We start from the raw sequence: 57,054 nt of genomic DNA on the forward strand, positions 1-57,054 counted from the left end.
CGACCCGGTGCGCTGCCTGGACGCGGACGCCTCGGAGGCGATGGTCGCGGAGATCGACCAGGCCCACAAGGACGGCGACACCCTCGGCGGTGTGGTCGAGGTGCTGGCGTACGGCGTGCCCGTCGGGCTCGGCTCGCACGTGCACTGGGACCGGCGGCTGGACGCGCGGCTCGCCGCCGCGCTCATGGGCATCCAGGCGATCAAGGGCGTCGAGGTCGGGGACGGCTTCGACCTGGCGCGGGTGCCCGGCTCGCAGGCGCACGACGAGATCGTCACCACCGACGACGGCATCCGGCGCGCCACCGGCCGCTCCGGCGGCACCGAGGGCGGTCTGACCACCGGTGAACTGCTGCGCGTCCGGGCCGCGATGAAGCCCATCGCCACCGTGCCCCGCGCGCTCAGGACCGTGGACGTCGCCACCGGTGAGGCCACCCAGGCCCACCACCAGCGCTCCGACGTGTGCGCGGTCCCGGCCGCCGGGATCGTCGCGGAGGCGATGGTCGCGCTGGTCCTCGCGGATGCGGTCGCCGAGAAGTTCGGCGGCGACTCCGTCACCGAGACCCGGCGCAACGTCGGCTCGTACCTCGACTCGCTGCGGATCAGGTGACCGGCGTGCCCTCAGTCGTACTGGTCGGACCGATGGGCGTGGGCAAGTCCACCGTCGGCCGTCTGCTCGCCGAGGATCTCGGGGTCGGCTACCGCGACACCGACGACGACATCGTCACCGCCGAGGGGCGGACGATCGCCGAGATCTTCGTGGACGACGGCGAACCCGCCTTCCGCGCGCTGGAGAAGGCCGCGGTGCGCCGCGCGCTGGCCGAGCACGCGGGCGTCCTCGCCCTGGGCGGCGGCTCGGTGCTGGACGCGGAGACCCGCGCCCTGCTCGCCGGGCACCGGGTGGTCTACCTCTCGATGGAGGTGGAGGAGGCGGTCCGGCGCACCGGGCTCGGTGTGGCCCGCCCGCTGCTCGCGGTCAACCCGCGCAAGCAGTGGCGCGAACTGATGGAGGCCCGCCGCCACTTGTACGAAGAGGTCGCCGCCGTCGTCGTGCCCACCGACGGGCGCACCCCCGACGAGGTGACCCGCGCGGCGCTGGACGCCCTGGAGACCAAGAACGAGAGCCCGGCGGACGCGACCGGGACCCGGCCGGAGGAAACCGTGACGGAGCAGGTGACGAGGATCGCGGTGGCCGGTACGGCCGGCACCGACCCCTACGAGGTGCTGGTCGGCCGCCAGTTGCTGGGCGAACTCGGCGGGCTGATCGGCCCGAAGGCCAAGCGGGTCGCGGTGATCCACCCCGAGGCGCTGGCCGAGACGGGCGACGCGCTGCGCGCCGACCTCGCCGGGCAGGGCTTCGACGCGGTCGCCATCCAGGTGCCGAACGCCGAGGAGGCCAAGACCGCCGAGGTCGCCGCCTACTGCTGGAAGGCGCTCGGCCAGTCCGGCTTCACCCGCACCGACGTGATCGTGGGCGTCGGCGGCGGCGCCACCACCGACCTGGCCGGGTTCGTGGCCGCGACCTGGCTGCGCGGGGTGCGCTGGATCGCGGTGCCCACCACCGTGCTCGGCATGGTGGACGCGGCCGTCGGCGGCAAGACCGGCATCAACACCGCCGAGGGCAAGAACCTCGTCGGCGCCTTCCACCCCCCGGCCGGGGTGCTCTGCGACCTGGCCGCGCTGGACTCGCTGCCCACGAACGACTACGTGTCGGGGCTGGCGGAGGTCATCAAGGCCGGGTTCATCGCGGACCCGGTCATCCTCGACCTCGTGGAGTCGGACCCGGAGGCCGCCCGTACCCCGGCGGGCCCGCACACGGCCGAGCTGATCGAGCGTTCGATCCGGGTGAAGGCGGACGTGGTCTCCTCGGACCTCAAGGAGTCCGGCCTGCGGGAGATCCTGAACTACGGGCACACCCTCGGGCACGCCATCGAGAAGAACGAGCGGTACAAGTGGCGGCACGGCGCGGCCGTCGCCGTCGGCATGCACTTCGCCGCCGAACTGGGCCGCCTCGCGGGCCGGTTGGACGACGCGACCGCCGACCGGCACCGCACCGTCCTGGAGTCCGTCGGGCTCCCGCTGCACTACCGCCACGACCAGTGGCCCAAGCTGCTGGAGAACATGAAGGTGGACAAGAAGTCGCGCGGCGACCTGCTCCGCTTCATCGTCCTGGACGGGCTGGCCCGGCCGACTGTCCTGGAGGGCCCGGACCCGGCCGTCCTGCTCGCCGCCTACGGCGAGGTGGGGGAGTAGCACCCGCGCGACGGGACGGGAGCGGGGGAGCGGCGCGCTTCCGCGACCCCCGTCCCGTCCGTCCCGGTTTGTCCGCCCCGTCCCGACTGCCCTGCCGGGACGGGCACTTCGGGGCACCCCCGGCCGTTTCCCCAAACGAGGGCCGGGGGCGGTACCGTTCGCTGGAAAGCGGGCTCCGCACCCGCATGCCAGTGCCCGATGTGCGTACGAGACGAAAGTGGCGACGGATGCAGCACGCAGTGGGGTCTCCGCTGCCGCCGCCCCAGCAGCCGGGGCGTGGACCGCAGGGCGGCTGGGTGGCCGGGCACCCGCAGGGGGCCCACCAGGGTCCCGCACCCGTGCCCCCGCCGCCACCCGGACACCCCGGTGACGCGCCCGGCACCCCCCACCCGCCCGGCCCACCGGCACCCCCGCGGCAGGCGCCCGCGCACCACGTGCCCCCGCCGCCGGAGGTCACCGGCCATCTCCCCCTGCCGCCCGGCGGCCCGGTGGACGTGCCCGTGCCGCCCCCCGCCGGTCCGGACGCCCCGGACCCGGCCGCGCTCTCCACGCTCGCCGTGCTGCTGATCGGTCCGGCGGGCGCCGGGAAGACCAGCGTGGCCAGGTTCTGGGCGGACCACCGCCGGGTGCCCACCGCGCACATCAGCCTGGACGACGTCCGCGAGTGGGTGCGCTCGGGGTACGCCAACCCGCAGTCCGGGTGGAACGACAACTCCGAGGCGCAGTACCGCCTGGCCCGCCGCACCTGCGGCTTCGCCGCGCGGAACTACCTGGCCAACGGCATCTCCTGCATCCTGGACGACGCGGTCTTCCCGGACCGTCCGGTCGTCGGCCTCGGCGGCTGGAAGCGGCACGTCGGCCCCGGACTGCTGCCCGTGGTGCTGCTGCCCGGCCTGGACGTGGTCCTGGAGCGCAACGCCGAACGCTCGGGCAACCGGCGCCTCGCGGACGAGGAGGTCGCCCGTATCCACGGCCGGATGGCGGGGTGGTACGGCTCGGGCCTGCCGATCATCGACAACTCCCAGCTCGACGTCGCCGGAACCGCCAAGCTGCTGGACGACGTGCTGTCCCGCGCGATAGCGAGCCCGCCCAGCTGGTGAACGGGGGCTTCGCCGCCGTGCCGCCCCGGCCGTGGACCGGTGACCCCACTCGGACCCCGCCAACCGGCACAAGCCGGACACAGCTCCTACGCTCGTGTCATGTCTGAGGTGTACGCGACCCGCCGATCCGTGCTCAGGGAGCGCTGTGCCGCGGCCGGCACCGCGGCCGTGCTCGTCTCCCGCCCCGCCAACGTCCGCTACCTCGCGGGCGCCGCCCCGCGCGGTGCCGTGCTGCTGCTCGGCGGCACCGGGGACACCCTGGTGTGCGCCCATCCGCTGGAGGACCGGCCCGCCGACGGCCGCCCCGACGAGGCCCTGGGCATCGCCGTGCTGCCCGCGCCGGGCGGGGACACCGCCGTCGCCGCGGCCGGGCTCGCCGCCGGGCGGGGCGCCGACTCGCTGGCCGTCGAGGAGCACCATCTGACCGTCGCCCGGCACCGCGCCCTCGCGGGCGCCGCCCCCGCGCTGCGCCTGGCCGACGTGGGCGGGGCCGTGGAGCAGCTCCGGATCGTCAAGGACGAGGAGGAGATCTCCTGTCTGCGGATCGCCGCCGAGATCGCCGACCAGGCCCTCGGCGAGCTGCTGGAGTCCATCCTCGTCGGCCGCACCGAACGGCATCTCGCGCTGGAGCTGGAACGCCGGCTGGTGGATCACGGCGCCGAGGGGCCCGCCTTCGCCACCTCGGTCGCCACTGGCCCGCACTCCGGGCGCCTCGGGCACCGGCCCACCGACCGGCGGGTGGAGGAGGGCGACTTCCTCTCCGTCTGCCTGGGCGCCGCCTACCGGGGCTACCGCTGCGAGATCGGCCGTACGTTCGTCATCGGCACCTCGCCCGCCGACTGGCAGATCGAGCTGTACGACCTGGTCTTCGCCGCCCAGCGGGCGGGCCGCGAGGCGCTCACACCGGGCACCGGATACCGGGACGTGGACCGGGCCGCGCGCCAGGTCCTGGACTCCGCGGGGTACGCGGCGGCCCTCCCGGAGGCGACCGGACACGGGGTCGGACTCGAAATCGACGAGGACCCTCGGCTGGCCCCTTCGGCAATGGGTAAACTGGACGCTTGCGTGCCGGTCACCGTCGAACCCGGGGTCCACCTTCCGGGCCGGGGCGGTGTCCGGATCGATGACACGCTCGTCGTGCGCCCCGAGGCGGACGGCGGACCCGAGCTACTCACCATCACGACCAAGGAGTTGCTCGCGCTCTAGCCTCACGGTGTGCGCGTGCGCCTGGTCGTCGTCAAGTCCAGGAGATTCCGCAACCGTGGCTTCCACGAACGACCTGAAGAACGGATTGGTGCTCAAGCTCGAAGGCGGCCAGCTCTGGTCCGTCGTCGAGTTCCAGCACGTCAAGCCCGGCAAGGGCCCGGCCTTCGTGCGCACCAAGCTCAAGAACGTGCTCTCCGGCAAGGTCGTGGACAAGACCTTCAACGCCGGCGTCAAGGTCGAGACGGCCACCGTTGACAAGCGCGACATGCAGTTCTCGTACATGGACGGCGACTACTTCGTCTTCATGGACATGGAGACGTACGACCAGCTCATGGTCGATCGCAAGGCCGTCGGCGACGCCGCCAACTTCCTGATCGAGGGCTTCACCGCCACCGTCGCCCAGCACGACGGAGAGGTGCTCTTCGTGGAGCTGCCGACCGCCGTCGAGCTGGTCATCCAGGAGACCGAGCCGGGCGTCCAGGGCGACCGCTCCACCGGTGGCACCAAGCCCGCCACGCTGGAGACCGGCCACCAGATCCAGGTCCCGCTGTTCATCACCACGGGCGAGAAGATCAAGGTGGACACCCGTACCAGCGACTACCTCGGCCGGGTGAACGGCTAACCGTGGCTGCCCGCAACACGGCCCGCAAGCGCGCCTTCCAGATCCTCTTCGAGGGGGACCAGCGGAGTGCCGACGTCCTGACGGTGCTCGCCGACTGGGTCCGGCTCTCCCGGTCCGACACCCGGCAGCCGCCGGTCAGCGAGTACACGATGCAGCTCGTCGAGGGGTACGCGGAGCACGCCCGGCGCATCGACGACCTGATCGCGCAGTACGCGGTGGGCTGGACCCTCGACCGGATGCCGGTCGTGGACCGCAACCTGCTGCGGCTCGGCGCCTACGAGCTGATCTGGGTGGACGAGACCCCGGACGCCGTCGTGCTGGACGAGATGGTGCAGCTCGCCAAGGAGTTCTCCACGGACGAGTCGCCCGCCTTCGTCAACGGTCTGCTCGGGCGCTTCAAGGAGCTGAAGCCCTCGCTCCGCCGCGCCTGACCGCACCGCGGCTCAGCCGGAAAAACCGCCGGGGTGGCCGGAACCGATGGGTTCCGGCCACCCCGGCGGCACGTTTCTGCGCCCGCCGGAGCGGGATCAGCCCTCGTCGTGGGCGGCGACCGCCCGGCGGGCGTCCGCGTCCAGCACGCCCCAGCTGATGAGCTGCTCGGTCAGCACCGAGGGGGACTGGTCGTAGATGACGGCGAGGGTGCGCAGGTCGTCCTGGCGGATCGAGAGCACCTTGCCGTTGTAGTCGCCGCGCTGGGACTGGATGGTCGCCGCGTAGCGCTGGAGCGGGCCCGCCTTCTCGGCCGGCACGGTGGCCAGCCGCTCCAGGTCCAGGACCAGCTTGGGCGGCGGCTCGGCGGCCCCGCCCGGCGTGGTGCCCGGCAGCAGCTCCTGCACGGGGACGCCATAGAAATCGGCCAGCTCGGCGAGGCGCTGCACGGTCACGGCACGGTCGCCGCGCTCGTACGAACCGACCACCACGGCCTTCCAGCGGCCCTGGGACTTCTCCTCGACACCGTGGAGGGAAAGGCCCTGCTGGGTGCGGATGGCCCGGAGTTTGGCCCCGAGCTGTTTGGCGTATTCGCTGGACATATAGCTCCCCGGACACTGTGTCAACGCGGTCGGCCGGTTCCCGCCGCGCGGCTGGTAACTCACTGTGAGGTTACGCAGCGTGACTCTCATGCGTCAAGCCGAATGGTCCACACCGACGCTTCCGCGACGGCCGGGCCCGGTTGGGCCGACCGGGTGAACGGGGACCCGCAGCGACCTGCTACCGTGGATGGCGCAAATCAGACGTCCTTTAAGGTCCGTCCCGTGAGGCGGAGAAGGAGGTCCTCTTTCATGGACTCGCACGCGAATCCGCCCGCGACCGACGCGCGGCCCGTACTCGAAGGCCCCGACATCGCACGGGTGTTGACCCGCATCGCCCACGAGGTGGTCGAACGCGCCAGGGGCGCCGACGACGTGGTGCTCCTCGGCATCCCGACCCGTGGCGTCTTCCTCGCCCAGCGGCTCGCCGCCAAGCTGGAGCAGATCACCGACCGGAAGATCCCGGTGGGCTCCCTCGACATCACCATGTACCGCGACGACCTGCGCCTCCAGCCGCCGCGCGCGCTGGCCCGCACCGAGATCCCCGGCGACGGCATCGACGGGCGCCTCGTCGTCCTGGTGGACGACGTCCTCTTCTCCGGGCGCACCATCCGCGCGGCCCTGGACGCCCTGAACGACATCGGGCGCCCCCGCGCGGTGCAGCTCGCGGTCCTGGTGGACCGGGGCCACCGCGAACTGCCGATCCGCGCCGACTACGTCGGCAAGAACCTCCCCACGTCGCTGCGGGAGACGGTCAAGGTCCTGCTCGCCGAGGAAGACGGCCGGGACACCGTGCTGCTCGGCGCCAAGCCCGCCGACCAGTAGCGCACTCCCGCGTGCCCGGCTGCTCCGGCATGCCCACGCACGCCCGGTCTGCCCCGAAACCTCCCGATCGAACTGCCTTACGGAGCCTGACAGATGCAGCGCCATCTCATCTCGGCCGCCGACCTGACCCGCGACGACGCCGTCCTGATCCTCGACACCGCCGAGGAGATGGCCCGCGTGGCCGACCGGCCCATCAAGAAGCTGCCGACCCTGCGCGGCCGGACGGTCGTCAACCTCTTCTTCGAGGACTCCACCCGGACCCGGATCTCCTTCGAGGCCGCCGAGAAGCGGCTCTCCGCCGACGTCATCAACTTCACCGCCAAGGGGTCCAGCGTCTCCAAGGGCGAGTCCCTGAAGGACACCGCGCAGACCCTGGAGGCGATGGGCGTGGACGCCGTCGTCATCCGGCACGGCGCCTCCGGCGCCCCCTACCGGCTGGCCAACTCCGGCTGGATCGACTCGGCCGTGATCAACGCGGGCGACGGCACCCACCAGCACCCCACCCAGGCGCTGCTGGACGCCTTCACCCTGCGCCGCCGGCTGCTCGGCCGGGAGGCGGCCCTCGGGCGCGACCTCGCCGGGCGCCGGGTCACCGTGGTCGGGGACATCCTGCACAGCCGGGTCGCCCGCTCCAACGTCGATCTGCTGCACACCCTGGGCGCCGAGGTCGTCCTCGTCGCCCCGCCCACCCTGGTCCCCGTCGGCGTGGAGAGCTGGCCGTGCGAGGTGTCCTACGACCTCGACAGCACGCTCGCCAAGTCCGACGCGGTGATGATGCTGCGGGTGCAGCGCGAGCGGATGAACGCCGCGTTCTTCCCGACCGAGCGCGAGTACTCCCGCCGCTACGGCCTCGACGGCGAGCGCATGGCGCGGATGCCCGAGCACGCCGTCGTGATGCACCCCGGCCCGATGGTGCGGGGCATGGAGATCACCGCCGAGGTCGCGGACTCCCCGCGCTGCACCGCCATCGAGCAGGTCACCGCCGGGGTGTCCGTCCGCATGGCCGTCCTGTACCTGCTGCTCGGCGGGAACGAACCCGCCCTGTCCCGGCAGCCGTCCGCCGAACGAACCGCGTCCACCGCCCACGCGGCCGAGGAGAAGTGAACCCCATGAGCAAGACCCTGATCCGCGGCGCCAAGGTGCTCGGCGGCGACCCGCGGGACGTCCTCGTCGAGGACGGCGTGATCGCCGCGGTCGGCACCGCGCTGGACGCCGACGGCGCCGAGATCGTCGAGGCCGCGGGCAAGGTGCTGCTGCCGGGCCTGGTGGACCTCCACACCCACCTGCGCGAACCGGGCCGCGAGGACTCCGAGACCGTGCTCACCGGCACCCGCGCCGCCGCCTCCGGCGGCTACACCGCCGTCTTCGCGATGGCCAACACCTTCCCCGTCGCGGACACCGCGGGCGTGGTCGAGCAGGTCTGGCGGCTCGGCCGCGAGCACGGCTACTGCGACGTGCGGCCCATCGGCGCCGTCACCGTCGGCCTGGAGGGGAAGAAGCTCGCGGAACTCGGTGCCATGCACGAATCCGCCGCCGGGGTCACCGTCTTCTCCGACGACGGCAAGTGCGTGGACGACGCGGTGATCATGCGGCGCGCCCTGGAGTACGTGAAGGCGTTCGGCGGGGTCGTCGCCCAGCACGCCCAGGAGCCCCGGCTCACCGAGGGCGCCCAGATGAACGAGGGGGTCGTCTCCGCCGAGCTGGGCCTCGGCGGCTGGCCCGCCGTCGCCGAGGAGTCCATCGTCGCCCGTGACGTGCTGCTCGCCGAGCACGTCGGCTCCCGCGTGCACATCTGCCACCTCTCCACCGCCGGTTCGGTGGAGATCGTCCGCTGGGCCAAGTCGCGCGGCATCGACGTCACCGCCGAGGTCACCCCGCACCACCTGCTGCTCACCGACGAACTGGTCCGCAGCTACGACCCCGTCTACAAGGTGAACCCCCCGCTGCGCACCGAGCGGGACGTGCGGGCGCTGCGCGAGGCGCTGGCCGACGGCACCATCGACATCGTCGCCACCGACCACGCCCCGCACCCGCACGAGGACAAGGACTGCGAGTGGCCGGCCGCCGCGATGGGCATGGTCGGCCTGGAGACCGCCCTGTCCGTGGTGCAGGCCACCATGATCGACACCGGGCTGCTGGACTGGGCCGGGGTCGCCGACCGCATGTCCGTCGCGCCCGCCCGGATCGGCGCGGCCACCGGGCACGGCCGCCCCGTCTCGGTGGGCGAGCCCGCCAACCTGACGCTGGTGGACACCGCATACCGTGGACAGGTGGACCCCGCGGGCTTCGCCTCGCGCAGCCGGAACACCCCCTACGCGGGCCGTGAGCTGCCGGGCCGGGTCACCCACACCTGGCTGCGGGGCAAGGCCACGCTCGTAGACGGGAAGCTCACGTGACATCCGCAATCCTGCTGGCCGAGGCGAAGAGGTCCGCCGAGGTCACCGACTGGTCGGGCCGCATCGGCTGGCTCGTCGGCCTCGCCCTCTTCGTCGTGCTCGTCTACTGGCTGATGCGCGAGGGCTGGCGCTGGCGCGGCACCCTCCAGGGCGGCCTGCCCGACCTGCCCACCGCGCCGGAGACGCCCGGTGAGGCGACACTGACCATGAGCGGCCGGTACCACGGCTCCACCACCGCCGGGCAGTGGCTGGACCGGATCGTCGCCCACGGCCTCGGCACCCGCAGCAGGGCCGGGCTGACCCTCACCGACGCGGGCCTGGAGGTGGAGCGCCCCGGCGCGCGCGACTTCTTCGTCCCCGCCGCCGCCCTGCGCGGCGCCCGGCTCGACAAGGGCATCGCGGGCAAGGTCCTCACCGAGGGCGGCCTGCTGGTGGTGACCTGGGAGCACGGCGACACCCTGATCGACTCCGGGTTCCGCTCCGACCGCGCGGCCGAGCACCCCGAGTGGGTCACCGCCCTCAACCGCATGACCGGCACCGACGGCCACCCCGCCGGAGCCGCGCACCACCTGACCGACGACACGGAAGGCGCACGATGACCACCTCCACCAGGGGAGCCGCCAGGACTCCCGCCGTTCTCGTCCTGGAGGACGGCCGCGTCTTCCGCGGCCGAGCCTTCGGGGCCGTGGGGGAGACCTTCGGCGAGGCCGTGTTCTCCACCGGCATGACCGGCTACCAGGAGACCCTGACCGACCCCTCGTACGACCGGCAGATCGTGGTGGCCACCGCCCCGCAGATCGGCAACACCGGCTGGAACGACGAGGACGACGAGTCCAGCCGGATCTGGGTCTCCGGCTACGTGGTGCGCGACCCCGCCCGCGTGCCCTCCAACTGGCGCTCCCGGCGCTCCCTGGACGACGAGCTGGTCGCCCAGGGCGTGGTCGGCATCTCCGGCATCGACACCCGCGCCCTCACCCGCCATCTGCGCGAACGCGGCTCCATGCGGGCCGGGGTCTTCTCCGGCGAGCACCTCGACCCCGACACCGAACTCCTCGGCCGGGTCCAGGCGCAGCCGCACATGAAGGGCGCCAGCCTCTACGAGGAGGTCGCCACCAAGGAGGCGTACGTCGTCCCCGCCGTCGGCACCAAGCGGTTCACCGTCGCCGCCATCGACCTCGGCATCAAGGGCATGACCCCGCAGCGGATGGCCGAGCGCGGCATCGAGGTGCACGTGCTGCCCGCCACCGCCACTCCCGACGAGGTGTACGCGGTCGCCCCCGACGGGGTGTTCTTCTCCAACGGCCCCGGCGACCCCGCCACCGCGGACGGCCCCGTCGCGCTGATGCGGGCCGTGCTGGAGCGCGGTACCCCGCTGTTCGGCATCTGCTTCGGCAACCAGATCCTCGGCCGCGCCCTCGGCTTCGGCACCTACAAGCTGAAGTACGGCCACCGGGGCATCAACCAGCCCGTGCAGGACCGCACCACCGGCAAGGTCGAGGTCACCGCGCACAACCACGGGTTCGCCGTGGACGCGCCGCTCGACCAGGTCTCCGACACCCCCTACGGGCGTGCCGAGGTCAGCCATGTCTGCCTCAACGACGACGTCGTGGAGGGACTGCGGCTGCTCGACCGCCCCGCCTTCTCCGTCCAGTACCACCCCGAAGCGGCGGCCGGCCCGCACGACGCCGCCTACCTGTTCGACCGCTTCGTCACCCTGTTGGAGGGCCAGCGTGCCTAAGCGCACCGATATCCAGTCCGTCCTGGTCATCGGCTCCGGCCCGATCGTCATCGGCCAGGCCGCCGAGTTCGACTACTCCGGCACCCAGGCGTGCCGCGTCCTGCGGGCCGAGGGCCTGCGCGTGATCCTCGTCAACTCCAACCCGGCGACGATCATGACCGACCCCGAGATCGCGGACGCCACCTACGTCGAGCCGATCACCCCGGAGTTCGTCGAGAAGATCATCGCCAAGGAGCGCCCCGACGCCCTGCTGCCCACCCTGGGCGGCCAGACCGCGCTGAACACCGCGATCTCCCTGCACGACAGCGGGGTGCTCGCCAAGTACGGCGTCGAACTGATCGGCGCCCGCCCCGAGGCCATCCACAAGGGCGAGGACCGCGACCTGTTCAAGGGCGTCGTCGAGGCCGTCCGGCAGAAGATCGGGCACGGCGAGTCCGCCCGCTCCGTCATCTGCCACACGATGGACGACGTCCTCGGCGGTGTGGACGTCCTCGGCGGCTACCCGGTCGTCGTCCGCCCGTCCTTCACGATGGGCGGCGCCGGTTCCGGCTTCGCGCACGACGAGGAGGAACTGCGCCGCATCGCCGGACAGGGCCTCACCCTCTCGCCCACCACCGAGGTCCTCCTGGAGGAGTCCATCCTCGGCTGGAAGGAGTACGAGCTGGAGCTGATGCGCGACAAGAGCGACAACGTCGTGGTCGTCTGCTCCATCGAGAACTTCGACCCGATGGGCGTGCACACCGGCGACTCCATCACCGTCGCCCCGTCCATGACCCTCACCGACCGCGAGTACCAGCTGCTGCGCGACGTCGGCATCGCGATCATCCGCGAGGTCGGCGTGGACACCGGCGGCTGCAACATCCAGTTCGCGGTCAACCCCGAGGACGGCCGGGTCATCGTCATCGAGATGAACCCGCGCGTCTCCCGCTCCTCCGCGCTCGCCTCCAAGGCCACCGGCTTCCCCATCGCCAAGATCGCGGCCAAGCTCGCCGTCGGCTACACGCTGGACGAGATCCCCAACGACATCACCCGCGAGACCCCGGCCTCCTTCGAGCCCACCCTCGACTACGTCGTCGTCAAGGCGCCCCGGTTCGCCTTCGAGAAGTTCCCGAGCGCCGACTCCACGCTGACCACCACCATGAAGTCGGTCGGTGAGGCGATGGCCATCGGCCGCAACTTCACCGAGGCGTTCCAGAAGGCCATGCGCTCGCTGGAGCGCAAGGGCAGCCAGTTCGCCTTCACCGGTGACCCCGGCGACAAGGCCGCGCTGCTGGAGGAGTCCGTCCGCCCCACCGACGGCCGGATCAACACCGTCATGCGGGCGATCCGCGCGGGCGCCACCCCGGAGGAGATCTTCGCGTACACGAAGATCGACCCCTGGTTCGTGGACCAGCTCTTCCTGATCAAGGAGACCGCCGACGAGCTGGCCGACGCGCCCGAGCTGACCACGGACCTGCTCGCGGAGGCCAAGCGGCACGGCTTCTCCGACCAGCAGATCGGCGAGATCCGCGGCCTGCGCGAGGACGTGGTGCGCGAGGTGCGGCACGCCCTTGGCATCCGCCCGGTCTACAAGACCGTGGACACCTGCGCCGCCGAGTTCGCCGCGCGGACCCCGTACTTCTACTCGTCCTACGACGAGGAGAACGAGGTCGCCCCGCGCGAGAAGCCTGCGGTGATCATCCTCGGCTCCGGGCCCAACCGCATCGGCCAGGGCATCGAGTTCGACTACTCCTGCGTGCACGCCTCCTTCGCGCTGTCCGACGCCGGGTACGAGACCGTGATGGTCAACTGCAACCCGGAGACCGTCTCCACCGACTACGACACCTCCGACCGGCTCTACTTCGAGCCGCTCACCCTGGAGGACGTCCTGGAGATCGTGCACGCCGAGCAGCAGGCCGGACCCGTCGCGGGCGTCGTCGTCCAGCTCGGCGGGCAGACCCCGCTCGGCCTCGCGCAGGCCCTCAAGGACAACGGCGTGCCCATCGTCGGCACCCCGCCCGAGGCCATCCACGCCGCCGAGGACCGGGGCGCCTTCGGCCGCGTCCTGGAGGAGGCGGGGCTGCCCGCGCCCAAGCACGGCACCGCCACCACCTTCGCCGGGGCCAAGGCCATCGCGGACGAGATCGGCTACCCGGTCCTGGTCCGGCCCTCCTACGTCCTCGGCGGACGCGGCATGGAGATCGTCTACGACGAGTCCCGCCTGGAGGCGTACATCGCGGAGTCCACCGAGATCAGCCCCTCCCGGCCGGTCCTCGTGGACCGCTTCCTCGACGACGCCATCGAGATCGACGTGGACGCCCTCTACGACGGTGAGGAGCTGTACCTCGGCGGGGTCATGGAGCACATCGAGGAGGCCGGTATCCACTCCGGCGACTCCGCGTGCGCCCTGCCCCCGATCACCCTCGGCGGCTTCGACATCAAGCGGCTGCGCGCCTCCACCGAGGCCATCGCCAAGGGCGTCGGCGTACGCGGTCTGATCAACATCCAGTTCGCGCTGGCCGGTGACATCCTCTACGTCCTCGAAGCCAACCCGCGCGCCTCCCGCACGGTGCCCTTCACCTCCAAGGCCACCGCCGTGCCGCTCGCCAAGGCCGCCGCCCGCATCTCGCTGGGCGCGACCGTCGCCGAGCTGCGCGCCGAGGGCCTGCTGCCGAAGACCGGCGACGGCGGGGAACTCCCGCTGGACGCGCCGATCTCCGTCAAGGAGGCCGTCATGCCGTGGTCCCGCTTCCGGGACATCCACGGCCGGGGCGTGGACACCGTGCTCGGCCCGGAGATGCGCTCCACCGGCGAGGTCATGGGCATCGACTCCGTCTTCGGCACGGCGTACGCCAAGTCGCAGGCCGGGGCGTACGGCCCGCTGCCCACCAAGGGCCGCGCGTTCATCTCGGTCGCCAACCGGGACAAGCGCTCGATGATCTTCCCGGCCCGCGAACTGGTCGCGCACGGCTTCGAACTGCTCGCCACCTCCGGCACCGCCGAGGTCCTGCGCCGCAACGGCATCAACGCCACCGTCGTGCGCAAGCAGTCCGAGGGCACCGGCCCCAACGGCGAGAAGACGGTCGTCCAGCTCATCCACGACGGCGAGGTGGACCTCATCGTCAACACGCCGTACGGCACCGGCGGCCGGCTCGACGGCTACGACATCCGCACCGCGGCCGTCGCCCGCGCCGTGCCCTGCCTGACCACCGTCCAGGCGCTCGCGGCGGCCGTCCAGGGCATCGACGCCCTCAACCACGGCGGCGTCGGAGTCCGCTCGCTCCAGGAACACGCCGAGTTCCTGACCGCGGCCCGCGACTAGCAGCCAGCCCGAGGGGGACACCGGAAACGGTGTCCCCCTTCTTCACGAGGACACCATGTACCAGACCTTCTTCACGCTCGTCTTCACGCGGATGGACCCCGAGCGCGCCCATCACCTGGCGTTCCGCTGGATCAGGCTCGCTGCCCGCGTCCCCGTGCTGCGCACCTTCCTGGCCGCCGCCCTCGCCCCCCGCCACGAGGAGCTGCGCACCGAGGCGCTGGGTCTGCGCATGCACGGCCCGTTCGGGCTCGCCGCCGGGTTCGACAAGAACGCCGTCGCCATCGACGGGATGTCGATGCTCGGCTTCGACCACGTCGAGATCGGCACCGTCACCGGCGAACCCCAGCCCGGCAACCCGAAGAAGCGGCTGTTCCGGCTGGTCCCGGACCGCGCCCTGATCAACCGGATGGGCTTCAACAACGACGGCTCGGCCGCCGTCGCCGCCCGCCTCGCCGCCCGCGAGCCGGTGTTCCGCACGATCGTCGGCGTCAACATCGGCAAGACCAAGGCCGTCCCCGAGGCGGACGCGGTGGCGGACTACGTGAAGTCCGCCGGGCGGCTCGCCCCGCACGCCGACTACCTCGTGGTCAACGTCTCCTCCCCGAACACCCCCGGCCTGCGGAACCTCCAGGCCACCGAGGCGCTGCGCCCGCTGCTCGGCGCCGTCCGCGAGGCAGCCGACCGGGCCACCGGCGCCCGGCGCGTCCCGCTCCTGGTGAAGATCGCCCCCGACCTCGCGGACGAGGACGTGGACGCCGTCGCGGACCTCGCCGTGGAACTCGGCCTGGACGGCATCATCGCCACCAACACCACCATCGCCCGCGACGGCCTCGGCCTGCGCTCCCCGGCCGCCCTGACCGCCGAGACCGGCGGCCTGTCCGGCGCCCCGCTCAAGGCCCGCTCCCTGGAGGTGCTGCGCCGCCTCCACGCACGGGTGGGCGACCGGGTCACCTTGGTCGGTGTCGGCGGCATCGAGACCGCCGAGGACGCCTGGCAGCGCATCCTGGCCGGGGCCACCCTGGTCCAGGGGTACAGCGCCTTCGTCTACCGGGGCCCCTTCTGGGCCCGCGCGATCCACAGGGGCCTGGCCGCCCGGCTGCGCGACAGCCCGTACCCCACCCTCGCCGACGCCGTCGGCGCCGATGTCAGGAGGACCGCATGAGCACGCACGCCCCCGGCACCCCGGAGCCGTTCGGCGCCCGGCTGCGCCGTGCGACGGACGAGCGCGGCCCGCTCTGCGTCGGCATCGACCCGCACGCCGCGCTGCTCACCGCGTGGGGCCTCGGCGACGACGTGGCCGGTCTGGAGCGGTTCGGCCGCACGGTCGTCGAGGCGGTGGCCGACCGGGTCGCCGTGCTGAAGCCGCAGATCGCCTTCTTCGAGCGGTTCGGCTCACGCGGCCTCGCCGTCCTGGAGGACGTGGTCCGCGAGGCCCGCGCCGCCGGTGCCCTGGTGGTGATGGACGCCAAGCGCGGCGACATCGGCTCCACCATGACCGGCTACGCGGAGGCGTTCCTCCGCCCCGGCGCCCCGCTGTTCTCCGACGCCCTGACCGTCTCGCCGTACCTCGGCTACGGCTCGCTCGCCCCGGCGTTCGCGCTGGCCCGGGAGACCGGCACCGGCCTGTTCGTGCTGGCGCTCACCTCCAACCCGGAGGGCCCCGAGGTGCAGCACGCGGTCGGCGCCGACGGACGCGGGGTCGGCGCCTCGGTGCTGGCCCGGCTGAAGGCGGAGAACGCGGGCGCGGTCCCGCTCGGCTCGTTCGGCGCGGTCGTCGGCGCCACGGTGGGCGACCTCTCCTCGTACGACCTGCTGATCAACGGTCCGCTCCTCGCGCCCGGGGTCGGCGCGCAGGGTGCCACCCCGGCCGGTCTGGGCCGGGTGTTCGGGGCCGCGTTGCCCGCGGTCGTGCCGAACGTGAGCCGGGGCGTGCTGCGGGCGGGACCCGACGTCGGAGCGCTGCGGGCCGCCGCGGGGCGGTTCGCGGAGGAGATCGCGGCGGCCGTCGCGGGCGGCTGAGAACCGCCGGTGGCGTTCACATGGGCGGCGGTGGGCCGCGCGGGGTGTGAATACATCCCCACATCGCGGGCAGTATGCCCGAATAGTCCGGCCTCACAGCGGCTGACCTGTACTTTTCCGCTGTTCTCGCTGACTCCGGCGGACTTGACCGCTAGTCTCCGAGCAGTGGGGACGCCTCCCAGGTTTCCCCACCGGTCCGTATCCGACAGTTCGACATCCGAGGTGACGTAGGCGTGGCTCTACCGCCCCTTACCCCTGAACAGCGCGCAGCCGCGCTCGAAAAGGCCGCCGCGGCTCGCCGGGAGCGGGCCGAGGTCAAGAATCGACTCAAGCACTCCGGCGCCTCCCTGCACGAGGTCATCAAGCAGGGCAAGGACAACGAAGTCATCGGCAAGATGAAGGTCTCCGCGCTCCTGGAGTCCCTGCCGGGCGTCGGCAAGGTCCGCGCCAAGCAGATCATGGAGCGGCTCGGGATCTCCGAGAGCCGCCGTGTGCGGGGTCTCGGCACCAACCAGGTCGCCTCGCTGGAGCGGGAGTTCGGCAGCACCGGCTCCTGAGGCCCGGTCCGCGAGGACCTGGAGTGCGGGGCACTCCGGTATTGCTGGAATAATCGCCGCATGGCAGCAACACCTGGGGGGACGACCCCCGTACCCCCCAACGCACGTCCGCGGCTGACCGTGCTCTCCGGCCCCTCGGGGGTCGGCAAGAGCACGGTCGTCGCTCATATGCGCAAGGAACACCCGGACGTCTGGCTCTCGGTGTCGGCGACGACCCGCAAGCCCCGCCCCGGTGAACAGCACGGCGTCCACTACTTCTTCGTCACCGACGAGGAGATGGACAAGCTCATCGCCAACGGCGAGCTGCTGGAGTGGGCCGAGTTCGCCGGAAACCGCTACGGCACCCCCCGCGCCGCCGTCATCGAGCGGCTGGAGAACGGCGCCCCGGTGCTGCTGGAGATCGATCTCCAGGGCGCCCGGCAGGTCCGCTCGTCCATGTCCGAGGCGCAGCTCGTCTTCCTCGCCCCGCCCTCCTGGGACGAACTGGTCCGGCGGCTGACCGGCCGGGGCACCGAACCCCCCGAGGTCATCGAGCGCCGCCTCGACGCCGCGCGCACCGAACTGGCCGCCGAGCCGGAGTTCGACCGTACGCTGGTGAACACCTCCGTCGAGGGTGTGGCCCGCGAGCTGCTAGCCTTGATGGATGTCGTGTGATCGTGGCCGCTGTCCGTGGCCGGATCGGCACGGCGGATTCTTTCCCACCCATCGGAAGGTAGAGCGTGTCCTCTTCCATCACCGCGCCCGAGGGCATCATCAACCCGCCGATCGACGAGTTGCTTGAGGCCACCGACTCCAAGTACAGCCTGGTGATCTACGCGGCCAAGCGTGCCCGCCAGATCAACGCGTACTACTCCCAGCTCGGCGAGGGCCTCCTGGAGTACGTCGGTCCGCTCGTGGACACCCACGTCCACGAGAAGCCGCTCTCGATCTCCCTGCGCGAGATCAACGCGGGTCTGCTGACCTCCGAGGCCATCGAGGGCCCGGCTCAGTAACCGCGTCCGTGACCGGCGGTCGCCATCGCTTTCCACCACAGGCCCGGCAGTGTCCCTGCCGGGCCTGTGGTGTGTGATGGACCCGTACGCGACGGAGCCGTGCGCGGGGGAGACCCCTGCGTTGCCGAACCGGGGAGAGACGGAGAGACGGTGGACAAGTCCAGGGTCGTGCTGGGGGTCAGCGGCGGGATCGCCGCCTACAAGGCGTGCGAGCTGCTGCGCAGGCTCACGGAGTCCGGCCACGACGTGCGCGTGGTGCCCACCGCCTCCGCGCTGCACTTCGTCGGCGCCGCGACCTGGTCCGCGCTGTCCGGACACCCGGTCGCCACCGAGGTCTGGGACGACGTGCACCAGGTGCCGCACGTCCGGATCGGCCAGCAGGCCGACCTCGTCGTGGTCGCCCCGGCCACCGCCGACACCCTCGCGCGGGCCGCGCACGGCCTCGCCGACGACCTGCTCACCAACACGCTGCTCACCGCGCGCTGCCCGGTCGTGTTCGCGCCCGCCATGCACACCGAGATGTGGGAGCACCCGGCCACCCGGGAGAACGTCGCCACCCTGCGCCGCCGGGGCGCCGTCGTCATCGAGCCCGCCACCGGCCGCCTCACCGGCGCGGACACCGGCAAGGGACGGCTGCCCGACCCGGCGGAGATCTTCGAGGTCTGCCGCCGCGTCCTGGCCCGCGGGGTCACCGAGCCCGACCTGAGGGGACGGCACGTCGTCGTCTCGGCGGGCGGCACCCGCGAGCCGCTGGACCCGGTGCGCTTCCTCGGCAACCGGTCCTCCGGCAAGCAGGGTTACGCGCTGGCCCGCACCGCCGCCGCGCGCGGCGCCCGGGTCACCCTGGTCGCCGCCAACACCGCGCTGCCCGACCCGGCCGGGGTGGACGTGGTCCCCGTCGGCACCGCCGTACAGCTGCGCGAGGCGGTGCTCAAGGCGGCGGCCGACGCGGACGCCGTGGTCATGGCCGCCGCCGTCGCCGACTTCCGGCCCGCCGTCCACGCGGCCGGGAAGATCAAGAAGAGGGACGGCGAGGAGCCCGCGCCCGTCGCCCTGGTCCGCAACCCCGACGTGCTCGCCGAGCTCTCCGCCGACCGCCCGCGCCCCGCGCAGGTCGTCGTCGGCTTCGCCGCCGAGACCGACGACGTGCTCGCCAACGGCCGCGCCAAGCTGGCCCGCAAGGGCTGTGACCTGCTCGTCGTCAACGAGGTGGGCGAGCGCAGGACCTTCGGCGCCGACGAGAACGAGGCCGTCGTGCTCGGCGCCGACGGCACCGAGACCCCCGTACCGCACGGCCCGAAGGAGGCCCTGGCCGACGTGGTGTGGGACCTCGTCGCGGCGCGGCTGGGCTGAACGGGGCTCCGCCGTACGGTGGGATCGCGGCCCGCGCGGCGCACCGGCCGGACCGGCCGGAGAAGCCCGCGTGCCGGGCCCGGCCGGGCCCGGAGCCGTGGTGCGAAATGCCCGTGCCGCAGGTCACAGGGCTCCCGAGTGGCGAGACGGGTGGCCCGGTGGCGGAGGCCGACCGATAAACTGTCCACGGACGACACGGGGCGCAGCTCCCCGCGTGGTCCGCCCATGATCAGCCAGCAGCCGCTGCAACCCCAGGGAGCGTTGTGTCCCGTCGCCTGTTCACCTCGGAGTCCGTGACCGAAGGTCACCCCGACAAGATCGCTGACCAGATCAGCGACACCATCCTCGACGCACTGCTCCGCGAGGACCCCACGTCCCGCGTCGCCGTCGAGACGCTGATCACCACCGGCCTGGTCCACGTGGCCGGAGAGGTCACCACCAAGGCCTACGCGCCCATCGCCCAACTGGTGCGCGAGAAGATCCTGGAGATCGGCTACGACTCCTCCAAGAAGGGCTTCGACGGTGCCTCCTGCGGCGTCTCGGTGTCCATCGGCGCGCAGTCCCCGGACATCGCGCAGGGTGTGGACACGGCGTACGAGTCGCGGGTCGAGGGTTCCGCCGGGGACGACGCCTCCGACGAGCTGGACAAGCAGGGCGCCGGAGACCAGGGCCTGATGTTCGGGTACGCCTCCGACGAGACGCCCACCCTGATGCCGCTGCCGATCTTCCTGGCGCACCGGCTCTCCAAGCGCCTCTCCGAGGTGCGCAAGAACGGGACCATCCCCTACCTGCGCCCCGACGGCAAGACCCAGGTAACCATCGAGTACGACGGCGACAAGGCCGTCCGTCTCGACACCGTGGTCGTCTCCTCGCAGCACGCCTCCGACATCGACCTGGAGTCGCTGCTCGCCCCCGACATCCGCGAGTTCGTGGTGGAGCCGGAGCTGAAGGCGCTGCTGGAGGACGGCATCAAGCTGGAGACCGAGGGCTACCGCCTGCTGGTCAACCCGACCGGCCGCTTCGAGATCGGCGGCCCGATGGGCGACGCCGGACTCACCGGCCGCAAGATCATCATCGACACCTACGGCGGCTTCGCCCGGCACGGCGGCGGCGCTTTCTCCGGCAAGGACCCGTCCAAGGTGGACCGCTCCGCCGCGTACGCCATGCGCTGGGTGGCCAAGAACGTCGTGGCGGCGGGGCTGGCCGCGCGCTGCGAGGTCCAGGTCGCCTACGCCATCGGCAAGGCCGAGCCGGTCGGTCTCTTCGTCGAGACCTTCGGCACCCACAAGGTGGAGCCGGAGCGGATCGAGAAGGCCATCGACGACGTCTTCGACCTGCGTCCGGCCGCGATCATCCGCGACCTCGACCTGCTCCGCCCGATCTACGCGCAGACCGCCGCGTACGGCCACTTCGGCCGTGAGCTGCCCGACTTCACGTGGGAGCGCACGGACCGCGTGGACGCGCTGCGCACGGCCGCGGGGCTGTAGAACCCTTCCCGCGTTCCGCTCCACCGGTGCCCGGCTCTTCCCTTCGGGGGAGGCCGGGCACCGGCGTTCCCGGGCGCGGGAAGCGGGTGCGTCCGGCGGCGGTGGGGCGGCGTTGTCGGTGGCATTTGGAACAATGCGAGGGTGAGCAGCGAGAACGGGCCGGGGGACGGCGAGAGCGGTGCCGAGGGGGCGCGGGAGGGCGGTGCCGAGGAGGCCCGGGAGGGCGGTGCCGAGGAGGCCCGGGAGGGCGGCGCCGCGCGGGCACCGGAGGGCGGTGCCGCGGGGGCGCCGCCGGAGCAGCTCGCGCTCATCCGGGAGAGCGTGCGCGAGGCGAAGGTGCCGCGCGCCAAGCCGCGCACCTGGCGGGGCGCCGCCGTCGCGGAACACCTGCCGGTCGCCCGCGTGCTGGTGGACAAGGGCGTGCTCCACCTCGACCGGTACTTCGACTACGCCGTCCCCGAGGAACTCGACGCCGACGCGCAGCCCGGCGTACGGGTCCGGGTGCGGTTCGGCGCCGGACGGCACCGGGTGCGCGAGGGGCGCCGCGAGGGCGGCGCGCTGATCGACGGATTCCTGATCGAGCGCCGGGCCGCGTCCGACTACACGGGCCCACTGGCCGCCCTCGCCCAGGTCGTCTCGCCCGAGCCGGTGCTCGGCGCCGAACTCCTCGGCCTGGCCCGCGCCGTCGCCGACCGGTACGCGGGCAGCCTGGCGGACGTACTGCAACTGGCCGTGCCCCCGCGCAGCGCCGCCGCCGAGAAACGTCCCTCGCCCGACCCGCTGCCCCCGCCCCCCGCACCGGAGCCCGGCTCCTGGCGGCGCTACGCGCAGGGCCCCGCCTTCCTCGCCGCCCTCGCCTCCGGCTCGTCCCCCCGCGCCGTGTGGAACACCCTGCCCGGCCCGGAGTGGAGTGCCGAGATCGCCCGCGCCGTCGCCGCCACCCTCGCCTCCGGACGCGGCGCGCTCGTCGTCGTCCCCGACGGACGCGCCGCCGCCCGCGTGGACGCCGACCTCACCGCGCTGCTCGGCCCGGGGCGGCACGCCCTGCTCACCGCCGCCTCCGGGCCCGCCGAGCGGTACGCGCAGTGGCTCGCGGTCCGGCGCGGCTCGGTACGGGCCGTGGTCGGCACCCGCGCCGCGATGTTCGCGCCGGTCCGGGAGCTGGGGCTGCTGGTCGTCTGGGACGACGGCGACGACAGCCACAGCGAGCCGCACGCCCCGCAGCCGCACGCCCGCGACGTCCTGCTGCAACGGGCCGCCCTCGACAAGTGCGCCTTCCTGCTGGGCAGTCGGAGCTGCACGGTGGAGGCAGCGCAGCTCGTCGAGAGCGGCTGGGCGCGCCCGCTGACCGCCGACCGCGAGCAGGTACGGCGGACCGCGCCGCGCGTGCGGACCGTCGGGGACGGCGACCTCGCGCGCGACGGGGCGGCGCGCGCCGCCCGGCTGCCCACCCCCGCCTGGCAGGCGGTCCGCGAGGGACTGGAACACGGCCCGGTGCTCGTCCAGGTGCCCCGGCGCGGCTACGTCCCCCGGCTGGCCTGCGCCCAGTGCCGGGAGCCCGCCCGCTGCACGCACTGCTCGGGCCCGCTGGAGGCGGCCGACGCTGGGCCGCTGCACTGCGCCTGGTGCGGGCGGAGCGAGGCGGCCTGGCACTGCCCGGAGTGCGGGGGGTTCCGGCTGCGGGCCCAGGTGGTGGGTGCCCGGCGGACCGCCGAGGAGCTGGGGCGTGCCTTTCCCGCCGTCCCGGTGCGGACCTCGGGGCGCGAACAGGTGCTGGACACCGTGCCGGACGCGCCCGCGCTGGTGGTGAGCACACCGGGCGCCGAGCCGGTCGCGGAGGGCGGGTACGCCGCCGCTCTGCTGCTGGACGGCTGGGCGCTGCTCGGGCGGCCCGATCTGCGCGCGGGCGAGGACGCGTTGCGGCGCTGGATCGCGGCGGCGGCGCTGGTGCGTCCGCAGCCGGAGGGGGGGATCGTGGTCGTCGTCGCCGAGCCCACGTTGCGGCCCGTGCAGGCGCTGGTGCGGTGGGACCCTGTCGGGCACGCGGTGCGGGAGCTGTCCGAGCGGGCCGAGCTGGGGTTTCCGCCGGTGTCCCGGATGGCCGCCGTCTCCGGTTCGCCCGGGGCCGTCGCCGGGTTCCTGGAGACGGTCGAACTGCCCCCCGACGCCGAGGTGCTGGGGCCGGTGCCGGTGCCCGCGCCCCAGGGGCCGGCTCGGCGGACGGGCGGGCCGGTGGGCGGGGAGGAACCGGTGCGGGCGCTGGTGCGGGTGCGGCCGGGGAGCGGGGCCGCGCTGGCCGGGGCGCTGAAGGCGGCCCAGGCCGCGCGGATGGCCCGGGGGAACGAGGAGCCCGTCCGGGTACGGGTCGATCCTCCGGACATCGGGTGAGGGCCCGTCGGGGCGGGGCGCGTTCCTGAGCGCGGGTGCGCCGCGGCTCGTCGCGCGGTTCCCCGTGCCTCCGGGGCGCCCCTGGACGGTTCCCCGTGCCTCTGGGGAGTTCGCCGTGCCCCTGGCTGTGGTGGCACAGCCAGGGGTGGGGGGTCAGCCGTTCCGGGGGGCCGGGAAGGGGGTGGCGCGGGCGTCCTCGCGGAGGACGGGGCTGCCGGAGGTGGGCTGGGTGGGCATGGAGCGGGCGGCGGGGACCGTGGGGAGGGGGCCGCCGATGCCCAGGGGGCGGGGAACGGGCGTCTCCACGGGCTGCTCGGTCTCGGTGACGGTCTGCGCGGCGGCGCGACGGGCGCCGTAACGGCGGTGCACCGCCTGCTTGGTGACGCCGAGGGCGGAGCCCACCGCGTCCCAGGAGAAGCCGAGGGAACGGTCGAAGTCCACGGCCGCCGTCACCAAGGTCTCGACGCTGTCGCGGAGTTCCTGGGCGAGCCGGACGGTGGGGGCGGGGGCGCGCCCGTAGACGACGAAGCCCGTGGCGGGGCCGGAGCGGCGCGGACGGTACACGTTGCCCAACTGGGCGGTCAGGGTGCGCAGTGCGTCCACCTGCCGGCGGACCCGCTCGATGTCCCGCACCAGCAAGTGCAGGCTGGCACGGGCCTGGGCGTCGTGGGTTGCGTGGTCGGCCATGAACAAGCCTCTCGAACCGGCGTTGAAAGGAACTGGGCCGCGAAAGCGGTCCGATGTGGTCAACTCTGTCTTGACCAACGCCCGTACGCTCCACTGGTCACGGGCTGGGGGCGCACGGGCATATGCGTACGCCGTCCCGACGCCCCGGCACCACACCGTCGCGCGGGTCATAGACTGGTGCGCTGCCCGCCGCCCCCGCCCGAGAGGCCCGATCCCGCCCATGAAGCTCGTCTTCGCCGGAACCCCCGAGGTCGCCGTTCCCGCCCTCGACGCCCTGCTCGCCTCCGGGCGGCACGAGGTGGCCGCCGTCGTCACGCGGCCCGACGCACCGGCCGGGCGGGGCCGCAGGCTGATCGCGTCGCCCGTGGCCGACCGGGCGGTGGAGGCCGGGATCGAGGTGCTGAAGCCGGTCAAGCCGCGTGACGAGGACTTCCTGCGGCGGCTCGCCGAGATCGCCCCGGACTGCTGCCCCGTGGTCGCCTACGGCGCGCTGCTGCCCCGCGTGGCGCTGGACATCCCCCGGCAGGGCTGGGTCAACCTGCATTTCTCGCTGCTGCCCGCCTGGCGCGGTGCCGCGCCCGTGCAGCACGCGGTGCTGGCCGGTGACGAGATCACCGGCGCCTCCACCTTCCTCATCGAGGAGGGCCTCGACTCCGGGCCGGTCTACGGCACCCTCACCGAGGCCGTCCGCCCCACCGACACCAGCGGCGACCTGCTCACCCGGCTCGCCTTCGCGGGCGCCGGACTGCTCGCCGCCACGATGGACGGCATCGAGGACGGCACCCTCAAGGCCGTCACCCAGCCCGAGGACGGGATCAGTCTCGCCCCGAAGATCACGGTCGAGGACGCCCGCGTGGACTGGGCGGCGCCCGCGCTCCGCGTGGACCGGGTGGTGCGCGGCTGCACCCCGGCGCCCGGCGCCTGGACCACGTTCCGCGGTGAGCGGCTGAAGCTGATCCAGGTCGCCCAGGTGCCCGAGCGCACCGACCTCGCGCCGGGACACCCCTCGGTCGGCAAGAACAGCGTGCACGTGGGCACCGGTTCGCACGCGGTCGAGCTGCTGTGGGTGCAGGCCCAGGGCAAGAAGCCGATGCGCGCCGCCGACTGGGCCCGCGGCACCCGCATCACCGAGGGCGAACTCCTCGGCGGCTGACCCCCGGTCGGCCGGGAGCGGGGAGGCTGGGGCGCCCGGTGCTCCGGAGGGGCGTGGAGCCGTCGCGGCGTAGGCTGGGACGGCACCCCCTTCCTTACATCCGGAGCACCTTTTCGTGAGCGAGCAGTCCGGGCGGCCCCGCAAGCCGGCCAAGCCCTACCGACGTCCCCAGAAGGACCCCGTCCGCTTCCTCGCCTTCGAGGCGCTCCGCGCGGTGGACGAACGGGACGCCTACGCCAACCTCGTGCTGCCGCCGCTGCTGCGCAAGGCCCGCGCGAAGGGCGACTTCGACACACGGGACGCCGCGCTCGCCACCGAGCTCGTCTACGGCACGCTGCGCCACCAGGGCACCTACGACGCGGTGATCGCCGCCTGCGTGGACCGTCCGCTGCGCGAGGTGGACCCGCCCGTGCTCGACGTGCTGAGCCTCGGCGCGCACCAGCTGCTCGGCACCCGCATCCCCACCCACGCGGCGGTCTCGGCCTCCGTGGAGCTGGCCCGTGTGGTGCTCGGCGACGGACGCGCCAAGTTCGTCAACGCCGTGCTGCGCAAGATCGCCCAGGACGACCTCGACGGCTGGCTGGCCAAGGTCGCGCCGTCCTACGACGACGACCCCGAGGACCACCTCGCCGTCGTCCACTCGCACCCGCGCTGGGTCGTCTCCGCGCTCTGGGACTCCCTCGGCGGCGGGCGGGCCGGTATCGAGGAACTGCTGCGCGCCGACAACGAGCGGCCCGAGGTCACCCTCGTCGCCCGCCCCGGCCGCGCCACCACCGCGGAACTGCTCCGCGAGGACAGCGCGGAGCCGGGCCGCTGGTCCCCCTATGCCGTCCGGCTCGCCGAGGGCGGCGAACCCGGCGCGGTGGACGCGGTGCGCGAGGGGCGGGCCGGTGTCCAGGACGAGGGCAGCCAGCTCGTCGCGCTGGCGCTGGCCCACGCCCCCCTGGACGGACCCGACACCCGCTGGCTGGACGCCTGCGCCGGACCCGGCGGCAAGGCGGCGCTGCTCGCCGCGCTGGCCGCCGGGCGCGGGGCGGCGCTGCTCGCCTCCGAGAAGCAGCCGCACCGTGCCGGACTGGTGGAGCGGGCCCTGCACGGCAACCCCGGTCCCTATCAGGTGATCGCCGCCGACGGGACCCGTCCGCCGTGGCGGCCCGGCAGCTTCGACCGGGTCCTGGTGGACGTGCCGTGCACCGGGCTCGGCGCGCTGCGCCGTCGCCCCGAGGCGCGGTGGCGGCGGCGGCCCGAGGACCTGGAGAACTTCGCGCCCCTCCAGCGGGCCCTGCTGGGCACCGCGCTGGAGGCGGTCCGGGTCGGCGGAGTCGTCGGCTACGCGACCTGCTCGCCGCATCTCGCGGAGACCCGCGCGGTCGTCGCGGACGTTCTCAAGCAGTATCCGCAGACCGAACTGATCGACGCGCGGCCCCTGTTGGACGGCGTACCCGAGCTGGGCGAGGGACCGGACGTCCAGCTCTGGCCGCATCTGCACGGCACGGACGCGATGTACCTGGCGCTGGTGCGCCGCACGGGCTGAACCGGGCGGACGGGCCGCTCCGGGCACACGGGGGGCTCCGGGCACACGGGCCGGGGTGCGAGCGCGGGCCTGGGTCCGAGCGCAGGTCGGGGTGCGGACGTGGGTCGGAGTCCGAGCGTGCGTCGGGGTCCGGACGTGGGTCGGAGTCCGAGCGTGCGCCGGGGTCCGGACGCGGTTCGGGGTCCGAGCACAGGCCGGGGTGCGGGCGGGGTTCGGGGGGACGGCGTGGGCCGGGTCGAGGAGTCGCATGGGTTCAGGCTCCCCGTCCGGCGCGTTCCGTGCTCCGGGTTGTCCACAGGCGGGGGCATATCGTCGTACCGGCACCTCGGGGATGCCCGGACTCGTACGACGAACGGTCGTGGCTGTGGACGGCGGCGAACATCAGTGCCCTCGGCATGGCAGGCTTGGGGCATGGCCGCGCAGATCAACCCCAGCATCCTGTCCGCCGACTTCGCCCGGCTAGCCGACGAGGCGAAGGCGGTCGAAGGGGCCGACTGGCTCCACGTGGACGTCATGGACAACCACTTCGTGCCCAACCTCACGCTCGGCGTGCCGGTCGTGGAGTCCCTGGCCCGTGCCACGGGCACCCCGCTGGACTGCCACCTGATGATCGAGGACCCGGACCGCTGGGCCCCGCAGTACGTGGAGGCGGGTGCCTCCTCCGTCACCTTCCACGTGGAGGCGGCGGCGGCTCCGGTGCGCCTGGCCCGCGAGATCCGCGCCAAGGGGGCCCGCGCCTCGATGGCGCTCAAGCCCGCGACGCCCGTCGAGCCGTACGAGGACCTGCTCCCCGAGCTGGACATGGTGCTGATCATGACCGTCGAGCCGGGCTTCGGCGGGCAGTCGTTCCTCGACATCATGCTGCCCAAGATCCGCCGCACCCGTGAGCTGATCGGCAAGCACGGCCTGCCGATCTGGCTCCAGGTGGACGGCGGGGTCTCGGCGGCCACCATCGAGCGGTGCGCGGACGCGGGCGCGGACGTGTTCGTCGCAGGGTCCGCCGTCTACGGCGCCGACGACCCCGCCGAGGCGGTCCGCGCGCTGCGCGCCCGAGCCGAGTCCGCGACCGCGGAGGCGACCTGGGCATGCGACCACTGAGCCACGGCTGCGTGAACGGTTGAGAAGAGGCCGCCCTCCGGGGCGGTCGGCAGCGCCGGATCTGCGAGGATGAACGGCGAATCCAGAGTGTGAACAGCAGTGAGGAGAACGCCGTGTCGGGTATGTCGGCGGGCCGGTCAGCCATGCGGATGGGACCCGCTGAGCTGGTGCAGGCGGCGGCTATGGCCCGCCGCTTCTACCTGGAGGGCAAGTCCAAGATCCAGATCGCGGAGGAGTTCGGCGTCAGCCGCTTCAAGGTGGCACGGGTCCTGGAGACCGCGCTGGAACGGGATCTCGTGCGCATCGAGATCCGGGTGCCGGCCGAGCTGGACGCCGAGCGCTCCGACGCGCTGCGCGCCCGCTACGGCCTGCGGCACGCCGTCGTGGTCGAGTCCCCGGCCGACGCGGAGGAGACCCCGGACCCGGAGAACCTCGGGGAGGTCGCGGCCGACCTGCTCGGTGAACTCGTCAACGAGGGCGATGTGCTCGGCCTCGCCTGGGGCCGCTCCACGATCCACATGGCGGCGGCGCTCGACAAGCTCCCGCCGTGCACGGTCGTGCAGCTCACCGGTGTCTACGACGCCGGGACCGCCGAGCGCGGCTCGGTGGAGGCGGTGCGCCGGGCGGCCCAGGTCTCGGGCGGCGACGCCCACCCCATCTACGCCCCGATGCTGCTCCCGGACGTGGCCACCGCGACCGCGCTGCGCCACCAGACCGGCATCGCCCGCGCCTTCGAGTACTTCGACAAGGTCACGGTCGCCTGTGTCTCCATCGGCTCGTGGGAGCCGGGCATCTCCACCGTGCATGACATGCTCAGCGACGAGGAGCGCGCGCACTACGCGTCCCTCGGGGTGGCCGCCGAGATGTCCGCGCACCTCTTCGACACCGAGGGCCGCCGTGTCGGTCGCGACCTGGGGGAGCGGTGCATCACCGTCAAGACCGACCAGCTCCGGCGCGTCCCCGAGGTCGTGGCCATCGCGGGCGGTCAGCGCAAGGCGGCGGCCATCGACGCGGTGCTGCGCTCCGGGCTGGTCACCAGCCTGGTCACCGACACCTCGGCCGCCGACTGTCTGATGACGGCCGGGCCCACGCCCCGGCTCGCGCTGAACCGCGCGGACCCGGACGGTTCCTGACCGGTGGGCGCGCGGCGGATCGTGCCCGGACCGGGTCGGGAGGGGCGTAACAGCGTCGGCGCCGTGCCGCCGACGCCCTCCGCCCCGGCCCGCCCGCGCCTTCTGGCAGCCCTGCTGCTGTGTCTGCTCGCCCTGCTCACGGGGTGCACCACGGGCACCGGCGGGGACGGCGCCGCCGACGGGACCACCACGGGCTCCCCGACGACCGCCACCGCACCACCGGCCACCGCCGCCACCCCGTCCTGGGCGGAGGGCATGGCCACGGTCCCGGAGACCCGGCTGCCCGCCGAGGCCTTGCGCACCCTGGTCCTGATCGACCGGGGCGGCCCGTACCCGTACGCCCGCGACGGTGTCGTCTTCGGGAACTTCGAGCGGCTGCTGCCCCGCGAGCCGCGCGGCTACTACCACGAGTACACGGTGCCGACCCCCGGCTCCCGGGACCGGGGCGCGCGGCGGATCGTCACCGGGCGGGACCGGGAGTTCTACTACACCGACGACCACTACAAGTCCTTCCGGGCGGTGCTGAGATGAGCGGACACCTGGCAGACCGGTTCACGGTCGCCCTCGACCTCGACGGCGTCACCGCGAAGGCCGGGCTGATGGACCGGGTCGCGCGGGCGCTCGCGCTGCCCGACTGGTTCGGCCGCAACTGGGACGCCCTCGCCGACACCCTCTCCGACCCCGGTCAGTGGCCGGAGGCGGCGGCCGGGCGGGGCCTGCTGATCGTGGTGCGCGGCTGGCGGCCGTACGCCGAGTCGGCGCCGGGGGAGTGGGGGATCGCGCAGGACGTGTTCGCCTCCTCGGCCGATGCCACGGCCGGTCTCCGCGCGGACGGCGGCCCGGCCCTCGCCGTCGTCCTCGCCCTGGGCGACGCCTCCCCGCTCGGAGAAACCTCCTAGCGCCGCGCGGCGGACCTGGACGTTCCGTCGGGGCAGGTCCGGCCACCGGACATGGGAGAATGAAGTACGTGCTCTTTTCCCCCTGGCGCACCCGTCGGGGGGTCACCTCTGATCGACTGGGATGTGCGGCACGTGCGTTTCCTCAATGACAACCGGCCCGCGTACGACCTCACGTACGACGACGTCTTCATGGTGCCGAGCCGCTCCGCGGTGGGCTCGCGGCAGGGCGTGGACCTCTCCTCGCCGGACGGGACCGGTACCACCATCCCGCTGGTCGTGGCCAACATGACGGCCATCGCCGGTCGCCGCATGGCCGAGACGGTCGCCCGGCGCGGCGGACTGGTGGTCGTCCCGCAGGACATCCCGATCGACGTGGTCACCGACGTCGTCTCCTGGGTCAAGAGCCGCCACCTCGTGCTGGACACCCCGATCGTGCTGGCCCCGCACCAGACCGTCGCCGACGCCCTCTCCCTGCTGCCCAAGCGCGCGCACAACGCCGGGGTGGTCGTGGACGCGGAGAACCGACCGGTCGGCGTGGTCACCGACCGGGACCTCACCGGCGTGGACCGCTTCACCCAGCTCGAACTGGTCATGTCCCGCGACCTGCTGCTGCTCGACGCGGACATCGACCCCCGCGAGGCGTTCAACCGGCTCGACACGGCCAACCGCCGCTACGCCCCGGCGGTGGACGCCGAAGGCCGCCTCGTCGGCATCCTCACCCGCAAGGGCGCCCTGCGCGCCACGCTCTACACGCCCGCCGTGGACGGCGCCGGACGGCTGCGGATCGCCGCCGCCGTCGGCATCAACGGCGATGTCGCGGGCAAGGCCAAGCAGCTGCTCGACGCGGGTGTGGACACCCTCGTCATCGACACCGCGCACGGCCACCAGGAGTCGATGATCAACGCGGTCGGGGTGGTCCGCGCCCTCGATCCGCGGGTGCCGATCGCGGCCGGGAACATCGTCTCCGCCGAGGGTGTCCGGGACCTGATCGAGGCGGGCGCCGACATCGTCAAGGTCGGCGTCGGCCCCGGCGCCATGTGCACCACCCGGATGATGACCGGCGTCGGCCGCCCGCAGTTCTCCGCGGTGCTGGAGTGCGCCGCCGAGGCGAAGAAGTACGGCAAGCACGTGTGGGCCGACGGCGGGGTCCGGCACCCGCGCGACGTGGCGATGGCGCTCGCCGCCGGTGCCTCCAACGTGATGGTCGGCTCCTGGTTCGCGGGCACCTACGAGTCGCCCGGCGACCTCCAGCAGGACGCGGGCGGGCGGCTCTACAAGGAGTCGTTCGGCATGGCCTCCGCGCGCGCCGTGCGCAACCGCACCTCCGAGGAGTCCGCCTACGACCGCGCCCGCAAGGCGCTGTTCGAGGAGGGCATCTCCACCTCCCGGATGTTCCTCGACCCGGCCCGGCCGGGTGTGGAGGACCTGATCGACTCGGTCATCGCGGGCGTCCGCTCCTCCTGCACCTACGCGGGCGCGGGCTCGCTGGAGGAGTTCGCGGAGAAGGCGATCGTCGGTGTGCAGAGCGCCGCCGGTTACGCCGAGGGCAAGCCGCTGCACGCCAGCTGGAGCTGACGGCCGTCCGACCCGCCGGACGGCACCCCCTCGGCGCCGTCCGGCGCGCGCCCCCGTGGTCTACTTCGTGCGGGACCGCACCCGCACCCACCCGTGGACCGGCCCCGCACCCGCAGGCACCCGCACCCGCACCCGCACCCGAGAAATGAACCACCCGCTGTGCTGAACGATCTCGACGAACGCATCGTGCACGCCCTCGCCGAGGACGCCCGCCGTTCCTACGCGGACATCGGACAACTGGTCGGACTGTCCGCGCCCGCCGTGAAGCGGCGCGTGGACCGGCTGCGCGCGACCGGCGCCATCACCGGCTTCACCGTACGGGTGGACCCGGCCGCGCTCGGCTGGGAGACCGAGGGGTACATCGAGATCCACTGCCGCCGCAACACCTCGCCGGAGACCATCCAGCGCGGTCTTGAGCGGTACCAGGAGGTCGTGGCCGCCTCCACCGTCACCGGGGACGCCGACGCCATCGCGCAGGTCTTCGCCTCCGACATGCGGCACTTCGAACGCGTCCTGGAACGCATCGCGGGCGAGCCGTTCGTGGAGCGCACCAAGTCGGTCCTGGTGCTCTCCCCGCTGCTGCGCCGCTTCTCGTCGGGCACACCCGGCTGAGCCGGAGGAACGCGAGCGGCGGACCCGCCCCCGGCGCGCCCGGCCCCCGGCGCGACCCCCTACCCCCCGCCCCCGCGCCCGGTGCGTCCCCGGCTCCCGACCCCGCGGCCCGGCTTTCCCACCGCTCGGCCCCAGCCCCCGCGCCGCTCCGCCTACTCCGCCGTCTTGCGCGCCAACGCGTTGTTCCCGGTCGAGTTGTACACACTGAAGCTCACCGCGTCCGAGCGGTAGCGGTCGTCCGACCACTCCACCGGGCGCCCCTCGCGGGTGGTGGTCACCCGGCGCACCCGGAGCAGCGGCCCGGACCGCCGGACGCCGAGGATCTGGGCGTCCTCCGCGCCCGCCGCCACCGCGTCGATGACATGCTCGCCGTAGGCGAAGACCAGTCCGGTGTCGTCGTACAGCCGCTGGGTGACCGAGGGGCAGTCCGGCTCGATGGCCTCGACCGCCGGGGCGATCCAGTCCGCGTACACCGTGCGCTCCAGCAGCACCGGTTCGCCGTCCAGACCGCGTACCCGCAGGACGTGCAACACCTGTGCTTCGGCGGGCAGTTGGAGGCGTACGGCGTCCTCGCGGGTGGCCGGGCGGTAGCGCTGGGCCAGCACCCGGCCGGTCGCCTCGCGGCCCATCGCGCGCGCCCACTGCGCGAAACTGCGCAGTTCCTCGAAGGTCTGGCTGCGCCGACTGGCGAGGACCACCCGGCGGGCGCCCTGCCGGGACCCGATCAGCCCCTCGGCGGTGAGGGCGGCGACCGCCTGGCGCACCGTCCCACGGGACACGCCGTACTGTGCGGCGAGACCGGACTCCGTCGGCAGCAGGCTGCCGACGGTGTACTCCTCGCGGTCGATCGCCCGCCGCAGCTCCTCGGCGATCTCCTCGTGTCGTGCCGTCATGCTTCCCCTCTGCGTAAGCCGCTGTGCACAGCGTGACCAGCCTAAACGAACCCTTACGCGCTTCTTTCCGGGCCGGAATTGTGCAGGGAATCAGGGCCCGGAGTTCGGTCCGTGTTCATGTACAGGACACCCGCGCCGGGCGTACTGTGGGCAACTTGTTCAGACAAGTTCCCCGCGCTTGATTCTGTTCCGGCGCGTCCTGTGCATCACTCGCAACCCTCCTACCGTGCGTATCACTGGAGAGACCGTGACCGTGTCCCTGCCGCGCAAGGCCGCCCTCGGCGGCGCGCTCGCCGTTGTCGCCGCGCTCGCCCTGAGCGCCTGCGGCGCCGCCCCCGACAACGCGTCGAGCACCACCAAGGACGGCAAGAGCGCCGCCACCGCCACCTCGGCGGCCGACTTCGGCGGCATGGACGCCCTGGTGGCGGCGGCCAAGAAGGAAGGCACGCTGCACACCATCGCGCTGCCCCGCGACTGGGCCAACTACGGCGCCCTGATCGACGGCTTCCAGAAGAAATACGGCATCAAGATCCAGAACGAGAGCCCAGACGCGGCCAGCCAGGACGAGCTGAACGCCATCACCTCCCGGCAGGGCCAGGACCGCGCCCCCGACGTCATCGACGTCGGCGGCTCCTTCGGTCTGACCGCCGCCCAGCAGGGCATCCTCGCCCCCTACAAGGTGGCCTCCTACGGCGACATACCCGCCGCCCAGAAGGACGCGCAGGCCCGCTGGTACAACGACTACGGCGGCTACATCTCCATCGGCTGCGACGCCAAGCGCGTCAAGGAGTGCCCCACCACCTTCAAGGACCTCCTGAAGCCGGAGTACAAGGGCCAGGTCGCCCTCAACGGCAACCCGACCAAGGCGGGCGCCGCGTTCGCCGGTGTCTACGCGGCGGCCCTCGCCAACGGCGGTTCCTTCGACGACATCCAGCCCGGCATCGACTTCTTCGGCAAGCTGAAGAAGAACGGCAACTTCACGCCCGTCGAGTCCACCCCGGCGACGATCGAGAAGGGCGAGACGCCCATCAGCATCGACTGGGACTACCTGAACGCCGGGTACGCCAAGGAGTTCAAGGCCAAGGGGCTGGACTGGAAGGTCGCCGTCCCGGACGACGGCAAGTACGCCCAGTACTACACGCAGGGCATCAACAAGAACGCCCCGCACCCGGCCGCCGCGCGGCTGTGGGAGGAGTACCTCTACAGCACCGAGGGCCAGAACCTGTGGCTGAAGGGCTTCGCACGCCCGGTGCTGCTGCCCGCGATGGAGAAGGCCGGCACCGTGGACAAGACCGCCGCCGCCGCGCTCCCGCAGGTCACCGGCACGCCGACGTTTCCGAGCGACGCCCAGCAGACCAAGGCCAAGACGGCCCTGACGTCCGGCTGGAGCAAGGCCGTCTCCGGATGACCGCCACGCTCACGCGCGCGGACACGGCGCCCGTCGCTTCGGTGAAGCGGCGGCGCCGTGCCCCGGGCTGGCTCGCCGTCGTCCCGCTCCTGGTGTTCACGGCCGTCGCCTTCGGCGTCCCCGCCGTCGCCGTCGTCAACGGCGCGTTCACCGTCAAGGACGCCGCGACCGGAGCCACCGCGCACTCGCTGTCCAACCTGACCACCTCGCTCCAGGGGCCGTACCTCACCGCCCTGCTCGGCAGCGTCAAGCTGTCCGCCGTCTCCGCCGTGCTCGCCGCCCTGCTCGGGCTGCCGCTCGCGCAGGCCGTGGTCAGCTCCCGCTCCGGCGCGCTGCGCCAGGCCGTGCTGACCGCCTCCGGGGTGCTCGCCAACTTCGGCGGTGTCCCGCTCGCCTTCGCGTTCGTCGCCACCCTCGGCAACGCGGGTGTGCTCACCACCCACCTGGGCCTCGCCAAGCACGGCTGGAGCCTCTACGGCTTCTGGGGCCTGGTCCTCGTCTACCTCTACTTCCTCATCCCGCTGATGGTGCTCACCATCACCCCGGCCCTGGACGGATTGCGCGCCCAGTGGCGGGAGGCCGCGCTCAACAACGGTGCCACCGGCGTCCAGTACTGGCGGCACGTCGCGCTGCCCGTCCTCGCGCCCTCGCTGCTCGGCGGGTTCGTGCTCCTGTTCGGCAGCGCCTTCGCCGCCTACGCCACCGCCGCCGCGATGGTCGGCAGCGCCGTCCCGCTGGTCACCCTCCAGATCTCCGACGCCCTCTCCGGCAACGTGCTCACCGGCCAGGAGAACGTCGCCCTCGCGCTCAGCCTGGACATGGTGCTGGTCGCGGGCGTGGTCATGGCCGTGTACCTGCCCCTGCAACGACGGAGCGCCCGATGGCTCGACGCCTGACCCCCTGGCGCTGGGCCGTGCTCGGCCTGGCCGCCGTGTACTTCCTGGTGCCGCTCGCCGCGTCGTTCGTCTTCACCGTGGACGACCCCCGCCACGGCGTGGACTTCGGCGCCTACACCGGCATCGTCTCCGCCGACGGCTTCGGCTCCAGCCTGCTGCTCTCGCTGGAGCTGGCGGTCGCCACCATCGTCGTCGTCCTGCTGCTCATGGTGCCCGCCGTCACCGCGCTGCGGCTCGGCGCGCCCCGGCTGCGCCCGGTCGTCGAGGTGATCTGCTCACTGCCGCTGGTGGTCCCGCCGATCGCCTTCGTCGCCGGTATCGTCACCGTGCTCAAGTGGGGCCCGCAGTACCTCTCCCGCACCCCGCTGTTCCAGACCTTCGTCGCCGTCCAGAACCCCACCTTCCCGGTGGTCCTGGTCCTCGCCTACGTCGTGATGGCGCTGCCCTTCGTCTACCGCGCCCTCGACTCCGGGCTCCGTGCCATCGACGTACGCACACTGGTCGAGGCCGCCCGCAGCTGCGGCGCCTCGCTGCCCCAGGCGCTGGTCCGGGCCGTACTGCCCAACCTGCGCGGCGCCCTGCTCAACGCGTCCTTCCTGACGCTGGCCCTGGTCCTCGGCGAGTTCACCGTCGCCCAACTGCTCGGCTTCCAGCCGTTCGCGGTGTGGATCTACAACGTCGGCGGCTCCCAGGCCCAGATGTCCGTGGCCGTGTCCGTGCTCAGCCTGCTCGTCACCTGGGCCCTGCTCCTCGCACTCGCCGGAGCCGGCGGACGCGACCGAACCGCTTCCTCACGGGGATGAACATGACCGTCACCAGCACACTTGAGAAGGCCGCGGCCGAGAAGGCGGCGACCGTCGAATTCCGGTCGCTGCGCCGGGAGTTCGGACCCACCGTCGCCCTCGACGGACTCGACCTCACCGTCCGTCCCGGCGAGTTCCTCGCCCTGCTCGGCCCGTCCGGCTGCGGCAAGACCACCGCGCTGCGCATGCTCGCCGGGTTCGAACACCCCGACTCCGGCGCCGTCCTGGTGGACGGCGCGGACGTCACCGGGGTACCGGCCCACCGCCGGGACGCCGGGATGGTCTTCCAGTCGTACAGCCTCTTCCCGCACCTCAACGCCGTGGACAACGTGGCGTTCGGGCTGCGCATGCGCAAGGTGCGCACCGCCGAGCGGCGCGCCCGCGCCGCCGAACTGCTGGAGCTGGTCGGCCTCGGCGACAAGCGCGACCGCTACCCGCACCAGCTCTCCGGCGGCCAGCAGCAGCGCGTCGCGCTCGCCCGCGCCCTCGCCCTGCGCCCCCGCGTGCTCCTGCTCGACGAGCCGCTGTCCGCGCTGGACGCCAAGGTCCGCCTCAACCTGCGCGAGGAGATCCGCCGCCTCCAGCAGGAACTGGGCATCACCACCCTGTTCGTCACCCACGACCAGGAGGAGGCGCTGTCCGTCGCGGACCGAGTCGCCGTGATGCGCGCCGGGCGTCTCGAACAGTGCGCCGCCCCGGCCGAGTTGTACGGCCGCCCCGCCACCGCCTTCGTCGCCGAGTTCGTCGGCACGATGAGCCGCATCCCCGGCGAACTCACCGACGGCACCGTCGCGGTGCTGGGCCGACGGCTGCCCGCCGAGGGCGAGGCCGCCGACGGTTCGGTGGACGTCCTGGTCCGCCCCGAGGCACTGGGCGTGCGGGCCGACGCGGACGGCACCGGCCGGGTCGTCGCCACCGCGTTCCTCGGCGCCGTCGTCCGGGTCACCGTACGGCTCGCCGACGGCACCGAGGCCAAGGCCGACCTGCCCGCCCACGAGGCCACCGGACTCGGCGCCGGAGCGCCCGTCACCGTGTCCCTGCCCGACCGCCCGGTACTCGTGGCCGGACGCGCCCAGAGCTGAGGAAACACCGCACCGTGACCACCCCCCCCCCCCCCCCCCACCCCCACCCGCACCCGCTCCTGCCGCTCCGGGCCGTCCTGTTCGACATGGACGGCACCCTCGTGGACACCGAGCGCCTGTGGTGGGACGCCGTCGAGCAGGTCGCCGGCCGTCCACTGACCGACGCCGACCAGCCGGAGGTGCTCGGCCGCCCGGTCGAGCACACCGCCGACTGGCTGGCGGCGGACGGCGGCCGGACCGGCGCCGAGCTGGCCGCCGCACTACACCACGCGTTCGCGGTCCGCGTCCACGACCGGATCGTGCCCCGGCCCGGCGCGCTCGACCTGCTGACCGCGCTGGCCGCCGCCGGTGTCCCCATCGCACTGGTCACCGCCTCGCCCCGCGCGGTCGCGGACATCGTCCTCGACGCGCTCGGCGCCGGACGGTTCGCCGTCTCCGTCACCGCCGACGACACCGGCCGCACCAAGCCCGCCCCCGACCCCTACCTCGCCGCCTGCCGCGCCCTGGGCGTCGATCCGCGCGCCTGCGTCGCCGTCGAGGACACCCCGACCGGCGTCGCCTCCGCCGAGGCCGCCGGATGCGCGGTGCTCGCCGTGCCCTCCCTCGCGCCCATCGCCGCCGCGCCCGGCCGCACCGTACGGGACAGCCTGGCCGGGGTCACCCCGGAGCAGCTCGCTGCCCTGGTGGCCGGACCCGCACCCGAGGCCGCCGACGCACCCGCACCCGCGTCCGTGCCGGAAGCCGCCGCCCCCGTGCTGCGGGTGATGAGCTGGAACCTCTGGCTCGGCGGCAGCGAGGTCCGCGACCACCGCGCCAAACAGCTCCGGGCGATCACCGAGTCCGGCGCCGACGTCGTCGGCCTCCAGGAGACCGCCGAGCACGCCGCTCCCGAGCTCGCCGCCGCCCTCGGCTGGCACCACCACCGCGCCGGGGTCAACCTGGGCATCCTCAGCCGCCACCCGATCACCGCCGTCCACGGCGACCCGCACGTCGGCTTCTACGGCGCGACCGGCGTCCGGGTCCGGATCGCCCCCGGCCACGAGGTGGACGTATGGACCGCCCACCTGCACTACACGCCCTACGGCCCCTACGAGGCCGACTTCGACGGCCTGGCCGCCGAGACGCTGATCGCGCACGAGGACGTACGCCTCGGGCAACTCCGGGAGGCGCTGCGCCGGATCGAGGAGTGCGCCACCGAGGGCGTCCCGGTGGTGCTCACCGGGGACTTCAACTGCCCCTCACACCTGGACCGTCCGGAGGTCGCCTGGCCGGTGACGCTGGCCGCCGCCGAGGCCGGGTTCGCTGACTCCTTCCGCGCGGCGCACCCCGACCCCGCCGCTGAGCCCGGCGCCACCTGGTCCCCGGTCCACCGCTTCCACGAGGACGGCAGCGGACGCCCCGAACCGCAGGACCGCATCGACTACGTCCTGCACCGGGGCGGCCTGACCGTCCGCGACTCGCGCACCCTGGTGCTGGGCACCCCGCATCCCTGGCCCGACGTCGCGGACAACGACTGGCCCTCGGACCACGCGGCGGTGATCACCTCCTTCGTCCGGGAGGCATGACCGCCCGACACCCCCGCGTGACCCGCGCCCCAGCACCGGAGGGCGCTCAGGGGCGGGCGCAACGAATCGCCGTCGCGCCCGCCCCGCACGCAACGAACCGCGCACCGGCGCGCAACGGCTCCCGCTTGTCCGGCGGATCGGCGCGACCGTACCGTCTAACCGGCCCCCCGGAAACGGCCGGACAGGCCCCAGCCCCCCGCTCTTCCGGTGAGGAACCCGCATGCGCACCGCCCTGTTCCAGAGCTCGGGACGCCCCGGCTCGATCGCGGAGAACCTGCGCGTCCTGGACCGGGCCGCCGGGCGGGCCGCCGAGTCGGGCGCCGCGCTGCTGGCCGCGCCGGAGATGTTCCTCACCGGGTACGCCATCGGCGACGACGTGGCCCGGCTCGCGGAGCCCGCCGACGGGGACTCCGCCGACGCGGTCGCCGAGATCGCCCACCGGCACGGCCTCGCCGTCGCCTACGGCTACCCGGAACGCGCCGACGGCACGGTCTACAACTCCGCCCAGCTGATCTCCGCCGACGGCACCCGCCTCGCCGGATACCGCAAGACCCACCTCTTCGGGGACTTCGAGCGCGCCCACTTCACACCCGGCGCCGACCTCGTCGTCCAGGCCGAACTGAACGGCGTCACCGTCGGTCTGATGATCTGCTACGACGTGGAGTTCCCGGAGACCGTCCGCGCCCACGCCCTGGCCGGAACCGACCTGCTGGTGGTGCCCACGGCGGTGATGCACCCGTACCAGTTCGTCCCGGAGTCCCTGGTACCGGTGCGCGCCTGGGAGAACCAGCTCTACGTGGCGTACGTCAACCGCGTCGGCGCCGAGGGCGAGTTCGAGTTCACCGGGCTCTCCGTGCTGGCCGGGCCCGACGGCACCGCCCGGGCCCGCGCCGGACGCGGCGAGGAACTGCTCACCGCCGACCTGGACCCCGCCCTGCTGGCCGCCTCTCGCGCCGCCAACCCCTACCTGACGGACCGCCGCCCGGGCCTGTACGGCCCGCTCGCCTGAGTCCGTCGCACGAGCCGCCCGCCCCGCCGCCGGTCCGTCCCGCACCTCCCCGAACCACCCCGCGCAAGGAGTCCGACCCCATGACGTCCACGGTGCCCACCGCCGTCGAGCACGCCGACGAGCAGCAGCCCCCGATCACCATGTTCGGCCCGGACTTCCCCTACGCCTACGACGACTACCTCGCCCACCCGGCGGGCATCGGCCAGATCCCGGCCACCGAGCACGGCAGCGAGGTCGTCGTCATCGGCGGCGGCCTGTCCGGCATCGTCGCCGCCTACGAGCTGATGAAGATGGGCCTCAAGCCGGTCGTCCACGAGGCCGACCGGATCGGCGGCCGACTGCGCACCGTCGGCTTCGAGGGCTGCGACCCGTCGCTGACCGCCGAGATGGGCGCGATGCGCTTCCCGCCCTCCTCCACCGCCCTCCAGCACTACATCGACCTGGCCGGTCTGGAGACCCGCCCGTTCCCCAACCCGCTGGCCGAGGCGACCCCCTCGACCGTCGTGGACCTCAAGGGCGAGTCGCACTACGCGGAGACCGTCGAGGATCTGCCCCAGGTCTACCGGGACGTGGCCGCCGCCTGGAGCCGGTGCCTGGAGGAGGGCGCCGACTTCTCCGACATGAACCGCGCCCTGCGCGAGCGCGACGTGCCCCGCATCCGCGAGATCTGGGCACGGCTCGTCGAGCAGCTGGACAACCAGACCTTCTACGGGTTCCTCTGCGACTCCGAGGCGTTCAAGTCCTTCCGGCACCGCGAGATCTTCGGCCAGGTCGGCTTCGGCACCGGCGGCTGGGACACCGACTTCCCCAACTCCATCCTGGAGATCCTCCGCGTCGTCTACACCGAGGCCGACGACCACCACCGGGGCATCGTCGGCGGCTCCCAGCAGCTCCCGCTGCGCCTGTGGGAGCGCGAGCCGGAGAAGATCGTCCACTGGCCGTACGGCACCTCGCTGGCCGCCCTGCACCCCGGCGGCGAGCCCCGCCCGGCGGTCACCCGGCTGCACCGCACGGCCGGGGGCGGCATCACCGTGACCGACGCCGACGGGGAGATCCGTACGTACCGGGCGGCCGTGTTCACCGCGCAGTCCTGGATGCTGCTGTCCAAGATCGCCTGCGACGACTCGCTCTTCCCGATCGACCACTGGACCGCCATCGAGCGCACCCACTACATGGAGTCCAGCAAGCTGTTCGTCCCCGTGGACCGGCCGTTCTGGCTGGACAAGGACCCGGTGACCGGCCGGGACACCATGTCCATGACGCTCACCGACCGCATGACGCGGGGCACCTACCTGCTGGACGACGGCCCGGACCGGCCCGCCGTGATCTGCCTGTCGTACACCTGGTGCGACGACAGCCTGAAGTGGCTGCCGCTCTCCGCCAACGAGCGGATGGAGGTCATGCTGAAGTCGCTCGGCGAGATCTATCCCGGCGTGGACATCCGCAAGCACGTCATCGGCAGCCCGGTCACCGTCTCCTGGGAGAACGAGCCGTACTTCATGGGCGCGTTCAAGGCCAACCTGCCCGGCCACTACCGCTACCAGCGGCGCCTGTTCACCCACTTCATGCAGGACCGGCTGCCCGAGGACAAGCGGGGGATCTTCCTCGCCGGGGACGACATCTCCTGGACGGCGGGCTGGGCCGAGGGCGCGGTACAGACGGCGCTCAACGCGGTCTGGGGCGTCATGCACCAGTTCGGCGGCGCCACCGACCCCACCAACCCCGGCCCCGGCGACGTGTACGACGAGATCGCGCCGGTGGAACTGCCGGAGGACTGAGGTGCCGAGGGGGGAAGCGGCGGCGCGGTGTCAGCCGCCCAGCGGGGTCAGCAGCATCCGCCCCGCGAACCCCACGGCCGCGTCCAGCCGCTCGGTGAACTCCTCCACCACGTCCTCGCAGCGGCGCAGCGCCCACAGCGCGCGGGCCGCCGCCCAGGTCGCCTCCCGCGCCCGCTCCAGGCTCCACGAGCCGAGCAGATGGGTGAGCGGGTCCGCGATCTGGAGCAGGTCCGGGCCGGGCATCAGGTCCTCCCGGATGCGTTCCTCCAGCGCGACCAGCAGATCGCCCACCCGGTCGTACTCGTCCTCCAGATCGGCGGGCGCGCACTCCAGCGCCGCGCAGGTGTCCACCACGGCCAGCGCCAGGTCGTGCCCGATGTGGGCGTTGATCCCGGCCAGGGCGAACTGGAGCGGCCGTACGCCGGGATGGCGGCGGAGCTGGAACAGGGGCCGCCAGCAGGCGGGGGGCCGCCGGTCCCGGTCCACCGCCTCGACCGCCGCCAGATACCGGTCGGCGAACCGGGCGTCCAGCGCGGCGGCGGCACCCGGGTCCGCGAACGCCCCGGCGTCCAGTGCCCGGCCGACCTCCTCGGTGACGGCCAGATAGACGCGGTTGAACACCGCGACCCCGTCCCACGCGGGCAGCCGCGCGTCCAGCGCCCGCATCCGCGCGAGCACCGTGTCCACCGGCGCCGTGACTTGCTCCAACTGGCCCATGAGGGCAGCGTCCCAGCACCGGCCCGCCGGGGGTACCGACCGGGCGGAGGCTTCGCCGGATCGGGCGAACCCGCCGGACAACCGCCCGCGCACCCGGCCCGGTGCCGTACGCCGCCCCGGTGCTCAGGACTCCCCGCGCCGCCCCTCGCCGCTGTCCGCGCCGCCCAAGTCGCCCGCACCGCCCGTGTCGTACCGCGAGGTCCCCTCGTCCAGCAGCGGCTTCTGCTCCTTGAGGTGGGGCGGGGCGAAGGCGCGCAGGGCGTGGTAGCCGGTGATGACGACCAGGGTGCCGAGCGCGATGCCGCTGAGCGAGAAGGTGCCGCTGAACTTCAGGGAGACGTTGCCGACGCCGATGATGATGCCCGCGGCGGCCGGGACCAGGTTCAGCGGATTGCGCAGGTCCACCTTGGAGTTGATCCAGATCTGCGCGCCGAGCAGGCCGATCATGCCGTAGAGGATGACGGTGATGCCGCCGAGCACCCCGCCGGGGACGGCGGCGACGATCGCGCCGAACTTGGGGCAGACCCCGAACAGCAGGGCGAACCCGGCGGCGGCCCAGTAGGCGGCGGTGGAGTAGACGCGGGTCGCGGCCATCACGCCGATGTTCTCGGAGTAGGTGGTGTTCGGCGGGCCGCCGACGGCGGTGGAGAGCACCGAGGCGACGCCGTCCGCCGAGATCGCGGTGCCCAGCTTGTCGTCCAGCGAGGTACCGGTCATCTCACCGACCGCCTTGACGTGCCCGGCGTTCTCCGCGACCAGGGCGATCACGACGGGCAGCGCCACCAGCACCGCCGACCACTGGAAGGTGGGCCCGTGGAAGTGCGGGAGGCCGATCCAGTCGGCCCTGCCGACCCCGGACAGGTCCAGCCGCCAGTGGTCGCCGATCCTGCCGTCGGGGCCGACGGAGTGAATCCTGCCGAGGGTCCGGTCGAGCACCCAGGACAGCGCGTAGCCGAAGACCAGCCCGAGGAAGATCGCGATACGGGACCAGAAACCCCGCAGACAGACGACGGCCAGACCGGTGAACAGCATCGTCAGCAGCGCCGTCCACTGGTCCTGCGGCCAGTAGGTGGAGGCGGTCACCGGGGCCAGGTTGAAGCCGATCAGCATCACCACGGCGCCGGTCACGATCGGCGGCATCACGGCGTGGATGATCCGCGCCCCGAACCGCTGCACCGCCAGACCCACCAGGAACAGCACGACACCGACCACCAGCACCGCGCCGGTCACCGTGGCGCTCGTACCGCCCTGCGCGCGGATCACGGCCGCGACGCCGACGAACGACAGCGAGCAGCCGAGATAGCTGGGCACCCGGCCGCGCGTGGCGAGCAGGAAGATCACGGTCGCCACACCGGACATCATGATCGCCAGATTCGGGTCCAGACCCATGAGCACCGGAGCCACGAACGACGCCCCGAACATGGCGACCACGTGCTGCGCGCCCAGCCCCACCGTGCGCGGCCAGGTGAGCCGCTCGTCGGGGCGCACCACCGCTCCGGGCGCGGGGACCTTTCCGTCCCCGTGAAGTTTCCAGCGCACGCCGAGGTCCATGTGAGGGTTTCGCTTTCTCTGTACAGGAGGTGGGTCGCGCACCATTGTCCCGGCTCCCCGGGGGTTCCACGCCCCGACGACCGCCCTGACAACCCGCCCCGACCAGGCGATCTGAGCGGTCGCTTAGGATGAGGGGGGCCGCCACCGGCCCCGCACCCGAGCCAGGAGCCCACCCGTGACCGCCGAAGCCCCGACCGCCCCCGCCGCCTCCGACACCTCCGTCCGGGACGGCGTGCCGTACGGGCGGCTCGTCCCCGTCGCCGTGCACTTCGACGACCTCGACGCGTTCGGGCTGCTGCACAACGCCCGCTATCCGCTGCTCGTGGAGCGGGCGTGGACCGAGGTGCTGGCCGGACTCGGCTTCACCTTCGACGGCGACTGGGAGGCGGCGGGCGACGCGTGCAACGTGGTCCGCGAGCTGACCATCGGCTACGAGGCGCCGGTGAAGCGGGCGGGGGAGTACGCCGTCCACCTCTGGTTCGAGCGGCTCGGCTCCACGAGCCTCGGCTACGGCTTCCGGTTCTGCTCCGCCGACGGCGCCGAGACCTACGCGCGGGGCAGCCGGGTGCTGGTCCGTATCGAGGCGGGCAGCGGGCGCCCCACACCGTGGAGCGACGCGTTCAGGGACGCGGCTCGGGCACTCCTGCGGCCGGCCGGCTGACCTCCGCGCCCGTCCCGCCCCGCTCGGCGGTGCGCAGGACGCCCGCGAACAGCACGAGCCCGAGCGCCAGCGCGGTCACCACACCGAACGACACGACCAGACTGCTCGCCTGCGCCACCCCGCCGATCAGGCTCGGCGCGACCAGCCCCGAGGTGTACGTGATGGTGGCGACGCCCGCGATGGCCTGACTCGGGTTCGGCCCCGCGTGCCCGGCCGCCGCGAAACAGAGCGGTACGACCACGGCCATCCCCAGCCCCATCAGCGCGAACCCGGCCATCGCCACCGCCGGGTGCCCGGCCGCCACCACCAGCAGACCGCCCAGCACCGTGAGCACCCCGCCCCAGCGGACCGTGCGGACCGCGCCGAAGCGGTTCACCACCGCGTCACCCGCGATCCGGGCCACCGCCATCGTCAGCATGAACCCGGTGGTGCAGGCCGCCGCGAGCCCGGCCGAACTGTCCAGCCGGTCCCGCAGGAACACCGCCGACCAGTCCAGGCTGGCGCCCTCCGCGAACACCGCGCAGAAGCCGACGGCGCCGATCAGCAGCGCCGAGCGCGGCGGCAGCGCGAACCGGGGCGGCGGCTCCTCGTCGGCGGCGGGCTCCAGGTTCAGCACCCACGAACACGCCACCAGGCCCAGCACGGTGAGCGTCCCGGCGGCCAGCGCGTGGTGCAGCCGCGCGTCCGACCCCAGGTGCGCGGCGAGCGTGCCCGCCGCCGAACCCACCAGGGCGCCCGCGCTCCACATCCCGTGCAGCCCCGACATGATCGACCGGCCGAGCAGCCGCTCGATCTCCACGCCCAGCGCGTTCATCGCCACGTCCGACATGCCCGAGGTCGCCCCGTAGACGAACATCGCCGCGCACAGCCCGAGCATGTTCGGCGCCAGCGACGGCAGGGTCAGCGACAGCGTCCACAGCGCGAGCAGCCCGCGCAGCGCGGTCCGGCTGCCGAAGCGGTGACTGATCCGGCCCGCCAGCGGCATCGACACCGAGGCGCCGACCGCCGTGAACGCCAGCGAGAGCCCCAGCTGGCCCGCGCTGAGCGAGGCGTGCTCCTGAATCCACGGCACCCGGGTGGCGAAGGACCCCGTCACGGCGCCGTGCACCGCGAACACCGCCGCCACGGCGTACCGGGCGCGCTTCACCTCGGCCCGCGCGAACCCCACGTCACCCATCGTCCAGTCCCTCCCGGCACCACACCTCATCCGCGTCCCCGCGGCACCGCCGTAAACTATCAGGGTCCCTTCCTGATGAATAGGGACCGAACCCGCCGTACGCGTCTGGGAGGATGCCCGTCATGCCCGCCTCACCGAGCACCGCACGGACCATCAACGACCGGCACGCCCTCCGGCTGCTCCAGAGTGAAGGCCCGTTGACGGCAGGGCAGTTGAAGCAGCTCACCGGGTTGTCCCGGCCCACCGTCGCGGACCTCGTGGAACGGCTCACCGCCTCCGGTCTGGTCACCGTGGTGGGGGAGTCCGGCGAGCAGCGGCGCGGCCCCAACGCCCGGCTCTACGGCCTGGTCGCGGACCGCGCGCAGCTCGCCGCGCTCGACGTCCGCACCGGGGGAGCGGTCGTCCTCGTCTCCGACCTGCTCGGCCGGGTGCTGGCCGAGGCGTCCGTGCCGATCGGCGGCGACACCGGGACCGGACCGGCGGTGGAGCAGGTGGTCGCCGCCGTCGAACGCACCGTCAAGGAGGCGGGCGCCGACCGGCTGCACACCGTCGGCATCGGCGCCCCCGGCCTGATCGACCCGGCCACCGGCGACCTCCGCGACTCCGGCGGGCTGCCCGCCTGGCACCGCAGGCTCGCCGCCGCCCTCCAGGAACGGCTGCCCGAGGCCCGCGTCACCGTGGAGAACGAGACCAACCTCGCCGCGCTGGCCGAACAGCGCGAGGGCGCCGCCCGCGACCGGGACACCTTCGTGCTGCTCTGGCTCGGGCACGGGGTCGGCGCCGCCGTCGTCCTGGACGGCCGTCTGCGCCGGGGTGCCTCCGGCGGCACCGGCGAGATCGGCTTCCTCCCGGTCCCCGGCACCGCCTCGCTGCCCTCGGCCACCGACTGCGACGGCGGTTTTCACTCCCTCGCCGGTGCGGCGGCCCTCGGTGCGCTCGCCCGCGGACTCGGCCTGCCCGCGCCGGAGAACACGGACGGGCCGGGGGTGGCGGTGCTGGTGCGGGAGGCTGCGGAGGGCGGCGCCGGGGAGGGCGCTCCGCCCGCTGCCCACGCCCGCTTCCTGGACGCCCTCGCCGACCGGGTCGCCCTCGGTGCCGCCTCCGTCGTCTCCATCCTCGACCCCGGCTGCGTGGTGCTCGGCGGTGAGATCGGGCAGGCCGGGGGAACGGCCCTGGCCGAGCGGGTGGCGGACCGGCTGGCACGGATGTCCCCGCTGGTCACAGAGGTGCGACCCGGTGAACTCGGCGGCGCCGCCGTGCTGCGCGGGGCGCTGCTGACGGCGCGGGACCGGGCGCAGGACGCGCTGTTCGCGCCGGTGTAGAAGACACGTCGTACGCGTCGCGTCGTACCGCGTTGGGCGACCCGGCGGCGGGCAAGGGCCGTCGTCACCGCCACCGGGCCGTCCGCACCCTAAGAGGACTAGACCAGTCAGGTCAATGGGTCCGTACCAAGCGCGACCCGCTTGCGGCACAAGCGAGTTGACCGGCCCGAGGGCACCCCGTGAGAGGCGCGGCGCGCGGGGTGATCCAGGCCACACGGCCCGCCTGTCGGTCCGGCGGTCCGGCGTGGCACACTGGCCGGGTACCAGAAGCAGCGCACTCCGGGGTCGGTGAAAGTCCGAACCGGCGGTTACAGTCCGCGACCCGGCCGCCTCCAGCGGCCGGTTGACCAGGTGAAATTCCTGGACCGACGGTTAAAGTCCGGATGGGAGGCAGTGCGCGGCGGGCGGGCATTCCCTGAGTGCGCGCCGCCGTCTTCGGGTTCGTCCGTCTCGGCGGACGGGTCCGCCTTCGGCGTCGCCCCCGGTGTGCTCACCCGTTTCACTCTGTCGTCATCGACAGGCCCCGGAGTCCGTGCCCGCACAGGGAGGACTCGGGAAGTGTTCACCGGAATCGTCGAAGAGCTGGGTGAGGTCACCGCCGTCGAGAATCTCGGCGACGCCTCCCGTTTCAGGCTCCGCGGCCCCCTCGTCACCAAGGACGCGCGGCACGGCGACTCGATCGCCGTGAACGGTGTCTGCCTCACCGTCGTGGACCGCACGGGCGACGAGTTCACCGCCGACGTGATGGCCGAGACGCTCGACCGGTCCAGCCTCGGCGCCCTCGCCGTCGGCTCCCGCGTCAATCTGGAGCGCCCCACCGCCGTGGGCGCCCGGCTCGGCGGGCACATCGTGCAGGGCCATGTGGACGGCACCGGCCAGGTCCTGGCCCGTACCCCCTCGGAGCACTGGGAGATCGTCAGGGTCTCCCTCCCCACCCCCCTCGCGCGCTACGTCGTGGAGAAGGGCTCCATCACGGTGGACGGCATCAGCCTCACCGTCGTGGAAGCGGGCGCCGACTTCTTCACCGTCAGCCTCATCCCCACCACGCTCGCCCTGACCACGCTCGGCCACAAGCAGCCCGGCGACCCGGTCAACCTCGAAGTGGACGTCATCGCCAAGTACGTGGAGCGGCTGCTCGCGGCCGGAACGGAGACCGCCCGGTGAACCCGCTCGACGCGCTGAACTCCGAGGCGTTCGTCCTCCTCGGCCAGCACATCCTCTGGTCCGACATGATCGGCAACACCCTGGGCCTCGCCGCCCTCGCCCTCGGCTGGCGGCGCTCCCTGTGGAGCTGGCCGGTGCAGTTCGTCTCCGGACTCGTCCTGTTCGCCGCCTTCTTCGGCCACCTCACCGGCAGCGCGGGCAAGCAGGCCGTCGTCATGGCCGTCGCCGTCTACGGCTTCCGGCAGTGGCGCCGCACCGGGGGCACGGGCGGGACCGACCGGATAGCGCCCCGGTTCGCCACCTGGCGCGAGCGCGCCGCCATGCTCGGTGCGGCGGCCCTCGGCACCGTCGCCGTCGCCGCGCTCTTCACCGCCCTCCCCAAGCTGTCCTGGGACCCCTGGCCGGACGCGTACATCTTCGTCGGCACCATCGTCGCCATGTACGCCCAGGCCAAGGGCATGGTCGAGTTCTGGTTCGCCTGGCTGCTCGTCGATCTCGTCGGCGTCCCCCTCAACTTCGCCTCCGGCTACGCCTTCTCCGGTTTCGTCTACGTCATCTACGGCGCGCTCGTCCTGTGGGGCATGCGCGACTGGTGGCTGCGCTCCCGCCAGGGACAGCGGCCCGTCCTGGAAGGAGCGCCCGCATGACCTCCACCCTGCTGCACGACCCGGACGCCCCCGGCGCGCTGCGCCTCGACCCCGTCGAGCGGGCCGTCGCCGACATCGCCGCCGGGCGCCCGGTCGTCGTCGTGGACGACGAGGACCGCGAGAACGAGGGCGACCTCGTCATCGCCGCCGAGAAGGCCACCCCCGAGATCGTCGCGTTCATGATGAGCGAGTGCCGGGGCCTGATCTGCGTCCCGATGGAGGGCGCCGAACTCGACCGGCTGCTGCTGCCGCAGATGGTCCAGGACAACACCGAGTCCATGAAGACCGCGTTCACCGTCTCCGTGGACGCCTCCGCCGCGCACGGCGTGAGCACCGGTATCTCCGCCGCCGACCGCGCCACCACCCTGCGGCTCCTCGCGGACGGCGCCGCCGGGCCCGAGGACTTCGTCCGCCCCGGCCACGTCTTCCCGCTGCGCGCCCGGCCCGGCGGTGTCCTCACCCGCGACGGGCACACCGAGGCCGCCGTCGATCTGGCCCGGCTCGCCGGACTCCGCCCGGCCGGGGCCATCGTGGAGATCGCCGGGGAGGACGGCCGGATGCTCCGGCTGCCCGAACTGGTGCCGTTCGCCCGCAAGCACGGCCTGACGATCATCTCCATCGCGGACCTGATCGCGTACCGCCGGGGCGCCGAGCCCACCGTCCGGCGCGAGGCCGTCACCGCCCTGCCCACCCGGCACGGCACCTTCACCGCGTACGGCTACCGGGCCGCCGACGGCGTTGAGCACGTCGCCCTCGTCCACGGCGAGATCGGGGACGGCGAGGACGTCCTCGTCCGCGTCCACTCCGAATGCCTCACCGGCGACGTGTTCGCCTCCCTGCGCTGCGACTGCGGCCCCCAGCTCGACACCGCCCTCGCCCGCGTCCAGGAGGAGGGCCGGGGCGTGGTCGTCTATCTGCGCGGCCACGAGGGACGCGGCATCGGCCTGATGTCCAAGCTGCGCGCCTACGCCCTCCAGGAGCAGGGCCACGACACCCTCGACGCCAACCTCGAACTCGGCCTGCCCGCCGACGCCCGCGACTACGGCGCCGGTGCCCGGATGCTCGCCGACCTCGGGGTGCGCAGCATCCGCCTTATGACGAACAACCCCGACAAGACCGAGGCGCTGCTCCGGCACGGCATCGCGGTCGGCGGGCGCGAACCGATGCCGGTCAAGGCCGGTGCGGACAACCTGCGGTACCTGCGCACCAAGCGCGACCGCATGGGGCACGATCTGCCCTGGCTGGACACGCCCGCCGGGTCCGCCTGCGGCAACCAGTGAGCGGAACTTCCCAGCACAGCACTCTTCGGCACAGAATCCCGTCAGCACGGAATCCGTCAGCACGGCACTCGTCCGTACAGAACTCGCAAGGAGAACAGTGAGCGGCAAGGGCGCACCCGAGGTGTCCGTATCGAACGCGAGTGACCTCCGGGTCGCCGTCATCGCGGCGCGGTGGCACGAGAAGGTGATGGACGGTCTGGTGAACGGCGCCCTGCGCGCCCTGCACGACCTCGGCATCGACGAACCCACCCTGATCAGGGTCCCCGGCAGCTTCGAACTGCCGGTCGCCGCCAAGGTCCTCGCCGGACGCGGCTACGACGCGGTCGTCGCCCTCGGTGTCGTCATCCGCGGCGGCACCCCGCACTTCGACTACGTCTGCCAGGGCGTCGCCCAGGGCCTCACCCAGGTGTCCGTGGAGACCGGGGTGCCCGTCGGCTTCGGCGTGCTGACCTGCGACACCGAGGACCAGGCGCTGGACCGGGCCGGTGTCGAGGGCTCCAGCGAGGACAAGGGGCACGAGGCGGTCACCGCCGCCGTCGCCACCGCGGCCACACTCCGCTCGGTGTCCGAACCCTGGCACTGAGCAGCGGCCCGTACCGCGTAGGGTGGGCAGCACCATGTCCAAGAAGACGTTCGAGGAGCTGTTCACCGAGCTCCAGCAGAAGGCCGCCACCGGCGACCCCGCCACCTCCCGCACCGCCGAACTGGTCGGCAAGGGCGTCCATGCCATCGGCAAGAAGGTCGTCGAGGAGGCCGCCGAGGTCTGGATGGCCGCCGAGTACGAGGGCAAGGACGCGGCGGCCGAGGAGATCTCGCAACTGCTGTACCACGTCCAGGTGATGATGGTCGCGCGCGGCATCTCCCTGGACGACGTCTACGCCCACCTCTGACATCCCCCGCAGAGTCGAACCCCCCTCTCCACGCAAAGGAAGCCGACCTCATGCTGCGCATCGCCGTCCCCAACAAGGGTTCCCTCTCCGGCCCTGCGGCGGACATGCTGCATGAGGCCGGCTACCAGCAGCGCCGGGAGTCCAAGGAACTGCGGATCGTGGACCCGGTCAACGAGGTGGAGTTCTTCTACCTCCGCCCCCACGACATCGCCGTCTACGTCGCCACCGGCCGCCTGGACATCGGCATCACCGGCCGCGACCTGCTGCTGGACTCGGCCGCCGACGCCACCGAGATCCTCCCCCTCGGCTTCGCCCGCTCCACGTTCCGCTTCGCGGCCAAGCCCGGCACCGTGGCGAGCGTCGCCGACCTGGCCGGGAAGACCGTCGCCACCTCCTACGAGGGCGTCGTCTCCGGCCACCTCGCGGAGCACGGCGTGGACGCCTCCGTCGTCCACCTGGACGGCGCGGTGGAGACCGCGATCGAACTGGGCGTCGCGGAGGCCGTCGCGGACGTGGTGCAGACCGGCACCTCGCTGCGGAACGCGGGCCTGGAGATCTTCGGCGAGCCGATCATGACGTCCGAGGCGATCGTGATCCGCCGCACCGGCGCCCCCCTCGACGACCCCAAGATCCAGCAGTTCCTCCGCCGCCTCCAGGGCGTCCTGGTCGCCCGGACCTACGTGATGATGGACTACGACTGCCGGGTCGAGCAGCTGGAGAAGGCCGTCGCGCTCACCCCCGGTCTGGAGTCCCCGACCGTCTCCCCGCTGCACAACGAGGGCTGGGTCGCCGTCCGCGCGATGGTCCCGGCCGGAGAGGCGCAGCGCATCATGGACGACCTCTACGACATCGGCGCCCGCGCCATCCTGACCACGGCCATCCACGCCTGCCGTCTCTGAGAGGCCGCACCCGTCATGTCCGACTTGCCCGCGCTGCCCGTCACCTTCCGGCCCGGCCACACCCGCGCCGTGCTGCTCACCGCCGGAGCGGCGATCTTCCTGGTCATCTCCGGGGTCGCCCTGCTGCTGGAGCAGCTCGGACCGGGGGAGCGGCTCAGCTTCGTCGTCACCGGCGCCCTGCTGTTCTGGGTGCTCGCCCAGCTCGCCCGGGTGAAGGTCGTCGCGGACGACTCCGGGGTGACCGTAGTGAACATCGTCACGCGGCGCCGTCTCGCCTGGGCCGAGATCGTCCAGGTGAACCTCCGTCCGGGGGACCCCTGGGTGTTCCTCAACCTCAGCGACGGCACCAGCCTGCCCGCGCTGGGCATCCAGCCGGGCATCGCCAAACAGCGTGCCATCACCGACGCGCGGGCCCTCAGGGATCTCACCGAGGCACGCGCCAGGGTCCTGTCGGGGGAAGACCGGGGCTGAATCGGGGTCGCTCCGCCTGCCACACCTGGCCGGTTGTTGACTAATCTGGTGGGGAGGGCGCGAGCGACGCGCCTTCACCCCTGCCGCCCCGAAGGCGCCGGGGGTTTCCTGCGACCCGAGGAGTGACTCCCTCCAGCGATGGACGGATCGTCCTGTAGTACCTGCGCCGCCCCCCACCGGTCCCACGGCGAGGCGGCGGCATCATGACCATCCCCCTGCTGCTGCTCGCGGCAGCGTTCCTGCTGATCCTGGCCAACGGGTTCTTCGTCGCCGCCGAATTCGGCCTGGTGACCGTGGAGCGCCCGGAGGCCGAGCAGGCGGCCGCCGACGGCGACAAGCGCGCCGGCACGGTCGTCGAGGCGCTGAAGGAACTCTCCTTCCAGCTCTCCGGCACCCAGCTCGGCATCACCATCACCTCCCTGGTCGTCGGCATGCTCGCCGAACCCGCGCTGGCCGAGCTGCTGCACGGCCCGATCGCGGCGCTCGGCCTGCCCGGCGGCGCGGTCTCCGGCATCGCGGTCGTCGTCGGCATGCTGCTGGCCTCCGCCCTGCAGATGGTGGTCGGTGAACTCGTACCGAAGAACTGGGCCGTGTCCCGGCCGCTCCAGGTCGCGCGCTTCGTCGCCGGCCCGCAGCACCAGTTCGCCCGCCTCTTCCGCCCGGTGATCGCCGTGCTCAACACGGTCGCCAACCGGCTGGTCCGCTCGCTCGGCGTGGAACCCGCCGAGGAGCTGGCCTCCGCCCGCACCCCCGGCGAGCTGGTCTCCCTGGCCCGGCACTCCGCGCAGGCGGGCGCCCTGGAGCAGGACACCGCCGACCTGTTCGTGCGGACCCTCTCGCTCGGCGACCTCACCGCGCAGCATGTGATGACCCCCCGTGTGAAGGTCAGCGCGCTGCAGGACACGGCGACCGCCGAGGACGTCGTCAACCTCACCCGTGCCACCGGCCTGTCCCGCTTCCCCGTCTACCGGGAGAAGATCGACGAGGTCGTCGGCATGGCCCATCTGAAGGACGCGCTCGCGGTGCCCGTGCACGACCGGCTGCGCACCCCCGTCGGCCGGATCGCCCGCAAGGCCCTCCTGGTCCCGGAGACGCTGCCCGTCCAGCCCCTGCTGGCCCGGCTGCGCAGCGAGCAGCCCATCGCCGTCGTCGTGGACGAGTACGGCGGCACGGCCGGGGTGGTCACCCTGGAGGACATCGTCGAGGAGCTCGTCGGCGAGGTCCGCGACGAGCACGACGCCAAGGACGTGCCCGAACTGGCCCCCGCCCCGCCCGAGGACGGCCGTCCCGCCTGGGACGTGGACGGCGGCTGCCGGGTGGACGCCCTGCTCCGCATCGGCCTGGACGTGCCCGAGGGGCCGTACGAGACGGTCGCCGGACTCGTGGCCGACCTGCTCGGCCGCATCCCGGCGCCCGGCGACCGGGCCGAGCTGCCCGGCTGGCGGCTCGCCGTCCGCCAGGTCGGCCACTACCGCGCCGAACGTGTCCGCCTGGTCCGTACGGTCCCGGTGACCGATCTCGTGGAGGCGGTCCGATGAGCCTGCTCCAACTGGTCTTCGCCGGGCTGCTGGTGCTCGCCAACGGCTTCTTCGTCGGCGCCGAGTTCGCGCTCGTCTCCGTCCGCCGCAGCCAGATCGAACCGCTCGGCACCGCCCGCGCCCGTCAGGTCGTGCACGGCCTGGAACGGCTGCCGCAGATGATGGCCGCCGCCCAGTTCGGCATCACCGTCTGCTCGCTGACCCTCGGCGCGGTCGCGGAACCCACCGTGGCGCAGCTGCTGGAGCCGCTGTTCGAGGCGGTCCACCTGCCCGAGGGCATGATCCACCCGCTCGGCTACGTCATCGCGCTCGCCGCCGTGGTCTTCTTCCACCTGGTGATCGGGGAGATGGTCCCGAAGAACCTGGCGATGGCCGCGCCGGAGAAGGCCGCGCTCTGGCTGAGCCCCGGCCTGGTCGCGTTCGCCCGGATCTGCCGCCCGATCACGGTGGCCCTCGGCGCCTGCGCGCAGGGCATCCTGCGGCTGTTCCGGGTCGAGCCCAAGGACGAGGTCGAGGCCGTCGTCACCAGCGAGCAGCTCAACCGCCTGCTGGAGGACTCCGGCCAGGCCGGACTGCTCGGCCCCGAGGAGCGCGAGCGCCTGGAGGACGCGCTGGAACTGGGCTCCCGCCCGGTCACCGACGTCCTGCTGCGCCGCGAGTCCCTGGTCACCGTCACCCCCGCGGTCACGCCGGGGGAGATCGTCGAGCTGACCGCCCGCACCGGCTACTCCCGCTTCCCGGTCGCCGCCGGGTCCGGCGCCTTCATGGGGTACGTCCACGTCAAGGACGTCCTCGACCTGGAGGACTCCGACCGGGCGGTCCCGCAGCAGATCTGGCGCCCGATGACCGTGCTCCGCGCGGAACTCCCGCTGGACGACGCGCTCACCGTGATGCGCCGGGCGGCCACCCATCTGGCCCAGGTGGCGGACGCCTCCGGGCGCGTCCTCGGTCTGGTCGCGCTGGAGGACGTCCTCGAACTCCTGGTGGGCGAGGTCCGCGACCCCGCCCACCGGCAGGCACCCAAGGCGCACCTGCTCCAGCCCCGCCCGACCGGGGACCCCGAGGAGGCGATGGCGTAACGGGCCGACGGCCCGGCGGCGCGGCGGAGGGCCGGGGTTCCACGGAACCCCGGCCCTCCGCTCATCCCGCCGCCGGGCCGTGCGGACCGCGCCCCGACAGCACCTCGCCGTACGCCTGCATCAGGTCCGGCAGCCGCAGCGTCGCCAGATCGTCCCGCGACAGCACACCGGGATACACGGACAGCCGCAGATCCCGGTACGCGCAGCTCTTCTCGTACAGGGTGCGCAGGAACCGCCCGTTGCCCAGCTCGTCCAGCCAGCCCTGCTCCACGACATGCCCGGCGACCGATCTCAGCTCGTCCAGCGCCTCGTCGTCCCAGACGTCGCCGTTCTCCGCCGCGAGCACCGTGCCGATCTCCGACAGCTCGCCCGGCCGGTACGACGGGAAGTCCACCCGCGTCGTGAACCGCGACGACAGTCCGGGGTTGGCGGCCAGCAGCCGGTCCATGCCCTCCGGATATCCGGCCAGGATCACCACCAGATGGTCCCGGTTGTCCTCGGCGCGCTTCAGCAGCACCTGCAACGCCTCGTCGCCGTACGCGTCGCCCTTGCCGTAACCGGAGTTGGACAGGGAGTACGCCTCGTCCACGAAGAGGACACCGCCGATCGCGGAGTCGATCAGCTCGTTCGCCTTCACCGCCGTCTGGCCCAGATACTCCCCGACCAGATCGGCCCGCTGCGCCTCCACCAGATGGTCACCGCCGAGCAGCCCCAGCGCGTAGAACACCCGGCCCAGGATGCGGGCCACCGTGGTCTTGCCGGTGCCCGAGGGCCCGGAGAAGACGAAGTGCCGTTTCGGCGGCTGCACCGGCAGCCCCTGCCCGGCCCGCAGCCGGGCCATGTTCAACTGCGCCGACAACGCCTTGACCTGCCGCTTGACCGGATCGAGGCCCACCATCCGCTCCAGCTGCGCGAGCGCCTCCTCCAGCAGCACCGGATCGGTCGGCCCGGCGGGCAGCGTCGTGGCCGGACCCCGCCGCACCCGCACCAGCGGATCACCGGCCGAGGGCAGCGGACCCGTCGGCAGCTCCGGCTCCGGCAGCCGCAGGTCCCGCCCCTCGCCGCCGAACAGCGGGTCGAGCACGTCCTGCCCGTCCACGTCCGCGCCGATCCCGCTCAGGGTGATCGCCGCGAAGTCCGCCGGATCGTCGTACCCGTCGCCCTCCGCGATGGCGGCGAGCCGGGCCGAGGTGTCCATGAACGCCGGGTCCACCCGGTGCACCGCCCGGTACAGCGGCAGCGCGGCGGCACTGCGCCCGGTGCCCTCGTGCGCCCGCGCCAGCCAGTACCGCAGCTCCTTGCGCTGCGGCTGCTCGCTGCGGCACCGCATCAGCGCGGCGGCCAGCAGCGGTTCGGCCTGCCCGTACATCTCCAGGCGGACCCGCGCCATCCCGCCGAACAGGCCCGCCTCGATGCCGAGCAGCGCGTCGTTCAGCAGCGGATCGGTGTGCCGGACCAACTGGTCCCAGTCCTTGACCAGATACGAGCGGCACGCGTGCAGGAAGCGGACCTGCGGATCGGCGTCCACCGGGGGCAGCGCGGCCAGCGCCCGGTCCAGCTCCGGCACATGGCGGCCGTCCAGCCAGTGCGAGGCGTACGCCAGCAACAGATCCCGCTCCCGCTCCAGCACCGGCTGCACCCACCAGCCCAGCCAGTACCAGGAGTTGAGGGCCCGGCCGTGCCGCTCGCGCTGCTCGCCGAAGCGTTCGCGGTGCTCGTACATCCGCAGCAGCGCGGTCGTCGTGTCGATGCGCAGCGCGTGCAGGCCCAGCCAGGCGTCCGCCATCGCCGGGTCCATCCGCACCGCGGCGCGGAACTCCTCCTCCGCCTGCGGATACGCGCCCATCGTGTAGGCGTCCACGCCCCGCAGCCAGGCCAGCTCCGCCGGGGCCTCCGGGCCCCGCATGCCGAAGTCCATCCCGTCCCCCCACAGAACCACATGCCCCGTCGGAACACCGCCGGACCGGCGCCCGACGGCCGCCACGGCCGAACACACCTGCCGCGGACCGGAGTTGCAGGTGCGAGGCAGCCGCTCGACGGTCGCACCGAGGGCATCGTACCCGCGCGGGGACCGGCCACCCCAGGTCCGTACGAGCCGTTCCCCGAGGTGGGAGCACACGGGGCGCACTCGCCGGATGTGACGGTGCGTGACCGGATGGGTGCGGGAAGCGCACCCGGAGGGCGTGCGGGCAGAACGAAGCCCCCGGTCACGGGGGAACGACCGGGGGCTTCGTGTCAGCGGGGCGGCTCCGAATCGCCGCACATCGAGAA

Annotated in this window: 53 protein-coding genes, 1 pseudogene and 1 riboswitch (1 of these 55 cut by a window edge); of the genes and pseudogenes, 47 read left to right on the plus strand and 7 right to left on the minus strand. The window is 73.1% G+C overall.

Features of this window, described 5'->3' with window-relative positions; all coding sequences use genetic code 11:
• From aroC to nusB, 7 genes and pseudogenes are all read left to right on the plus strand, one after another.
• Window positions 1-607: the 3' portion of a chorismate synthase gene (aroC, locus tag KUM39_RS08990; protein WP_217784918.1), read on the plus strand. 578 nt of this gene lie to the left of the window's left edge; 607 of the gene's 1,185 nt are visible here — the last part of the coding sequence; the start codon falls outside the window, past its left edge; it ends in the stop codon at window positions 605-607.
• Window positions 608-639: 32 nt separating this feature from the next.
• Window positions 640-1,092: pseudogene (locus KUM39_RS28130) on the plus strand (shikimate kinase); the annotation flags it as partial.
• Window positions 1,093-1,158: 66 nt separating this feature from the next.
• A complete protein-coding gene (gene aroB, locus KUM39_RS08995) occupies window positions 1,159-2,250 on the plus strand; it encodes a 3-dehydroquinate synthase (RefSeq protein ID WP_308288092.1) in 1,092 nt (363 codons plus the stop codon).
• Window positions 2,251-2,477: 227 nt separating this feature from the next.
• Complete coding sequence (locus KUM39_RS09000; RefSeq protein WP_217784920.1) at window positions 2,478-3,350, plus strand: Pro-rich N-terminal domain-containing protein; 873 nt, start codon at window positions 2,478-2,480, stop codon at window positions 3,348-3,350.
• Window positions 3,351-3,449: 99 nt separating this feature from the next.
• The gene (locus tag KUM39_RS09005) at window positions 3,450-4,556 is read left to right on the plus strand and encodes an aminopeptidase P family protein (RefSeq protein WP_217784921.1); all 1,107 of its coding nucleotides are present in this window, start codon (window positions 3,450-3,452) and stop codon (window positions 4,554-4,556) included.
• Window positions 4,557-4,611: 55 nt separating this feature from the next.
• Window positions 4,612-5,178, plus strand: a complete 567-nt coding sequence (efp, locus tag KUM39_RS09010; RefSeq protein WP_217784922.1) for an elongation factor P — start codon at window positions 4,612-4,614, stop codon at window positions 5,176-5,178.
• Between the two features lie 2 nt (window positions 5,179-5,180).
• Entirely contained in the window at window positions 5,181-5,609 is a 429-nt protein-coding gene (nusB, locus tag KUM39_RS09015; RefSeq protein WP_217784923.1) for a transcription antitermination factor NusB, read from the plus strand.
• 96 nt (window positions 5,610-5,705) lie between these two features.
• Here the strand turns inward: nusB and bldD are convergent, their stop codons facing one another.
• Window positions 5,706-6,209: a transcriptional regulator BldD gene (gene bldD, locus KUM39_RS09020; RefSeq protein WP_217784924.1), complete on the minus strand. Its 504-nt coding sequence runs from the start codon at window positions 6,207-6,209 to the stop codon at window positions 5,706-5,708.
• A 249-nt stretch (window positions 6,210-6,458) separates the two neighbouring features.
• Between bldD and pyrR the strand changes: the two genes are divergently transcribed.
• From pyrR to KUM39_RS09090, 14 genes are all read left to right on the plus strand, one after another.
• Entirely contained in the window at window positions 6,459-7,031 is a 573-nt protein-coding gene (gene pyrR, locus KUM39_RS09025) for a bifunctional pyr operon transcriptional regulator/uracil phosphoribosyltransferase PyrR (RefSeq protein ID WP_217784925.1), read from the plus strand.
• A gap of 93 nt (window positions 7,032-7,124) precedes the next feature.
• Entirely contained in the window at window positions 7,125-8,135 is a 1,011-nt protein-coding gene (locus tag KUM39_RS09030) for an aspartate carbamoyltransferase catalytic subunit (RefSeq protein WP_217784926.1), read from the plus strand.
• A 5-nt stretch (window positions 8,136-8,140) separates the two neighbouring features.
• Complete coding sequence (locus KUM39_RS09035; protein WP_217784927.1) at window positions 8,141-9,427, plus strand: dihydroorotase; 1,287 nt, start codon at window positions 8,141-8,143, stop codon at window positions 9,425-9,427.
• Window positions 9,424-10,026 (plus strand): PH-like domain-containing protein, encoded by a 603-nt coding sequence (locus KUM39_RS09040; protein ID WP_217784928.1) that lies wholly within the window; start codon window positions 9,424-9,426, stop codon window positions 10,024-10,026. The genes KUM39_RS09035 and KUM39_RS09040 overlap by 4 nt, the downstream gene beginning before the upstream one ends.
• A complete protein-coding gene (gene carA / locus KUM39_RS09045; RefSeq protein WP_217784929.1) occupies window positions 10,023-11,165 on the plus strand; it encodes a glutamine-hydrolyzing carbamoyl-phosphate synthase small subunit in 1,143 nt (380 codons plus the stop codon). The genes KUM39_RS09040 and carA overlap by 4 nt, the downstream gene beginning before the upstream one ends.
• Window positions 11,158-14,466 carry a carbamoyl-phosphate synthase large subunit gene (carB, locus tag KUM39_RS09050; protein WP_217784930.1) on the plus strand — a complete coding sequence of 1,103 codons (3,309 nt, stop codon included), beginning with the start codon at window positions 11,158-11,160 and terminating at the stop codon, window positions 14,464-14,466. The genes carA and carB overlap by 8 nt, the downstream gene beginning before the upstream one ends.
• Before the next feature lie 55 nt (window positions 14,467-14,521).
• A complete protein-coding gene (locus tag KUM39_RS09055; protein ID WP_217784931.1) occupies window positions 14,522-15,628 on the plus strand; it encodes a quinone-dependent dihydroorotate dehydrogenase in 1,107 nt (368 codons plus the stop codon).
• A complete protein-coding gene (pyrF, locus tag KUM39_RS09060; protein WP_217784932.1) occupies window positions 15,625-16,485 on the plus strand; it encodes an orotidine-5'-phosphate decarboxylase in 861 nt (286 codons plus the stop codon). The genes KUM39_RS09055 and pyrF overlap by 4 nt, the downstream gene beginning before the upstream one ends.
• Window positions 16,486-16,718: 233 nt before the next feature.
• A complete protein-coding gene (locus tag KUM39_RS09065; RefSeq protein ID WP_217784933.1) occupies window positions 16,719-17,042 on the plus strand; it encodes an integration host factor, actinobacterial type in 324 nt (107 codons plus the stop codon).
• 60 nt (window positions 17,043-17,102) lie between these two features.
• Window positions 17,103-17,696, plus strand: coding sequence for a guanylate kinase (gmk, locus tag KUM39_RS09070; RefSeq protein WP_217784934.1), 594 nt, complete (start codon window positions 17,103-17,105; stop codon window positions 17,694-17,696).
• Between the two features lie 65 nt (window positions 17,697-17,761).
• Complete coding sequence (gene rpoZ / locus KUM39_RS09075; protein WP_039649019.1) at window positions 17,762-18,034, plus strand: DNA-directed RNA polymerase subunit omega; 273 nt, start codon at window positions 17,762-17,764, stop codon at window positions 18,032-18,034.
• A gap of 150 nt (window positions 18,035-18,184) precedes the next feature.
• Window positions 18,185-19,387 (plus strand): bifunctional phosphopantothenoylcysteine decarboxylase/phosphopantothenate--cysteine ligase CoaBC, encoded by a 1,203-nt coding sequence (gene coaBC, locus KUM39_RS09080; protein ID WP_217784935.1) that lies wholly within the window; start codon window positions 18,185-18,187, stop codon window positions 19,385-19,387.
• 263 nt (window positions 19,388-19,650) lie between these two features.
• Window positions 19,651-20,874: a methionine adenosyltransferase gene (gene metK, locus KUM39_RS09085; protein ID WP_217784936.1), complete on the plus strand. Its 1,224-nt coding sequence runs from the start codon at window positions 19,651-19,653 to the stop codon at window positions 20,872-20,874.
• Between the two features lie 141 nt (window positions 20,875-21,015).
• The gene (locus KUM39_RS09090; RefSeq protein ID WP_217784937.1) at window positions 21,016-23,262 is read left to right on the plus strand and encodes a primosomal protein N'; all 2,247 of its coding nucleotides are present in this window, start codon (window positions 21,016-21,018) and stop codon (window positions 23,260-23,262) included.
• A 153-nt stretch (window positions 23,263-23,415) separates the two neighbouring features.
• Here KUM39_RS09090 and KUM39_RS09095 read toward each other — a convergent pair whose 3' ends face one another.
• The gene (locus KUM39_RS09095) at window positions 23,416-23,949 is read right to left on the minus strand and encodes a hypothetical protein (RefSeq protein WP_217784938.1); all 534 of its coding nucleotides are present in this window, start codon (window positions 23,947-23,949) and stop codon (window positions 23,416-23,418) included.
• Window positions 23,950-24,169: 220 nt separating this feature from the next.
• Between KUM39_RS09095 and fmt the strand changes: the two genes are divergently transcribed.
• The 8 genes from fmt to KUM39_RS09135 all read left to right on the plus strand — a co-directional run bounded on the left by fmt (window position 24,170) and on the right by KUM39_RS09135 (window position 31,953).
• Complete coding sequence (fmt, locus tag KUM39_RS09100) at window positions 24,170-25,102, plus strand: methionyl-tRNA formyltransferase (protein WP_217784939.1); 933 nt, start codon at window positions 24,170-24,172, stop codon at window positions 25,100-25,102.
• Between the two features lie 115 nt (window positions 25,103-25,217).
• The gene (locus tag KUM39_RS09105; protein WP_217784940.1) at window positions 25,218-26,636 is read left to right on the plus strand and encodes an RsmB/NOP family class I SAM-dependent RNA methyltransferase; all 1,419 of its coding nucleotides are present in this window, start codon (window positions 25,218-25,220) and stop codon (window positions 26,634-26,636) included.
• Between the two features lie 411 nt (window positions 26,637-27,047).
• Window positions 27,048-27,734: a ribulose-phosphate 3-epimerase gene (gene rpe, locus KUM39_RS09110; RefSeq protein ID WP_217784941.1), complete on the plus strand. Its 687-nt coding sequence runs from the start codon at window positions 27,048-27,050 to the stop codon at window positions 27,732-27,734.
• Window positions 27,735-27,823: 89 nt separating this feature from the next.
• A complete protein-coding gene (locus KUM39_RS09115; protein ID WP_217784942.1) occupies window positions 27,824-28,867 on the plus strand; it encodes a sugar-binding transcriptional regulator in 1,044 nt (347 codons plus the stop codon).
• A gap of 63 nt (window positions 28,868-28,930) precedes the next feature.
• A complete protein-coding gene (locus tag KUM39_RS09120) occupies window positions 28,931-29,398 on the plus strand; it encodes a guanyl-specific ribonuclease (RefSeq protein ID WP_217784943.1) in 468 nt (155 codons plus the stop codon).
• Window positions 29,395-29,766, plus strand: a complete 372-nt coding sequence (locus tag KUM39_RS09125) for a barstar family protein (RefSeq protein WP_217784944.1) — start codon at window positions 29,395-29,397, stop codon at window positions 29,764-29,766. Before KUM39_RS09120 ends, KUM39_RS09125 begins: the two co-directional genes overlap by 4 nt.
• A 132-nt stretch (window positions 29,767-29,898) precedes the next feature.
• Window positions 29,899-31,341 (plus strand): GuaB1 family IMP dehydrogenase-related protein, encoded by a 1,443-nt coding sequence (locus KUM39_RS09130; protein WP_217784945.1) that lies wholly within the window; start codon window positions 29,899-29,901, stop codon window positions 31,339-31,341.
• 159 nt (window positions 31,342-31,500) lie between these two features.
• Window positions 31,501-31,953: an Lrp/AsnC family transcriptional regulator gene (locus KUM39_RS09135; protein ID WP_217784946.1), complete on the plus strand. Its 453-nt coding sequence runs from the start codon at window positions 31,501-31,503 to the stop codon at window positions 31,951-31,953.
• A gap of 152 nt (window positions 31,954-32,105) precedes the next feature.
• Here KUM39_RS09135 and KUM39_RS09140 read toward each other — a convergent pair whose 3' ends face one another.
• Window positions 32,106-32,846, minus strand: a complete 741-nt coding sequence (locus tag KUM39_RS09140; RefSeq protein ID WP_217784947.1) for a GntR family transcriptional regulator — start codon at window positions 32,844-32,846, stop codon at window positions 32,106-32,108.
• Window positions 32,847-33,093: 247 nt separating this feature from the next.
• On the opposite strand from KUM39_RS09140, the gene KUM39_RS09145 reads away from it, so the two are divergent.
• From KUM39_RS09145 to KUM39_RS09175, 7 genes are all read left to right on the plus strand, one after another.
• The gene (locus KUM39_RS09145) at window positions 33,094-34,254 is read left to right on the plus strand and encodes an ABC transporter substrate-binding protein (protein WP_217785003.1); all 1,161 of its coding nucleotides are present in this window, start codon (window positions 33,094-33,096) and stop codon (window positions 34,252-34,254) included.
• Window positions 34,251-35,150 (plus strand): ABC transporter permease, encoded by a 900-nt coding sequence (locus KUM39_RS09150; RefSeq protein ID WP_217784948.1) that lies wholly within the window; start codon window positions 34,251-34,253, stop codon window positions 35,148-35,150. Before KUM39_RS09145 ends, KUM39_RS09150 begins: the two co-directional genes overlap by 4 nt.
• Window positions 35,135-35,953 (plus strand): ABC transporter permease, encoded by an 819-nt coding sequence (locus KUM39_RS09155; RefSeq protein WP_217784949.1) that lies wholly within the window; start codon window positions 35,135-35,137, stop codon window positions 35,951-35,953. Before KUM39_RS09150 ends, KUM39_RS09155 begins: the two co-directional genes overlap by 16 nt.
• 2 nt (window positions 35,954-35,955) lie before the next feature.
• A complete protein-coding gene (locus KUM39_RS09160) occupies window positions 35,956-37,035 on the plus strand; it encodes an ABC transporter ATP-binding protein (RefSeq protein ID WP_217784950.1) in 1,080 nt (359 codons plus the stop codon).
• An 86-nt stretch (window positions 37,036-37,121) separates the two neighbouring features.
• Window positions 37,122-38,600 (plus strand): HAD-IA family hydrolase, encoded by a 1,479-nt coding sequence (locus KUM39_RS09165; protein ID WP_217785004.1) that lies wholly within the window; start codon window positions 37,122-37,124, stop codon window positions 38,598-38,600.
• A 220-nt stretch (window positions 38,601-38,820) separates the two neighbouring features.
• Window positions 38,821-39,609, plus strand: coding sequence for a carbon-nitrogen hydrolase family protein (locus KUM39_RS09170; RefSeq protein WP_217784951.1), 789 nt, complete (start codon window positions 38,821-38,823; stop codon window positions 39,607-39,609).
• 80 nt (window positions 39,610-39,689) lie between these two features.
• Window positions 39,690-41,387 carry a flavin monoamine oxidase family protein gene (locus KUM39_RS09175; RefSeq protein ID WP_217784952.1) on the plus strand — a complete coding sequence of 566 codons (1,698 nt, stop codon included), beginning with the start codon at window positions 39,690-39,692 and terminating at the stop codon, window positions 41,385-41,387.
• Window positions 41,388-41,417: 30 nt separating this feature from the next.
• On the opposite strand, the gene KUM39_RS09180 is transcribed toward KUM39_RS09175, so the two are convergent.
• On the minus strand, window positions 41,418-42,104 hold the full coding sequence (locus KUM39_RS09180) for a DUF5995 family protein (RefSeq protein ID WP_217784953.1): 687 nt from the start codon (window positions 42,102-42,104) through the stop codon (window positions 41,418-41,420).
• A gap of 123 nt (window positions 42,105-42,227) precedes the next feature.
• A complete protein-coding gene (locus KUM39_RS09185; RefSeq protein ID WP_217784954.1) occupies window positions 42,228-43,655 on the minus strand; it encodes a uracil-xanthine permease family protein in 1,428 nt (475 codons plus the stop codon).
• Window positions 43,656-43,830: 175 nt separating this feature from the next.
• Between KUM39_RS09185 and KUM39_RS09190 the strand changes: the two genes are divergently transcribed.
• Complete coding sequence (locus tag KUM39_RS09190) at window positions 43,831-44,316, plus strand: acyl-CoA thioesterase (RefSeq protein WP_217784955.1); 486 nt, start codon at window positions 43,831-43,833, stop codon at window positions 44,314-44,316.
• Here KUM39_RS09190 and KUM39_RS09195 read toward each other — a convergent pair.
• A complete protein-coding gene (locus KUM39_RS09195; RefSeq protein WP_217784956.1) occupies window positions 44,276-45,493 on the minus strand; it encodes an MFS transporter in 1,218 nt (405 codons plus the stop codon). The two genes, KUM39_RS09190 and KUM39_RS09195, sit on opposite strands and share 41 nt — an antisense overlap.
• A gap of 122 nt (window positions 45,494-45,615) precedes the next feature.
• On the opposite strand from KUM39_RS09195, the gene KUM39_RS09200 reads away from it, so the two are divergent.
• The 10 genes from KUM39_RS09200 to KUM39_RS09245 all read left to right on the plus strand — a co-directional run bounded on the left by KUM39_RS09200 (window position 45,616) and on the right by KUM39_RS09245 (window position 54,783).
• On the plus strand, window positions 45,616-46,815 hold the full coding sequence (locus tag KUM39_RS09200) for an ROK family transcriptional regulator (RefSeq protein WP_217784957.1): 1,200 nt from the start codon (window positions 45,616-45,618) through the stop codon (window positions 46,813-46,815).
• A gap of 270 nt (window positions 46,816-47,085) precedes the next feature.
• A riboswitch (FMN riboswitch) is annotated at window positions 47,086-47,216 on the plus strand.
• Window positions 47,217-47,373: 157 nt separating this feature from the next.
• Window positions 47,374-47,979, plus strand: a complete 606-nt coding sequence (locus KUM39_RS09205; protein WP_217784958.1) for a riboflavin synthase — start codon at window positions 47,374-47,376, stop codon at window positions 47,977-47,979.
• Between the two features lie 65 nt (window positions 47,980-48,044).
• On the plus strand, window positions 48,045-48,626 hold the full coding sequence (locus tag KUM39_RS09210; protein WP_217785005.1) for a nicotinamide mononucleotide transporter family protein: 582 nt from the start codon (window positions 48,045-48,047) through the stop codon (window positions 48,624-48,626).
• A complete protein-coding gene (locus KUM39_RS09215; protein ID WP_217784959.1) occupies window positions 48,623-49,906 on the plus strand; it encodes a bifunctional 3,4-dihydroxy-2-butanone-4-phosphate synthase/GTP cyclohydrolase II in 1,284 nt (427 codons plus the stop codon). Before KUM39_RS09210 ends, KUM39_RS09215 begins: the two co-directional genes overlap by 4 nt.
• A 97-nt stretch (window positions 49,907-50,003) precedes the next feature.
• The gene (ribH, locus tag KUM39_RS09220; RefSeq protein WP_217784960.1) at window positions 50,004-50,489 is read left to right on the plus strand and encodes a 6,7-dimethyl-8-ribityllumazine synthase; all 486 of its coding nucleotides are present in this window, start codon (window positions 50,004-50,006) and stop codon (window positions 50,487-50,489) included.
• 34 nt (window positions 50,490-50,523) lie between these two features.
• Entirely contained in the window at window positions 50,524-50,796 is a 273-nt protein-coding gene (locus KUM39_RS09225) for a phosphoribosyl-ATP diphosphatase (protein WP_081223298.1), read from the plus strand.
• A 50-nt stretch (window positions 50,797-50,846) separates the two neighbouring features.
• Complete coding sequence (gene hisG / locus KUM39_RS09230; RefSeq protein ID WP_217784961.1) at window positions 50,847-51,695, plus strand: ATP phosphoribosyltransferase; 849 nt, start codon at window positions 50,847-50,849, stop codon at window positions 51,693-51,695.
• Between the two features lie 15 nt (window positions 51,696-51,710).
• Window positions 51,711-52,166, plus strand: a complete 456-nt coding sequence (locus KUM39_RS09235; protein WP_217784962.1) for a PH domain-containing protein — start codon at window positions 51,711-51,713, stop codon at window positions 52,164-52,166.
• Window positions 52,167-52,369: 203 nt separating this feature from the next.
• Window positions 52,370-53,704 (plus strand): hemolysin family protein, encoded by a 1,335-nt coding sequence (locus KUM39_RS09240; RefSeq protein ID WP_217784963.1) that lies wholly within the window; start codon window positions 52,370-52,372, stop codon window positions 53,702-53,704.
• The gene (locus KUM39_RS09245) at window positions 53,701-54,783 is read left to right on the plus strand and encodes a hemolysin family protein (protein WP_217784964.1); all 1,083 of its coding nucleotides are present in this window, start codon (window positions 53,701-53,703) and stop codon (window positions 54,781-54,783) included. The genes KUM39_RS09240 and KUM39_RS09245 overlap by 4 nt, the downstream gene beginning before the upstream one ends.
• Before the next feature lie 61 nt (window positions 54,784-54,844).
• Here the strand turns inward: KUM39_RS09245 and KUM39_RS09250 are convergent, their stop codons facing one another.
• Window positions 54,845-56,701: an AAA family ATPase gene (locus KUM39_RS09250; protein WP_217784965.1), complete on the minus strand. Its 1,857-nt coding sequence runs from the start codon at window positions 56,699-56,701 to the stop codon at window positions 54,845-54,847.
• Window positions 56,702-57,054 lie beyond the last annotated feature (353 nt).

Origin of the sequence: Streptomyces corallincola, assembly GCF_019104725.1 — a bacterium.
GTDB lineage: Bacteria > Actinomycetota > Actinomycetes > Streptomycetales > Streptomycetaceae > Streptomyces > Streptomyces corallincola.

Coding starts and splice junctions, on each gene's coding strand:
- KUM39_RS09000 (WP_217784920.1), top strand. CDS start 2,478: ATGCAGCACGCAGTGGGGTCTCCGCTGCCGCCGCCCCAGCAGCCGGGG.
- KUM39_RS09005 (WP_217784921.1), top strand. CDS start 3,450: ATGTCTGAGGTGTACGCGACCCGCCGATCCGTGCTCAGGGAGCGCTGT.
- bldD (WP_217784924.1), bottom strand. CDS start 6,209: ATGTCCAGCGAATACGCCAAACAGCTCGGGGCCAAACTCCGGGCCATC.
- pyrR (WP_217784925.1), top strand. CDS start 6,459: ATGGACTCGCACGCGAATCCGCCCGCGACCGACGCGCGGCCCGTACTC.
- KUM39_RS09030 (WP_217784926.1), top strand. CDS start 7,125: ATGCAGCGCCATCTCATCTCGGCCGCCGACCTGACCCGCGACGACGCC.
- KUM39_RS09035 (WP_217784927.1), top strand. CDS start 8,141: ATGAGCAAGACCCTGATCCGCGGCGCCAAGGTGCTCGGCGGCGACCCG.
- carA (WP_217784929.1), top strand. CDS start 10,023: ATGACCACCTCCACCAGGGGAGCCGCCAGGACTCCCGCCGTTCTCGTC.
- KUM39_RS09055 (WP_217784931.1), top strand. CDS start 14,522: ATGTACCAGACCTTCTTCACGCTCGTCTTCACGCGGATGGACCCCGAG.
- pyrF (WP_217784932.1), top strand. CDS start 15,625: ATGAGCACGCACGCCCCCGGCACCCCGGAGCCGTTCGGCGCCCGGCTG.
- gmk (WP_217784934.1), top strand. CDS start 17,103: ATGGCAGCAACACCTGGGGGGACGACCCCCGTACCCCCCAACGCACGT.
- KUM39_RS09095 (WP_217784938.1), bottom strand. CDS start 23,949: ATGGCCGACCACGCAACCCACGACGCCCAGGCCCGTGCCAGCCTGCAC.
- fmt (WP_217784939.1), top strand. CDS start 24,170: ATGAAGCTCGTCTTCGCCGGAACCCCCGAGGTCGCCGTTCCCGCCCTC.
- rpe (WP_217784941.1), top strand. CDS start 27,048: ATGGCCGCGCAGATCAACCCCAGCATCCTGTCCGCCGACTTCGCCCGG.
- KUM39_RS09125 (WP_217784944.1), top strand. CDS start 29,395: ATGAGCGGACACCTGGCAGACCGGTTCACGGTCGCCCTCGACCTCGAC.
- KUM39_RS09140 (WP_217784947.1), bottom strand. CDS start 32,846: ATGACGGCACGACACGAGGAGATCGCCGAGGAGCTGCGGCGGGCGATC.
- KUM39_RS09150 (WP_217784948.1), top strand. CDS start 34,251: ATGACCGCCACGCTCACGCGCGCGGACACGGCGCCCGTCGCTTCGGTG.
- KUM39_RS09155 (WP_217784949.1), top strand. CDS start 35,135: ATGGCTCGACGCCTGACCCCCTGGCGCTGGGCCGTGCTCGGCCTGGCC.
- KUM39_RS09160 (WP_217784950.1), top strand. CDS start 35,956: ATGACCGTCACCAGCACACTTGAGAAGGCCGCGGCCGAGAAGGCGGCG.
- KUM39_RS09165 (WP_217785004.1), top strand. CDS start 37,122: ATGGACGGCACCCTCGTGGACACCGAGCGCCTGTGGTGGGACGCCGTC.
- KUM39_RS09170 (WP_217784951.1), top strand. CDS start 38,821: ATGCGCACCGCCCTGTTCCAGAGCTCGGGACGCCCCGGCTCGATCGCG.
- KUM39_RS09175 (WP_217784952.1), top strand. CDS start 39,690: ATGACGTCCACGGTGCCCACCGCCGTCGAGCACGCCGACGAGCAGCAG.
- KUM39_RS09180 (WP_217784953.1), bottom strand. CDS start 42,104: ATGGGCCAGTTGGAGCAAGTCACGGCGCCGGTGGACACGGTGCTCGCG.
- KUM39_RS09185 (WP_217784954.1), bottom strand. CDS start 43,655: ATGGACCTCGGCGTGCGCTGGAAACTTCACGGGGACGGAAAGGTCCCC.
- KUM39_RS09195 (WP_217784956.1), bottom strand. CDS start 45,493: ATGGGTGACGTGGGGTTCGCGCGGGCCGAGGTGAAGCGCGCCCGGTAC.
- KUM39_RS09200 (WP_217784957.1), top strand. CDS start 45,616: ATGCCCGCCTCACCGAGCACCGCACGGACCATCAACGACCGGCACGCC.
- KUM39_RS09210 (WP_217785005.1), top strand. CDS start 48,045: ATGATCGGCAACACCCTGGGCCTCGCCGCCCTCGCCCTCGGCTGGCGG.
- KUM39_RS09215 (WP_217784959.1), top strand. CDS start 48,623: ATGACCTCCACCCTGCTGCACGACCCGGACGCCCCCGGCGCGCTGCGC.
- KUM39_RS09225 (WP_081223298.1), top strand. CDS start 50,524: ATGTCCAAGAAGACGTTCGAGGAGCTGTTCACCGAGCTCCAGCAGAAG.
- hisG (WP_217784961.1), top strand. CDS start 50,847: ATGCTGCGCATCGCCGTCCCCAACAAGGGTTCCCTCTCCGGCCCTGCG.
- KUM39_RS09235 (WP_217784962.1), top strand. CDS start 51,711: ATGTCCGACTTGCCCGCGCTGCCCGTCACCTTCCGGCCCGGCCACACC.
- KUM39_RS09240 (WP_217784963.1), top strand. CDS start 52,370: ATGACCATCCCCCTGCTGCTGCTCGCGGCAGCGTTCCTGCTGATCCTG.
- KUM39_RS09245 (WP_217784964.1), top strand. CDS start 53,701: ATGAGCCTGCTCCAACTGGTCTTCGCCGGGCTGCTGGTGCTCGCCAAC.
- KUM39_RS09250 (WP_217784965.1), bottom strand. CDS start 56,701: ATGGACTTCGGCATGCGGGGCCCGGAGGCCCCGGCGGAGCTGGCCTGG.